Source organism: Aeromonas taiwanensis (assembly GCF_000820165.1).
GTDB classification, from domain to species: Bacteria; Pseudomonadota; Gammaproteobacteria; order Enterobacterales; family Aeromonadaceae; genus Aeromonas; species Aeromonas taiwanensis.
Genome location: NZ_CDDD01000057.1, coordinates 1 through 56,308 on the forward strand (window position 1 = coordinate 1; position 56,308 = coordinate 56,308).

57 protein-coding genes and 1 pseudogene (1 of these 58 cut by a window edge) are annotated in these 56,308 nt (G+C 63.9%); 48 read left to right on the forward strand and 10 right to left on the reverse strand.

Annotation, left to right across the window (positions count from 1 at the left end):
* Positions 1-117: 117 nt before the first annotated feature.
* The 8 genes from BN1136_RS09950 to rimO all read right to left on the reverse strand — a co-directional run bounded on the left by BN1136_RS09950 (position 118) and on the right by rimO (position 10,515).
* Complete coding sequence (locus BN1136_RS09950) at positions 118-990, reverse strand: glucosamine kinase nucleotide-binding domain-containing protein (protein WP_043762012.1); 873 nt, start codon at positions 988-990, stop codon at positions 118-120.
* On the reverse strand, positions 983-2,722 hold the full coding sequence (locus tag BN1136_RS09955; RefSeq protein ID WP_043762029.1) for a glycoside hydrolase family 9 protein: 1,740 nt from the start codon (positions 2,720-2,722) through the stop codon (positions 983-985). The genes BN1136_RS09950 and BN1136_RS09955 overlap by 8 nt, the downstream gene beginning before the upstream one ends.
* 84 nt (positions 2,723-2,806) lie before the next feature.
* On the reverse strand, positions 2,807-3,805 hold the full coding sequence (locus tag BN1136_RS09960; protein ID WP_043762010.1) for an ABC transporter ATP-binding protein: 999 nt from the start codon (positions 3,803-3,805) through the stop codon (positions 2,807-2,809).
* A gap of 11 nt (positions 3,806-3,816) precedes the next feature.
* Positions 3,817-4,839, reverse strand: a complete 1,023-nt coding sequence (locus tag BN1136_RS09965; protein ID WP_043762009.1) for an ABC transporter ATP-binding protein — start codon at positions 4,837-4,839, stop codon at positions 3,817-3,819.
* A 106-nt stretch (positions 4,840-4,945) separates the two neighbouring features.
* Positions 4,946-5,857 (reverse strand): ABC transporter permease, encoded by a 912-nt coding sequence (locus tag BN1136_RS09970; protein WP_043762008.1) that lies wholly within the window; start codon positions 5,855-5,857, stop codon positions 4,946-4,948.
* A gap of 1 nt (position 5,858) precedes the next feature.
* A complete protein-coding gene (locus BN1136_RS09975) occupies positions 5,859-6,842 on the reverse strand; it encodes an ABC transporter permease (RefSeq protein WP_043762006.1) in 984 nt (327 codons plus the stop codon).
* Positions 6,843-6,959: 117 nt separating this feature from the next.
* A complete protein-coding gene (locus BN1136_RS09980; protein WP_043762004.1) occupies positions 6,960-8,642 on the reverse strand; it encodes an ABC transporter substrate-binding protein in 1,683 nt (560 codons plus the stop codon).
* A 544-nt stretch (positions 8,643-9,186) separates the two neighbouring features.
* A complete protein-coding gene (rimO, locus tag BN1136_RS09985; RefSeq protein ID WP_043762002.1) occupies positions 9,187-10,515 on the reverse strand; it encodes a 30S ribosomal protein S12 methylthiotransferase RimO in 1,329 nt (442 codons plus the stop codon).
* A gap of 298 nt (positions 10,516-10,813) precedes the next feature.
* Between rimO and befA the strand changes: the two genes are divergently transcribed.
* From befA to BN1136_RS10190, 42 genes and pseudogenes are all read left to right on the forward strand, one after another.
* The gene (befA, locus tag BN1136_RS09990; RefSeq protein WP_043762001.1) at positions 10,814-11,590 is read left to right on the forward strand and encodes a beta cell expansion factor BefA; all 777 of its coding nucleotides are present in this window, start codon (positions 10,814-10,816) and stop codon (positions 11,588-11,590) included.
* 148 nt (positions 11,591-11,738) lie between these two features.
* Positions 11,739-12,125 (forward strand): hypothetical protein, encoded by a 387-nt coding sequence (locus tag BN1136_RS09995; RefSeq protein WP_043761999.1) that lies wholly within the window; start codon positions 11,739-11,741, stop codon positions 12,123-12,125.
* A gap of 121 nt (positions 12,126-12,246) precedes the next feature.
* The gene (gene fliE / locus BN1136_RS10000; protein ID WP_043761998.1) at positions 12,247-12,564 is read left to right on the forward strand and encodes a flagellar hook-basal body complex protein FliE; all 318 of its coding nucleotides are present in this window, start codon (positions 12,247-12,249) and stop codon (positions 12,562-12,564) included.
* 55 nt (positions 12,565-12,619) lie between these two features.
* Complete coding sequence (gene fliF / locus BN1136_RS10005; protein WP_043761995.1) at positions 12,620-14,323, forward strand: flagellar basal-body MS-ring/collar protein FliF; 1,704 nt, start codon at positions 12,620-12,622, stop codon at positions 14,321-14,323.
* Positions 14,316-15,377 (forward strand): flagellar motor switch protein FliG, encoded by a 1,062-nt coding sequence (gene fliG / locus BN1136_RS10010; protein ID WP_043761994.1) that lies wholly within the window; start codon positions 14,316-14,318, stop codon positions 15,375-15,377. Before fliF ends, fliG begins: the two co-directional genes overlap by 8 nt.
* Before the next feature lie 69 nt (positions 15,378-15,446).
* The gene (fliH, locus tag BN1136_RS10015; protein WP_043761993.1) at positions 15,447-16,250 is read left to right on the forward strand and encodes a flagellar assembly protein FliH; all 804 of its coding nucleotides are present in this window, start codon (positions 15,447-15,449) and stop codon (positions 16,248-16,250) included.
* A 59-nt stretch (positions 16,251-16,309) separates the two neighbouring features.
* Positions 16,310-17,641, forward strand: coding sequence for a flagellar protein export ATPase FliI (fliI, locus tag BN1136_RS10020; protein ID WP_043761991.1), 1,332 nt, complete (start codon positions 16,310-16,312; stop codon positions 17,639-17,641).
* 26 nt (positions 17,642-17,667) lie between these two features.
* Positions 17,668-18,108, forward strand: a complete 441-nt coding sequence (fliJ, locus tag BN1136_RS10025) for a flagellar export protein FliJ (protein ID WP_043761990.1) — start codon at positions 17,668-17,670, stop codon at positions 18,106-18,108.
* Between the two features lie 76 nt (positions 18,109-18,184).
* Positions 18,185-20,329 carry a flagellar hook-length control protein FliK gene (locus BN1136_RS10030; protein WP_052365687.1) on the forward strand — a complete coding sequence of 715 codons (2,145 nt, stop codon included), beginning with the start codon at positions 18,185-18,187 and terminating at the stop codon, positions 20,327-20,329.
* Between the two features lie 57 nt (positions 20,330-20,386).
* Positions 20,387-20,893, forward strand: a complete 507-nt coding sequence (gene fliL / locus BN1136_RS10035; protein WP_043808435.1) for a flagellar basal body-associated protein FliL — start codon at positions 20,387-20,389, stop codon at positions 20,891-20,893.
* A 10-nt stretch (positions 20,894-20,903) separates the two neighbouring features.
* Complete coding sequence (fliM, locus tag BN1136_RS10040) at positions 20,904-21,974, forward strand: flagellar motor switch protein FliM (RefSeq protein WP_043761989.1); 1,071 nt, start codon at positions 20,904-20,906, stop codon at positions 21,972-21,974.
* 43 nt (positions 21,975-22,017) lie between these two features.
* Positions 22,018-22,413 carry a flagellar motor switch protein FliN gene (gene fliN / locus BN1136_RS10045; protein WP_043761987.1) on the forward strand — a complete coding sequence of 132 codons (396 nt, stop codon included), beginning with the start codon at positions 22,018-22,020 and terminating at the stop codon, positions 22,411-22,413.
* Positions 22,410-22,790 (forward strand): flagellar biosynthetic protein FliO, encoded by a 381-nt coding sequence (fliO, locus tag BN1136_RS10050; protein ID WP_043808438.1) that lies wholly within the window; start codon positions 22,410-22,412, stop codon positions 22,788-22,790. Before fliN ends, fliO begins: the two co-directional genes overlap by 4 nt.
* A complete protein-coding gene (gene fliP, locus BN1136_RS10055; RefSeq protein ID WP_043761985.1) occupies positions 22,777-23,532 on the forward strand; it encodes a flagellar type III secretion system pore protein FliP in 756 nt (251 codons plus the stop codon). The genes fliO and fliP overlap by 14 nt, the downstream gene beginning before the upstream one ends.
* A 25-nt stretch (positions 23,533-23,557) precedes the next feature.
* Complete coding sequence (fliQ, locus tag BN1136_RS10060) at positions 23,558-23,827, forward strand: flagellar biosynthesis protein FliQ (protein WP_043761984.1); 270 nt, start codon at positions 23,558-23,560, stop codon at positions 23,825-23,827.
* A gap of 91 nt (positions 23,828-23,918) precedes the next feature.
* Positions 23,919-24,716 carry a flagellar biosynthetic protein FliR gene (fliR, locus tag BN1136_RS10065; RefSeq protein ID WP_043761982.1) on the forward strand — a complete coding sequence of 266 codons (798 nt, stop codon included), beginning with the start codon at positions 23,919-23,921 and terminating at the stop codon, positions 24,714-24,716.
* On the forward strand, positions 24,709-25,839 hold the full coding sequence (flhB, locus tag BN1136_RS10070) for a flagellar biosynthesis protein FlhB (protein WP_043761981.1): 1,131 nt from the start codon (positions 24,709-24,711) through the stop codon (positions 25,837-25,839). The genes fliR and flhB overlap by 8 nt, the downstream gene beginning before the upstream one ends.
* A 65-nt stretch (positions 25,840-25,904) precedes the next feature.
* Positions 25,905-26,006: pseudogene (locus BN1136_RS20670) on the forward strand (flagellar type III secretion system protein FlhB); the annotation flags it as partial.
* Positions 26,007-26,416: 410 nt separating this feature from the next.
* The gene (flhA, locus tag BN1136_RS10075; RefSeq protein ID WP_043761979.1) at positions 26,417-28,519 is read left to right on the forward strand and encodes a flagellar biosynthesis protein FlhA; all 2,103 of its coding nucleotides are present in this window, start codon (positions 26,417-26,419) and stop codon (positions 28,517-28,519) included.
* 16 nt (positions 28,520-28,535) lie between these two features.
* Positions 28,536-30,032, forward strand: a complete 1,497-nt coding sequence (flhF, locus tag BN1136_RS10080; protein WP_043761978.1) for a flagellar biosynthesis GTPase FlhF — start codon at positions 28,536-28,538, stop codon at positions 30,030-30,032.
* A 1-nt stretch (position 30,033) separates the two neighbouring features.
* Positions 30,034-30,909 carry a MinD/ParA family protein gene (locus BN1136_RS10085; RefSeq protein WP_197068439.1) on the forward strand — a complete coding sequence of 292 codons (876 nt, stop codon included), beginning with the start codon at positions 30,034-30,036 and terminating at the stop codon, positions 30,907-30,909.
* Positions 30,902-31,618, forward strand: a complete 717-nt coding sequence (locus BN1136_RS10090) for an RNA polymerase sigma factor FliA (protein ID WP_042076843.1) — start codon at positions 30,902-30,904, stop codon at positions 31,616-31,618. The genes BN1136_RS10085 and BN1136_RS10090 overlap by 8 nt, the downstream gene beginning before the upstream one ends.
* Before the next feature lie 122 nt (positions 31,619-31,740).
* Positions 31,741-32,112 (forward strand): chemotaxis response regulator CheY, encoded by a 372-nt coding sequence (gene cheY / locus BN1136_RS10095; protein ID WP_425278782.1) that lies wholly within the window; start codon positions 31,741-31,743, stop codon positions 32,110-32,112.
* 12 nt (positions 32,113-32,124) lie between these two features.
* A complete protein-coding gene (locus tag BN1136_RS10100; RefSeq protein WP_043761972.1) occupies positions 32,125-32,865 on the forward strand; it encodes a protein phosphatase CheZ in 741 nt (246 codons plus the stop codon).
* An 11-nt stretch (positions 32,866-32,876) separates the two neighbouring features.
* Complete coding sequence (locus BN1136_RS10105; RefSeq protein ID WP_043761970.1) at positions 32,877-35,027, forward strand: chemotaxis protein CheA; 2,151 nt, start codon at positions 32,877-32,879, stop codon at positions 35,025-35,027.
* Positions 35,028-35,058: 31 nt separating this feature from the next.
* On the forward strand, positions 35,059-36,171 hold the full coding sequence (locus BN1136_RS10110) for a protein-glutamate methylesterase/protein-glutamine glutaminase (RefSeq protein ID WP_043761968.1): 1,113 nt from the start codon (positions 35,059-35,061) through the stop codon (positions 36,169-36,171).
* A 2-nt stretch (positions 36,172-36,173) separates the two neighbouring features.
* Positions 36,174-36,911, forward strand: coding sequence for a flagellar motor protein (locus BN1136_RS10115; RefSeq protein ID WP_043761967.1), 738 nt, complete (start codon positions 36,174-36,176; stop codon positions 36,909-36,911).
* A gap of 2 nt (positions 36,912-36,913) precedes the next feature.
* On the forward strand, positions 36,914-37,822 hold the full coding sequence (locus BN1136_RS10120) for a flagellar motor protein MotB (protein WP_043761966.1): 909 nt from the start codon (positions 36,914-36,916) through the stop codon (positions 37,820-37,822).
* 4 nt (positions 37,823-37,826) lie between these two features.
* Entirely contained in the window at positions 37,827-38,621 is a 795-nt protein-coding gene (locus tag BN1136_RS10125; RefSeq protein WP_043761965.1) for a ParA family protein, read from the forward strand.
* Positions 38,618-39,493: a chemotaxis protein CheW gene (locus BN1136_RS10130; RefSeq protein WP_043761964.1), complete on the forward strand. Its 876-nt coding sequence runs from the start codon at positions 38,618-38,620 to the stop codon at positions 39,491-39,493. Before BN1136_RS10125 ends, BN1136_RS10130 begins: the two co-directional genes overlap by 4 nt.
* 69 nt (positions 39,494-39,562) lie before the next feature.
* Positions 39,563-40,051 carry a chemotaxis protein CheW gene (locus tag BN1136_RS10135; protein ID WP_010673942.1) on the forward strand — a complete coding sequence of 163 codons (489 nt, stop codon included), beginning with the start codon at positions 39,563-39,565 and terminating at the stop codon, positions 40,049-40,051.
* A 72-nt stretch (positions 40,052-40,123) separates the two neighbouring features.
* Complete coding sequence (locus BN1136_RS10140) at positions 40,124-40,510, forward strand: DUF2802 domain-containing protein (protein ID WP_043761963.1); 387 nt, start codon at positions 40,124-40,126, stop codon at positions 40,508-40,510.
* 214 nt (positions 40,511-40,724) lie between these two features.
* Entirely contained in the window at positions 40,725-41,360 is a 636-nt protein-coding gene (gene ccmA, locus BN1136_RS10145; protein ID WP_043761960.1) for a cytochrome c biogenesis heme-transporting ATPase CcmA, read from the forward strand.
* 3 nt (positions 41,361-41,363) lie between these two features.
* Positions 41,364-42,032, forward strand: coding sequence for a heme exporter protein CcmB (gene ccmB / locus BN1136_RS10150; RefSeq protein WP_043761958.1), 669 nt, complete (start codon positions 41,364-41,366; stop codon positions 42,030-42,032).
* Positions 42,033-42,196: 164 nt separating this feature from the next.
* Positions 42,197-42,937 carry a heme ABC transporter permease gene (locus BN1136_RS10155; RefSeq protein ID WP_043808444.1) on the forward strand — a complete coding sequence of 247 codons (741 nt, stop codon included), beginning with the start codon at positions 42,197-42,199 and terminating at the stop codon, positions 42,935-42,937.
* A gap of 2 nt (positions 42,938-42,939) precedes the next feature.
* On the forward strand, positions 42,940-43,146 hold the full coding sequence (gene ccmD / locus BN1136_RS10160) for a heme exporter protein CcmD (RefSeq protein ID WP_043808445.1): 207 nt from the start codon (positions 42,940-42,942) through the stop codon (positions 43,144-43,146).
* Positions 43,143-43,634 (forward strand): cytochrome c maturation protein CcmE, encoded by a 492-nt coding sequence (gene ccmE / locus BN1136_RS10165; protein WP_043808448.1) that lies wholly within the window; start codon positions 43,143-43,145, stop codon positions 43,632-43,634. Before ccmD ends, ccmE begins: the two co-directional genes overlap by 4 nt.
* 70 nt (positions 43,635-43,704) lie before the next feature.
* Positions 43,705-45,660, forward strand: a complete 1,956-nt coding sequence (locus tag BN1136_RS10170; RefSeq protein ID WP_043808450.1) for a heme lyase CcmF/NrfE family subunit — start codon at positions 43,705-43,707, stop codon at positions 45,658-45,660.
* Positions 45,657-46,187 carry a DsbE family thiol:disulfide interchange protein gene (locus BN1136_RS10175; RefSeq protein ID WP_043761950.1) on the forward strand — a complete coding sequence of 177 codons (531 nt, stop codon included), beginning with the start codon at positions 45,657-45,659 and terminating at the stop codon, positions 46,185-46,187. The genes BN1136_RS10170 and BN1136_RS10175 overlap by 4 nt, the downstream gene beginning before the upstream one ends.
* A 10-nt stretch (positions 46,188-46,197) precedes the next feature.
* Complete coding sequence (locus BN1136_RS10180; protein WP_043761948.1) at positions 46,198-46,680, forward strand: cytochrome c-type biogenesis protein; 483 nt, start codon at positions 46,198-46,200, stop codon at positions 46,678-46,680.
* Positions 46,677-47,975, forward strand: coding sequence for a c-type cytochrome biogenesis protein CcmI (gene ccmI / locus BN1136_RS10185; RefSeq protein WP_043761946.1), 1,299 nt, complete (start codon positions 46,677-46,679; stop codon positions 47,973-47,975). The genes BN1136_RS10180 and ccmI overlap by 4 nt, the downstream gene beginning before the upstream one ends.
* A 79-nt stretch (positions 47,976-48,054) precedes the next feature.
* Positions 48,055-48,864, forward strand: coding sequence for an MlaA family lipoprotein (locus BN1136_RS10190; protein ID WP_043761945.1), 810 nt, complete (start codon positions 48,055-48,057; stop codon positions 48,862-48,864).
* A gap of 114 nt (positions 48,865-48,978) precedes the next feature.
* Here the strand turns inward: BN1136_RS10190 and sodB are convergent, their stop codons facing one another.
* A complete protein-coding gene (sodB, locus tag BN1136_RS10195; protein WP_010673954.1) occupies positions 48,979-49,563 on the reverse strand; it encodes a superoxide dismutase [Fe] in 585 nt (194 codons plus the stop codon).
* 287 nt (positions 49,564-49,850) lie between these two features.
* Between sodB and BN1136_RS10200 the strand changes: the two genes are divergently transcribed.
* Positions 49,851-50,195: a Grx4 family monothiol glutaredoxin gene (locus tag BN1136_RS10200; protein WP_010673955.1), complete on the forward strand. Its 345-nt coding sequence runs from the start codon at positions 49,851-49,853 to the stop codon at positions 50,193-50,195.
* Positions 50,196-50,261: 66 nt separating this feature from the next.
* Here BN1136_RS10200 and BN1136_RS10205 read toward each other — a convergent pair whose 3' ends face one another.
* Positions 50,262-51,473 carry an RsmB/NOP family class I SAM-dependent RNA methyltransferase gene (locus BN1136_RS10205; protein WP_043761943.1) on the reverse strand — a complete coding sequence of 404 codons (1,212 nt, stop codon included), beginning with the start codon at positions 51,471-51,473 and terminating at the stop codon, positions 50,262-50,264.
* Positions 51,474-51,683: 210 nt separating this feature from the next.
* On the opposite strand from BN1136_RS10205, the gene BN1136_RS10210 reads away from it, so the two are divergent.
* The 5 genes from BN1136_RS10210 to BN1136_RS10230 form a co-directional block, all read left to right on the forward strand.
* A complete protein-coding gene (locus BN1136_RS10210; RefSeq protein WP_043808453.1) occupies positions 51,684-53,672 on the forward strand; it encodes a reprolysin-like metallopeptidase in 1,989 nt (662 codons plus the stop codon).
* Entirely contained in the window at positions 53,669-53,992 is a 324-nt protein-coding gene (locus BN1136_RS10215; RefSeq protein WP_043761941.1) for a hypothetical protein, read from the forward strand. Before BN1136_RS10210 ends, BN1136_RS10215 begins: the two co-directional genes overlap by 4 nt.
* A 154-nt stretch (positions 53,993-54,146) precedes the next feature.
* Positions 54,147-54,785, forward strand: coding sequence for a pyridoxamine 5'-phosphate oxidase (gene pdxH / locus BN1136_RS10220; protein ID WP_043761939.1), 639 nt, complete (start codon positions 54,147-54,149; stop codon positions 54,783-54,785).
* Between the two features lie 144 nt (positions 54,786-54,929).
* The gene (locus BN1136_RS10225; protein WP_043761937.1) at positions 54,930-56,129 is read left to right on the forward strand and encodes a GNAT family N-acetyltransferase; all 1,200 of its coding nucleotides are present in this window, start codon (positions 54,930-54,932) and stop codon (positions 56,127-56,129) included.
* A gap of 144 nt (positions 56,130-56,273) precedes the next feature.
* On the forward strand, positions 56,274-56,308 hold the beginning of the coding sequence (locus tag BN1136_RS10230; protein ID WP_043761935.1) for a GNAT family N-acetyltransferase. 487 nt of this gene lie beyond the right edge of the window; 35 of the gene's 522 nt are visible here — the first part of the coding sequence; its start codon is at positions 56,274-56,276; its stop codon lies off the right edge, out of view.

A 56,308-nucleotide genomic window follows, 5' to 3' on the forward strand; every position in this document is an offset into this window, starting at 1 on the left:
GGGGATCGATGTGGCGGGCGAGGCAGAAGTGAAGCTTCCACGGGGTGGCCGGAAGCAGGCTCAGGGTGAAGCGGAACCAGACGTCTTCACCGTCGCGGTGATCGACCAGGGTATGGATCAGGGGTGCAGACATGGGTATTCCTCTGATTGGGCAAACAGGATGGCGCCGTCAAGGGCATCGGCCTTGGGGGTCACCAGGTTGAAACGGGCAAGGCGGGGGGCGAGGCGCATGCCGACTCCCCCCAGCAGGGCTATCTGCCGGGCGCCCTGCTGCTGCATCCCCGCCAGCAGGGTTTGCAGCTGGGCGCAGGTCTCCTCCAGCAGCTGGCTGGCAAGCTCGTCCCCGTCGCTGGCGGCATCGAACACCCAGGGGGCGAAGCGACCGTAGTCGGCAGGCTGGGCGCGAGCGGCCCAGCGCACCACCTCGGCCTGATCCCGCCTGAAGTGATCCATCAGTCGCACCGCCAGGGCGCTGGGGGGCAGAATGCCGTCGTGACAGAGCAGGGACTGCTGGATGGCGCGAAGCCCCAGCCAGGCGCCGCTGCCGAGATCCGAGATGGGGAAGCCGCGCCCGGAACAGGTGTGCAGCCGGCCATCCCGGTAGATGAGTCCGGCCGAGCCGGTGCCGGCGATGAGGATGGCACCCTCCTCACCGCCGAAGGCGCCCAGACAGGCACCGAAGGCATCGGAGGTGAGCCGCACGCTCGCGAAGGGGAAGGGCATGGCCAGCATGGCGTGATAGCAGTCGGCGAGCTCGGCGGAGGCGAGGGCGAGGCCCACTCCCATCTGCTGTTCGCACTCCTGGTCAAGTCCGGCCGCCTGCCGGGCGCTGGCGATGGCCGTCAGCACGTTGCCGTGGGCAAAGGGAATGCCGAGCTCCAGATTGGAGCCGGCGGCGCGCCCTTCCCCGAGCAGTTTGCCCGCCCGGTCCCGGATGCGGGCCCGGGTGTGGGTGCCGCCGCCGTCCACGCCGACCCAGAACTCAATCATGTTGGCCTCCCTGTACGCTCTGCCAGCTGATGGCCAGGGCGAACCAGGCGCCGTGGGGGATCCACTGCTCCCCCCAGCGCCAGTTCTGGTCCAGTCGATCCTTGTACTCCTCCGGGATAAAGGCCACGTCGGCCTCGTCATCGAAGCCGGCAGTGATGCCGTTGCAGATTCCCCCGAGGGCATTGGGATAGCCGGCGGTGTAACTCGGGTTGTTGATGCCGTGGCCCGCCAGCATGCAGGCATTGAAGGGGTTCTGCCCCAGGATCCAGTCGAGCTGGTGCTGGCCGAAGGTGCGCAGCAACCGGCTCTGGCGCGGCAGCTGCGCCGCGGTGGCAAAGGCCATGGCCGCCAGCGACGCCAGCCGGGCGTTCTCCCCCTGCCACCAGTAACCGGACTCGTTGTGATGGGGCATAAAGAAGCTCACCCGGGGTGCTTCATCGACCCCCTTCACATACTGGCGGGCGAGGGCGAAGGGGTTGCCCGCCCGGGCGCACAGCGCCAGCTCGGCGGCCAGGGCCTGCTCCACCACGGTCTGGACGGCGGCCTTGCGGGCCGGATCCGGCTCGATTCCCACGTATTCCAGCAGCGCCAGCACCGGCAGGCCCGCCTCGGCGGCGTGATAGTAGGGGCGCGAGCCATCGTCGTTGGCGACCCAATGGTGGCCGAGTTCGGGGTGGGGGCGCTGGCGGGCGCACAGCCTGCCGGCCCGCTCCCGCGCCTCGGCGAGCCACTCGGCGCCCAATGTTTTGGTCAGCTCGACCGCCGCCAGCAGGGCGCAGTAGTCGTCGATGATGTTCTCGACCCCGTCATCCAGATAGGCGAGGTTGTGCTCGCGCAGGTGCAGGTAGCCGCGCCTGGCCGCCTCGGCGTAGTGGCCGGTGTCGACGTCGCCGCCGAGGTTCTCGCGGGCGGCCCGTGCCAGGGCGGCGATGGTCATGCCGCCCCCCTGCCGGAAGCCCGCCTGCCAGCTGGCGGACTTGATCCCCTGCTGGGTGGCGTAGGCGCACAGCTCCCGCTGCTCGGGATCCTTGCTCCACTTGTCGAACAGGGTCATGTAGAAGAAACCGCACTCGTCCTGCATCCGGCAGAGAAAATCCGCCCCGTGCAACCCCTCGTCATTGAGTCGCTTGCACAGGTTGATGCCGTCAATGTCGCTGCGGGTCGCCAGCAGCTCGCGGCTCTTGAGCAGGGCCCAGACCACCAATGGGGTCTGCTGGGGGTTGAGGTAGTTGGCGTAGGAGAGGTGGCTCAGGTACTTGCTCATATCGCCGCTGGCGTCGAACCAGCCGCCGTGCACATCCCGGCGCCGGTCGGTGCCAACGAGGCGGGCGTTGCGGTCGGCCCGATCGAAGGCACCGCTCGCACGCTGGCCCTTGAAGTAGTGGATGACGTCGGAGAGGCAGCGCTCGGCCAGCAGCCCCCGGCCGATGGCAAAGGGGGCGGAGCGGACGAGGTGCTCGCGCGAGCCGGCCTCTGAGGCGATGCTGATGACGGCCTCGAGCCGGTAGTGGCCTGGCTCCCGGCAGGCGGACAGGTCGGCGCGCCAGTAGGCGCGACCCTGCCAGCCGTCGACCCGGCCGGCGGGCTGCAGTTGTGCCTCCAGCAGGATCTGGTCGTCCTCCTGGCGCAGCAGCCTGACATGGCCGCAAAGGGGGAGGTCGGGGGCGGTCTGCAGCAGGGCTACCTTCTCCCCGTCGCACTCATAGCCCACCTGGTTGATCAAGAGTTCCATCAAGGCATTACTCCGGTGGCTCACCCGTGGCGAGTGAGACAGATAGCGGGGCGCGGCCGGAGCTGCCTCCGGCCGCTAGCGTGCTCATCCCTGCTCGTGCAGGTAGCAACGCACGAAGTGGTTGTCGGCGAGTCGGGTCACCGGCGGCAGGCTCTCCTTGCAGCGGGGCATGGCCTGGTGGCAGCGCCCGGCGAAGGGGCAGCCGCGGGATTCCGGCGTCCAGAGCGGGATCTCCCCCTTGCGCCCCCCTTCCAGCTCGGTGTGGATGCTCTTCTCGGGGTCGGGTACCGCCGAGATGAGCAGCTGGGTGTAGGGGTGCTGGGGGTGGTGTAGGATCTCGTCCACCTCCCCCCACTCCACCATGTGCCCCACGTACATGACCGCGAGATCTTCCGCCACGTAGCGGGCGGTGGCGATGTCGTGGGTGATGTAGAGCATGGAGACGCCGAGCTCGTTCTTCATCTGCTCCATCAGGTTGAGGATGCCGATGCGAATGGAGACGTCGAGCATGGAGGTGGGTTCGTCCGCCAGCACCACTTCCGCTTCCACCGCCAGGTTGCGGGCGATGTTGACCCGCTGGCGCTGGCCGCCGGAGAGCTGGTGGGGGTACTTGGCCGCCGTCGCCTTGGCGGGGGTCAGCCCCACCTTCTCCAGCAGGCCATAGACCATGTCGGAGAGATCCCGCTTGTCGCTCACCTTGCTGTGCAGCAGCAGGGGGCGGGCGATGTGGTGGTAGATGGTGTGGGTCGGGTTCAATGAACCGAACGGGTCCTGCCAGACCATCTGCACGCTCTGGCGATAGTCCAGCAGGGCGGTCCCCTTGTTGAACTCTTCCAGATCCCGGCCACGGTAGAGGATGCGGCCGTTGGAGAGCTTGTACATCTTGGCGATGATCTTGGCGATGGTGCTCTTGCCGGAACCCGATTCCCCCACCACCGCCAGGGCGCGCCCCCGGTGCAGGTTGAAGGTGATGTCGGACAGCGCCCGCATCTTGCCGCTCTTGATGGCGTTGGAGTTGACGGGGAAATCCTTGTAGAGGTGCTGAACCTCGATGATGGGCGCGTCGGTGTGGGCGATTTGCATGACAGACATCCTTAACAGCCAGCGGCCTTGTCCAGATGGATCGGAAGATCCTGTTGTTCCTCTGCTGCCTCATAGAGATGGCAGGCAGCCTGTTGCCCGGGCCGGATCTCGGTCAGGGCGGTGTACTCCTGGCGGCAACGGTCGTGCACCTTGCTGCAGCGGGCCTGGAAGCGGCAGCCGACCGGCACCTCCAGCAGGTTGAGCGGGGTGCCGGGTATCCCTTCCAGCACGGTCTTCGGGCCGTGCAGGGGCGGGAAGGAGTTGCCAAGCCCCCGGGTGTAGGGATGCAGGGGTGCGGTCAGGATCGCCTTGGCCGGCGCCACCTCCACCAGCTCGCCGGCGTACATGATGCCGATGCGATCGCAGAACTCGACCATCAAGGAGAGATCGTGGGTGATGAAGAGGATGGAGAAGTTGAACTTCTCTTTAAGCGCATAGACCTTCTGCAGGATCTCCCGCTGCACCACCACGTCCAGGGCCGTGGTGGGCTCGTCCATGATGAGCAGCTCGGGGTTGAGCGCCATGGCGATGGCGATCACCAGCCGCTGGCGCATGCCGCCGGAGAACTGGTGCGGGTAGTCCTTGAGCCGGCTCGGGTGGATGTCGACGATCTCCAACAGCTCCTGGGCGCGCTTGATGGCCTCGTAACGGGTCAGCCCCGGGTTGTGGGCGATCAGCACGTCGCAGAACTGCTCCTCCATGCGCAGCACGGGGTTGAGCGCATTCATGGCGGACTGGAACACCACGCTCGCCTGGCGCCAGCGATAGCTGCGCAGCCGCTCGTCGTCGAAGGAGAGGATGTTCTCCCCCTTGAAGCGGATCTCGCCGCCGCTGATGTAGGCGGGCGGCTTGTGCAGCCTGGCCACCGAGAAGGCGACGGTGGACTTGCCGCAGCCTGACTCGCCGGCGAGGCCGAAGACCTCCCCCGGCATGATGTCAAAACTGACCGAGTTGACGGCGCGCACGTCGCCGTTTTCGGTGATGTAGTCGACGCAGAGATTGCGAACCGACAGCAGGGGTTGTTGCGGCTTCATGCTGTCTTCTCCTGAGCGGTGACTGGTACAGGGGTGGCGAGCTGCTTCCAGCGGCACAGGCCCTTCTCATGGAGAGTGCGCAGCTGTAACAGGGGTTGTTGCAGGGTCATGCGGTCTTCTCCTGAGCGTTGAGCGGGGCAGGGGCGCTGAGTTTCTTCCAGCGGTTCAACCCCTTGTGGGAGCGCAGCTGCGGGTTCGCTATCTCGTCGATGGCGAAGTTAAGCATGGCCAGACCCGCGCCCAGGGTGGCGATGGCGAAGCAGGGGGCCAGGATCTCCCACCAGGCGCCCACCAGGATGGCACTCGAGGTCTGGGCGTTATAGAGCATGATGCCCCAGCTCACCACGGTCGGGTCGCCAAGACCCAGGAACTCCAGGGTCGCCTCGGTGACGATGGCGTAGATGATGGAGCCGATGAAGCTCACGCCGATGATGGAGATGAGGTTCGGCAGTATCTCCACCAGGATGATGCGCCAGGCCGGCTCACCCAGTACCTCGGCGGCGATGACGAACTCCTTCTCCCGCAGGGCCAGGGTCTGGGCGCGGATGACGCGGGCACCATAGGCCCAGGAGGTAAATCCGATGATGAGGGCGATCACCATGGGTGACGCCTCCCCGATAAAGCTCGCCAACACCAGTAGCAAGGGGAGGTTGGGGATCACCAGCACCACGTTCATCAGGAAGGTGAGGCACTCGTCCACCACACCGCCGAAGTAACCAGCGGTGATGCCCACCGTGATGGCCAGCGCACACACAAGCAGACCCGCCCCGAAGCCCACCAGCAGGGAGATGCGGGCGCCGTGGGTGAACTGGGACCAGAGATCGTGGCCCATGCGGTTCGACCCCATCACCAGCTCCACGCCGGGGGGCTGGTGGGGGCGGGCCACCCGCTTGGTGGGCTCGTTGCTGGCGAGCAGGGGGGCGAACAGCGCCATCAGCACGAAGGTGACGACGATGGCGAGGCCGAAGGCAGCCTTCTTGTTGCCCAGCAATATCTTGAGAATGGTCGGCATACGCATCTTATTTGCCTCCTGTACGCAGACGGGGATCCAGGAAGACGTAGAGCACGTCGGCCAGGAAGTTGAAGCTGAGCATGGTGATGGTCATGATGAGCAGTTGCCCCTGGATGAGGGGGTAGTCACGGGCCAGGATGCCCTGGTAGAGGGTCAGGCCCAGGCCGGGATAGTTGAAGATCACCTCGGTGATGAGGGAGCCGCCGATGACGAAACCGAGCGCCATGGAGAGGGCGGTGACACTGGGCAGCACGGCGTTGCGGGCGCCGTAGTTGAAAATCACCCGGTTGCTGGAGAGCCCCTTGGCCTTGGCCATGGTGATGTAATCCTCGCCCAGCAGGTTGATCATGTTGTTGCGCATGGTGATGAGGAAGCCGCCCACCTGGACGATGGCCAGGGTGCCCACCGGCATGATGGCGTGCAGCAGGATGCTCTTGATGTGCTCCCAGCCGAAATCGGCCTTTATTTCAGGGCTGTAGGCGTAGCCGATGGGCAGCCAGCCGAGGCTCACCCCGAACAGGAAGAGGGCGAGCAGGGAGACCACCACGGGAGGGATGGCCTGCATCACCAGGGTGAGCGGGGAGAGGATGCTGTCCATGCGCCCGCCCCGGTACCAGGCGGCGAAGATGCCGACGATGGAGCCGATGGAGAAGCTCAGTATGGTGGAGGTGCCCACCAGGAACAGGGTCCAGCCGATGGCGCGTCCGAGCACGTCGGCGACCGGTTGGGGGTAGTAGCGCACCGAGGTGCCAAGATCCCAGGTGAAGACACTCTTCACATAGGCGAGAAACTGGGTGCCGATGGGGCCGTCCACGAAGCCGAAGGTGGCCTTGAGGGCCTCCAGCGCGGCGGGCTCCATCATGGCGCCGGCCCGGGCAAACATGACGGAGACGGGATCCCCCGGCATGGCTCTGGGCAACAGGAAGTTGATGGTGGCGGCCACCAGGAAGGCGACCAGATAGAAGGAGAAGCGTCTAAGTATAAATCCCATGGTGATACCTTTTACTGCAAGCCTGCCCCGCGCCGGGCAAAGCTCCCCCAACCCCGGCGAGTGCGGGGGATGAAAGACATGGCGGGGAAGAGGGCCCCCCGCAGGGGGCCGGGGTGATTAGCTGTTTGGCTTGAGTGACAGCACGTGCAGCAGACGTTCCGGGGTGTCCGGGTGTACCTGCGGCTTGGCGACCGGGTTGTCGGCACTGAACCAGCCATTGAAGCGCTTGGTGCTGTATTCGTACCAGGTCGGGTTGTTGAACACCGGGATGATGGTCTGGTTGGCCCCGACACGCTCCTGGATGGCGAACATGATCTCCTTCTGCTTGGCGGCATCGGCGGTCTGGGTGAAGTCGTCGATAAGCTTGTCGAGCTCGGGATCCTTGTAGCGGGGCGCCGCGAAGCGGTTGCCGCGCTCACCCATGTTGCGGGAGTGGAAGGCGGTCTCGAAGTACTTGTGGGGGTTGGCACCGGCGAAGTACCCCTGCAGGGCGACGTCGAAGTCACCGGTGATCAGGGACTCGGTCCAGACGGTGGCTTCCGGGGTGGCGGTCTTGGCATTCAGGCCCAGGGCCTGCAGGCCTTCCACGCCAATCTGGACGGTGTTGACCCAGTCGGTCCAGCCGTTCGGTACCAGCACCTTGAACTCGATCTTCTTGCAGCTCGGGGTGTCGAGGAACTTGTCGCCGTCACAGTCCTTGTAGCCAGCTTCCTTCAGCAGGGCCTTGGCCCCTTCCAGGTCGAACTTGTTGTATTTGCCGTATTTCTTCTCGACTTCCGGGTTGTCCCAGGAGGCGAATGCCTTGCCCAGGCCCGACGGGTACTCGTTGACGGTCGGGTAGCCGTAGCCCGCGATGTCCACCATGGACTGACGGTCCATGGCCATGGAGAAGGCGCGGCGGAAGTTGATGTCGTTGAAGGCCTCGTTGTTGCCCGGGTTCTTGCTCTGGAAGTTGACGTTGAACGCCACTGTGCCGGAGGCGGGGAACCAGTATTTGTTGTTCTTGGGATCGTTGCCGACGTAGAGACGCTCGATGTCCGGCACGAAGGAACCGAACCAGTCCACGTCACCCTTCATCACGGCGGCCAGCACCTGATCGTTGGTGGCCATCTGCGGCATGCGCAGGCAGTCGATGGCGAGGTTGGCGTTGTCCCAGTAGTGCGGGTTACGGCACTGGGTATAGAGCTGGGCGGAGAAGTTGTCCACTTCGGTGAAGGGACCGGTCCCGACCGGCTTGTCGTTGGTGAAGGCAACCGGGTCTTTTACGGACTTCCACTGGTGCTCGGGCACGATGGGCACCAGTACGATGTCGTTCACCACGTTGGTGTTGACGGCGGCCAGATCGAACTTGACCTTGTACTTGCCCAGCTTCTCGACATTCTTCACCTGGGTCCAGATAGAGCGCTCATCCAGCGCCTTGTTGGCCTTGACCAGGTTGAAGGAGAAGAGCACGTCATCGGCGTCGAAGCCTTCGCCGTCAGACCACTTGACCCCTTCACGGAGGTCGAAGGTGACGGATGTCAGATCATCGCTGAACGCGTAGTTGGTGGCCAGGCGATAGACGGGTTTGCCACCCTGCATATCGTTGAAGATCACCAGGGGCTCATAGATGAAGTGACGGGTGGTGTGCAGCAGACCCGCCTGCAGGAAGGGGTTGAAGTTTTTGACCCATGCGGTTTCCTGCTGGGCAACCAGGGTCAGCACCGTCTTGTTGTCGGCGGCCATGGCAGCGCCGGTGGCACCGGCAAGCAGAGTCCCCAGCATGACCGAGGTAGCGATTTTGGATACTTTGGCAAGCATATTTTTTCCTTTCTTATTGGTCTTCCATGGTTTTGGAATGGAGCACCGGATCCCATGCTTGGATACCGGCCCTCAATGTTGGTCAGGTTTTTCACCCTTGTAGTTGTGTCATCCAACGCCCTTAGAAAAGCAGAGTTAACAGGAAAACAACAACTCTTCATTTCGTCGATATCGTAAAAACTCGAGTGTTCTCGTCATTATCGTCAAAATGTATTTTTAATCCTTTTGAATTATACAGTTACATTAATTCTCACGAAGCACAAAGTGACCCTGAATGACGAGGCAAGGGCGATAATGTGAGGTGGATCGTGCACGTTTTTTATCCACATCCGGCGCTTTTTTTTGAGCAGGAAAGAAGGGATATCTGCGACCGGGCGGAACTGTGCGCTGGCTCACGGGTGGGAAGGGGGATGGCGAGCAGGGCCGACGGAAAGGTGCGGGGGCGGTGCGTGAAGAGGCATCACTGACAGGGAGGCGTTTTCCTGCCGGCAATAAAAAAGCCAGTCGGTGCGACCGACTGGCTTTGTGGGGCATGCTGTCGTGATTACGCGATCAGGCTGGCCCAGAGGTCGTACTCGTCGGCCTCGTCGATGCGAACCTTGACCATGTCGCCGGGCTTGAGGCCGGTTTCACCGTTCAGGTAGACCAGGCCGTCGATCTCGGGGGCATCGGCGGCGGAGCGGCCGGTGGCTCCCTCTTCGTCCACCTCGTCGATCAGCACCAGCATCTCCTTGCCGACCTTGCGGGCGAGCTTGCGGATGGAGACCTGCTGTTGCAGCTCCATGAAGCGCTGGAAACGCTCCTCCTGCACCTCGGCCGGCACCGGATCCGGCAGTTCGTTGGCCTTGGCACCCTCGACCGGGCTGTACTTGAAGCAGCCGACCCGATCCAGTTCCGCCTTGTCGATGAAGTCCAGCAGCATCTGGAACTCTTCTTCGGTCTCGCCGGGGAAGCCGACGATGAAGGTGGAGCGCAGGGTGATCTCGGGGCAGATCTCGCGCCACTTCTGGATGCGCTCCAGGGTGCGCTCGACGGAGCCGGGACGCTTCATCAACTTGAGGATGCGCGGGCTGGCGTGCTGCAGCGGGATGTCCAGGTAGGGGAGGATCTTGCCGTCGCGCATCAGCGGGATGACGTCATCCACGTGCGGGTACGGGTAGACGTAGTGCAGGCGCACCCACATGCCGAGCTTGGAGAGCTCCTCGCACAGGGCCACCATGCTGGTCTTGACCGGCATGCCGTCGTAGAAGCCGGTGCGGTGCTTGACGTCAACGCCGTAGGCGGAGGTGTCCTGGGAGATGACCAGGATCTCCTTCACGCCGGCCTCTTTCAGGCGCTTGGCTTCGGCCAGTACCTCGCCGATGGGGCGGCTCACCAGATCCCCGCGCATGGAGGGGATGATGCAGAAGGTGCAGCGGTGGTTGCAGCCTTCGGAAATCTTCAGATAGGCGTAGTGACGGGGGGTCAGCTTGACGCCCTGGGCCGGCACCAGGCTGGTGAAGGGGTTGTGGGTCGGCTTCTCCACGTACTTGTGAACGTGGCCCAGCACCTCTTCATAGGCGTGGGGGCCGGTGATCTCGAGCACCTTGGGGTGGATCTCGCGGATCTGGTTCTCTTTGGCGCCAAGGCAGCCGGTGACGATCACCTTGCCGTTTTCGGCCAGGGCCTCGCCGATGGCTTCCAGGGACTCCTGCACCGCACTGTCGATGAAGCCGCAGGTGTTGACCACCACCAGCTCCGCATCGTCATAGCTGGGCACCACGTCGTACCCTTCGGTACGCAGCTGGGTCAGGATGCGCTCGGAATCGACCAGGTTTTTGGGGCAACCCAAGGAGACGAATCCTACTTTGGGGGCCTGTTTTGTGTTGGACATCGCTCAATCACTCTTAGGTGGCTCTTATTCAAGGGCGCGGATTTTACCGGAATGGCTAACCAAAAACTATACAACCGGCGTTGGTGGCCCGAACAATATTTACGGCGGGACAGGATGGCCCGGGGGCCGTGCCACGCCAAGGGGAATGGCGGGGCGGACCCCGACCAGCAGAGGGGAGAGGAGCGGCATCGCCCCGGCATACGTCACCGATTGACTCTTTTGCCTGCCGCGACCTTGACCGGGAGCCCTGCCAATCTGCTACTGTGACCTCGACCCATTGTGGACGCTGGAGGAGAGAATGAAGATTCGATTGACTGTGATTGCCGCGACCCTGGTGCTGGCATCGACCCCGGGCCACGCCGACTGGGCGAAGGTGAAGGAGGCTGCCTCGGAGCTCGGCACCGCGGTGAGCGACACCAGCAAGGAGGCGTGGAAGGACATCACCGATTTTTCCAAGCAGACCTGGGAGTCGGTGTCCAGCTGGGGGGCCGAAACCTACAGCAAGGCCGGCGCCTGGACGGCGGAGAGTGCGGCCACCGGCAAGGAGTGGCTCGACGCCGCGGACAAGAAGCTCGACACCATGCTCGAACCCAAGACTCCGGACGAGGCCAGAGCCGCGCTCGATACCATGGCCGATACCGCCCTGGTTCGGCTGTTCAACGAGCAGCCCTCCGCCAAGTTGCTGTTTGACCAGGCTTATGGCTATGCGGTCTTCGATTCTCGCAAGTTCTCCCTGATGATCCACACCAATCAGGGCTCCGGGGTGGCCGTCAACCGCACGACCGGCAAGCACACCTATATGAAGATGTTCGGTGCCGGCCTCGCGGCCGGGCTCGGCGGCAAGTTCTATCAGCAGGTGATCCTGTTTGAGGACCAGGCCCGCTTTGATGCCTTCGTCAACAAGGGCTGGGAAGCCACCTCCGAAGTGGGGGCCGTGGCTGGCAAGGAGAGCGCCGAGCTCACCGCCAAGTACAATGGCGGCATGGCCATCTACCAGATTGGCGAGAAGGGGCTGTTGCTGGACGCCAATATTTCGGGTTCCAAGTACTGGCTGGACGGGGATCTGAACCCGTGATCGTACAGGCCTTGAGCAGCCGCCGGTTTTTCTTCGAACAGGGTGCGTTGCCGTCTGTTTAAATGGCGTGAATTGCAGTAAAAAGAGGGCCTTCGGCCCTCTTTTTCATGGGCGCAACCAGGTTCGTCAGCAGGACAAGGAAATGGGTATGACACAAGCATCAGCACAGGACGGGGCGGACGCAGTCCAGAGCAGGGAGTGGGACAAGCAGAGCATTTTTCTGCGTCTGCAGGAGGGGATCCCCACGGCCTTCTGGGTCTGGGGGGATCAGATCTCCCCGCTCGAGCCCGACGAGGGGTCGACATACCGGGGCCACTTCGGCTGGGGGCGTGCCGACGAGGCGACCATGGCGCTGGCACAGGCCATCGTCACCCGGCTGGTGGCGGTGGGGCTGGTTCCTCCCGAGCTGGCGGTGAGCCGTGCGGGCTATCTGCATGACGAGGTGCTGGTCAAGCTGCCCGCCGGGGAGCACTACGATCTGCACCTCAGCTATCTCAGACTGCTGCTGGGGGAAGGGGCCGTGCCGCGCCCCTGAGTGACCAGTTCGTCCTCTTCCCTGCGATCACCCTGTGCCCCGATGTGAGGGCACTTTTCCCTAATTGGCACTCTTATTGCTTGGGGAGTGTCAGTGTCAATGATTTGTCTGGGAAGGGAAGATGGAAATAAGCGCAAGCAGCCTGATGCAAGAGATGCAGGCTCTCAGGGTCGAAGCCGGTGCCACGCCGCTGACCCAACCCGGTCGCCAGGTCAGCTCCGACTTTGGCCAGATGTTGCAGCAGGCCCTCGACAACGTCAACGAACTGCAGGGCGCCGCCAACGATCTGCGCACCCGGTTCGATCTGGGTGACAAGTCGGTGGACCTCTCCGAGGTGATGATCGCCGGGCAGAAATCCTCCATCGCCTTCGAGGCGACGGTGCAGGTGCGCAACAAGATGGTCGATGCCTACAAGACCATCATGAACATGCCGGTCTGACCCAGGCTCATGGCGACCGAGCATCATGACGATGTCAGCAACAAGGACATAAACCGTGGCAACTGATCAAAACGGCGATCTGCTGATGAACAACGAGGGGGGCGCCGCCCTCGACGAGCAAGAGCAGAAGAGCTCGGCGCTGGGCTTCCTGTCCAACACCGATGTGCTGCGCCAGATCACCCTGATCCTGGGGTTGACCATCTGCCTCGCCATCGCCGTCTTCATCCTCTTGTGGGGCAAGGAGCCGGAGATGCGTCCCCTCGGCACCTTCAACACCCAGGAGCTGGTCTCCACCCTGGATTACCTCGATCAGCAGAAGATCCCCTACCAGGTGGATGGCAAGAGCGTGCTGGTCAGCGCCGAGAACTATGCGGATATCCGTCTGCGCCTGACCCGTGCCGGTCTGGCCAGCAGCAGTGACGCCAGCAACGACGGCGAGGCCATCCTGCTCAAGGACTCCAGCTTCGGCGTGAGCCAGCGCATGGAGAGCGAGCGCCTCAAACTGAGCCGCGAGCGCCAGCTGGCGAGCGCCATCGAGCAGTTCCAGAATGTGGCCAAGGCCCAGGTGCTGCTGGCCATTCCCAAAGACAACGTGTTCGCCCGCAACGAGCGCAAACCGAGCGCCACCGTGGTGCTGAGCCTCAAGGGCACCGCCCTCGGCCAGGGGGAGGTGGACTCCATCGTCGACATGGTGGCCTCCGCCGTCCATGGCCTGGAGCCGACCCGCGTCACCGTGACCGATCAGAACGGTCGCCTGCTCAACTCCGGCTCCCAGGATCCCCTCTCTGCCCAGACTCGCAAGGAGTTTGCGATGCAGCAGAAGCAGGAGCTGGAATACAAACAAAAAATTGACGCCATCCTGATCCCGGTGCTCGGGGCCGACAACTATACCGCCGAGGTGGATCTCTCCCTCGACTTCTCCCAGCAGGAGCAGACCCGCAAGACCTACAACCCGGACCTGCCGGCCGTGCGCTCCGAGATGACGGTGGAAGAGAACAGCGCCAACGGCAGCAATGGCGGCGTGCCTGGCGCGCTCTCCAACCAGCCTCCTGCCGCCTCCAACATTCCCGAGCAGGCCGCTGGCGGGGAGGGGGGAACCGCCTCTTCCGGCCGCTCCCGCAAGGAGGCGACCCGCAACTTCGAACTGGACACTACCGTCAGCCATATCCGGCGCCAGCAGGGCGGCATTCGCCGCATGACGGTGTCGGTGGCGGTGGACTACAAGGCGGTGCCCGGCGCCGACGGCGCCGTGACCCGTGAGGCCCGCAGCCAGGCCGAGCTCGACACCCTGCGCCGTCTGCTGAGCGGTGGTCTCGGGTTTGACGTGACCCGGGGGGACACCCTGGAGGTGGTCGCCATCCCGTTCAACCGCCCCGAGCTGGAGACCGTGGCCGACATTCCCGTCTACGAGCAGCCCTGGTTCTGGCGTGCGGTGCGCATCGCCGCCTCCGTGCTGGTCATCATCGTGCTCATCGTCACCGTGGTGCGCCCCATGCTCAAGCGCCTGCTCTACCCGGATGCCAAGCCGGAAGGGGAGCTGGACTTCGACAACCACACCGTGCTGGGTGGCGACGACGAGCTGAGCCTGCTGGCTGCCCAGGCCGAGGCCGAGCCGGTGTTCGGTCTGCGGGATGGCCAGCTCAAGCTGCCGGATCTGCACCGTGACGAGGATCTGCTGAAGGCCGTGCGCGCCCTGGTAGCGAATGAACCTGACCTGGCCGCCCAGGTCATCAAAGAGTGGGTAACCAAAGATGCCTGAAGAGAATAAAAGCCAGGTCACCGGCAACGACATCACCGAAAGCCAGCGCCTGATCCTGGACCAGATGGGTGGCATGGAGATGGCGGCGGTGCTGATGCTGAGCCTCAACGAGGAGGATGCCGCCCAGATCTTTCGCCACCTGGAGCCCAAGCAGGTGCAGCGGCTCGGCATGTCCATGGCCTCGATGTCGGATTTCAGTCACGACCGGGTGGCGGCGGTGCATCGTCAATTTATCGACGACATCCAGAAGTACACCAACATCGGCATCGGCAGCGAAGACTTCGTGCGCAAGGCCCTGGTGGCGGCGCTCGGGGAGGACAAGGCCAGCAACCTGGTGGATCAGATCATCCTGGGGTCAGGTGCCCGCGGCCTCGACTCCCTCAAGTGGATGGATGCGCGCCAGGTGGCCAGCATCATCCAGAACGAGCACCCGCAGATCCAGACCATCGTCCTCTCCTACCTGGAGCCGGAGCAGTCTGCCGAGATCCTGAGCCAGTTCCCGGAGCAGGTTCGCCTGGATCTGGTGATGCGTATCGCGAACCTCGAAGAGGTGCAACCGGCGGCGCTGCAGGAGCTCAACGACATCATGGAGAAACAGTTCGCCGGTGCGGCCGGTGCCCAGGCCGCGAAGATGGGGGGCCTCAAGGCCGCCGCCAACATCATGAACTACCTGGACACCAACATCGAAGGCCAGCTGATGGACTCCATCCGCGAGTCGGACGAGGAGATGAGCCAGCAGATCCAGGATCTGATGTTCGTGTTCGAGAACCTCATCGACGTGGACGACCGTGGCATCCAGACCCTGCTGCGGGAAGTGCCCGGCGATCTGCTGCAGCGCGCCCTCAAGGGCTCGGACGACCAGATGCGGGAAAAAGTCTTCAAGAACATGTCCAAGCGGGCCGCCGAGATGCTGGCGGACGATCTGGAGGCCATGGGCCCGATCCGGGTCTCCGAAGTGGAAGCCGCCCAGAAGGAGATCCTCTCCACCGCGCGCCGTCTGGCGGATGCGGGCGAGATCATGCTGGGTTCCGGCGGTGGCGAAGAGTTCCTCTAAGCCCAGGGCCATAAATGTGCGATGATACCGGCCCCTGCATCCGGCTCTCGATAGGAGTGTCTTCAGCCCATGAATAACAAGAACAACAAGCTGCGCGGTTATCTCAGACCCGAGGATGACGAGGCCAGGGTCGAGGCCTGGGGCTGGCCCGAGATGGAGACCGAGAGCGAGATCGAGAGCAATGCCCTGGGGCTCTCCCCCGACTGGTATCGCCAGGAGCAGGTGCAAGAGGCGCCGCCGGAGGAGCCGGTGGAAGAGCCCGCCCCCAGCATCACCGCCGAGGAGCTGGAGGCAATCCGCCAGGCCGCCTGGGAGGAGGGGATGCGCGAGGGGCGCGAAGCCGGCTTCGCCAAGGGGCTCGAGGAGGGCAAGCTGGAAGGCTTGCAACAGGGCCATCAGGCGGGCCTGGAGCAGGGCCGGGAAGAGGGGCTCGCCATGGGCCGCGACCAGGTGGAGCAGGAGGTGGCCCGCTGGCAAGCACTCGCCTCCCGCCTCGCCACACCGCTCAGCGAGCTGGATGACGCGGTGGAGCAGCAGCTCATCACCCTGGTGCAGCAGCTCGCCCGTGCCCTTATCCGCCACGAGGCCGAGACCTCGCCCCGGTTGCTGCTTGAAGCGCTCAAGCAGGGGCTGGCCCTGCTGCCTGCCGCCGAGCAGGGGGTCACCCTGATGCTGCACCCGGAGGATCTGGCCCGGATTGAGGAGGCCTTTGGCGCCGAAGAGTGCGCCAAGAGGCACTGGCGGCTGCAGAGCGATCCCACCCTCTCCCCCGGGGATCTGCAACTCGCCACCGAACTTTCCAGCATCGATCTCGTCCTCTCCGGGCGCATCGATCAACTGCTGCGCAATTTCTTGCGCGACAACGCGAGCTGAGCCGTGACCTGGTGTTTTAACCCGCACGGCCTCTCCCCATCTCGCCCTTCGGAGGCAACATGACCGCATCCCTGCTCAACCGGCTGCAAGGCTACCGGGTGCGCGATCAGGCCCCCATACCGCCGGTGGCGGGCAAGCTCACCCGGGTGGTGGGGCTGACCCTGGAAGCCATCGGCTGCCGCGCCGCCATCGGTTCCCTGTGCCGCATCGACACCCAGGATGGGGCCCTGGAGGCCGAGGTGGTGGGCTTCTCCGGCGATCGCCTGTTCCTGATGCCGAGCGAACAGCTCAAGGGGGTCATTCCCGGCGCCCGCGTGGTGCCCGTCACCGAGGATCACGGCATCACGGTGGGCATGAACCTGCTCGGGCGCGTCATCGACGGCATCGGCCAGCCCCTGGACGGCATGGGCCCCATCATCTCCTCCCAGACGGTGCAGTTCGCCCAGCACCGCATCAATCCGCTGGCCCGCCGCCCCATCCATCAACCCATGGACGTGGGGGTGCGCGCCATCAACGCCGTGCTCACCGTGGGCCAGGGTCAGCGGATGGGGCTGTTCGCCGGCTCCGGCGTCGGCAAGTCCGTGCTGCTCGGCATGATGACCCGGGGCTCGGTGGCGGACGTGGTGGTGGTGGGCCTCATCGGCGAGCGGGGCCGGGAGGTGAAGGAGTTCATCGAGGAGATCCTGGGTGCCGAGGGGCGCGAGCGTGCCGTGGTGGTGGCGGCCCCCGCCGATGCCTCGCCGCTGATGCGGCTCAAGGGGTGCGAGACGGCGCTCGCCATCGCAGAATACTTCCGGGATCAGGGGCTCAACGTGCTGCTGCTGATGGACTCCCTCACCCGATACGCCCAGGCCCAGCGCGAAATCGCCCTGGCGGTGGGGGAGCCGCCGGCTACCAAGGGCTACCCGCCCTCGGTGTTTGCCAAATTGCCGGCACTGGTGGAGCGGGCCGGCAACGGCAGCGACGGCCAGGGCTCCATCACGGCTTTTTTCACCGTGCTGACGGAGGGGGACGATCTGCAGGATCCCATCGCCGATGCGGCGCGGGCCATCCTCGACGGCCACATCGTGCTGGCGCGGGAGCTGGCGGATGCGGGCCACTATCCGGCCATCGACATCGAGAAGTCCATCAGCCGGGTCATGCCCATGGTCACCTCCCCCGAGCACATGGAGCTGGCGCGCACCTTCAAGCAGTTCTACTCCCTCTACCAGCAGAACCGGGATCTCATCACCATAGGCGCCTACAGCCAGGGATCGGATCCCAGGATCGACCGGGCCATCATCCAGAAACCCTATCTGGATCAGTTCTTGCAGCAGAAAATGCGCGAGGTCATTCCCTACGACGAAGGCCTGCAATCCCTGCACATGGTCGCCATGCCATTGATGCGTTGAGCCGATAATGCCGCTGGAGTGCCGAGATGAGTAAAGGATTGGAGTTGCTGGCGACCCGACTGGTGGAGGCCGAGAATCAGGCCGCCATGGCGCTGGCCAAGGCGCAGCAGGACTTGAAGCTGTTTATGGATCAGCAAGAGGCGCTGAATCAGTACCGCCAGATCTATCACCAGCAGTGGACCGACCGCGGCCTGCAGGGGATCAGCCCCCAGCAGAACAGCCAGTATCACGCCTTCATCAACAAGCTCGAGAATGCGGCCACCCAGCAGTACCAGGGGGTGCTTCAGGTGCGCGAGGCGCTGGCCCAGTGCCGTACCCAGTGGCTTGAGGCCCAGCAGCGGCGCAAGGCGGTGGAGCTGCTGCTGGAGAAGAAGGCGGATAAGGTGCGCCAGAAGGCCCAGCGTCAGGAGCAGAAGATGCTGGACGATTACACCATCCAGCGTCGTTACCACCAATCTGGCCTGTAATTTGCTTTCTATAGCCTGAACGAGCGGGGCCGACCCCTCGCACGGTCATCACCGAATCGTCGCCAGGGACCCCAGCATGATACAGACCCAGTTGATTAAAACGCCCGCTCAGGTGCTTTCCAGCGACAGCAGTGCGTCCTCGGCGCTTCCCATCGGGGGAGTAGAGGGGGATCAGCTACCGGTCGATGGCAAGGTTGCCTTCTCCGAGGCCATGGTCAGGGCCCAGCTGATGGGCAAGACCCCCGCCAGTCAGGCCGCGATGACGCCTCGGGTGAGTGACGATATCCCGCAGACGAACGGCGCCGATGCCAAATCTTTGGCGTCTGGCGAGCTGGCTGGGGAGGAGACCCAAGCCGCCAAGGCCTCAGGTGACGAGCCGGGTCTGCCCCCCGACGATTTCCTTCAGCAGTTGCAGGCCTCCCTGCGTCAGGACGTGAGCCTGGTGCACCCCGCCGTGCCTCCTTTGCCTCAGGGAGAGAGTACGCCCGTCGACGGCAATGACTTGCCGCCCGAGTCACAGCCGCTGGTCGAGTCCCGTGCCCTGTCCGGGCCTGGTGCCGAAGGCAAGGGCGTTACCGCAAAGCCTGCACCGATGCAGCCGGGCGGCCCCGTGCCGGGCAGCACAGGACTGACCGGGCTGGGACAAACCGGCCTGGTACAAACAGATCTGGCACAGACCGGGGCGACAGCCCATGGCCCGCTGCAGAGCGGTCTGGCCCAGGGCGACGTGACACAAAGCAACCTTGCCAGAGACGCCCTGGCCCAGACCGGATTGGCAAAGGCTGAGCTAGCACCAGCAGCGGACGGCGAGACGACGCAAACCGCGATGCGCGGCGATGTCCAGGGCGTGGATAAATCTGCTGCGGCCGAGGCCGGCGCAAGCAAGGGAGGAAACGCGGCCCTGGCAGACGCCCTTGTGGCGAGCGACGCGGAGCGCGGATCCGCAGCTCCCGATCAGGTTGCAAAGAAAGGTACAGACAAGGGAACAGAAAAGGGTACAGACAAGGCCGCCGACACTGGTGCCACACGGGCCAAGACCGAGGGGCCATCCCCCCTGTCCGGCGCGGAGCGGGCGGCTTTGCTATCAAAAGTGATCCCGAGCCCGGAGGCCGCTGCTGACAAGGGAAGCGGCACCGCGGTACAGCTCGAAGCCCCAACGGCGCAGGCCGGTGCGGCCAGGTCCTTCGGCGAGGGGCTGATCAAGGTTGGCCTGGACAGCCAGGTGACAGCCCAGGGTGACGCGCCCAATGCCGCAGGGAATCAGCCCCGTGAGGCCAGCACCCGGGACGGGCTGACGGGCACGACCGGGGACGGCAAGCCCGGCTCGGCCCAGGACGCACCGGAGAGCAAGCCGGTGCAGGCAGCCAGGCTCGAACAGAATACGACCAAGCAGGAACAGAATACGGCTCAGACCGGCAGCTCCAGCCCGGCCGCCGCCCCCGTGAGCACCCCGGAGCCGACGCTGGCGGCGCCGCAACAGATCCTGGCCCGCCAGGAGTCCCAGGGGCCCCAGGCCTCCCTGACGGCCTTGTCGGCCGGCATCCAGCAGATGGAGTCGGCCCCCGCGATGGTCAAGGTTGCCGCCGAGTTCAAGAAGAGCGATATGAAGGGGTCCCTGGACGACGTGGGCAAGCCTGGCGGGGTTGAGACCAAGGGGGCGGGACAGACCGACGCCACGGCCTCCCTGCAGCCTGCCCAGACGGCGGCTGGCGAGAGCAAGCCTGCGGCCGAACTCGCCGCACGGCGAGAGCCCCAGAGCCTGCCGCACCTCAAGCTGGCCACGCCGGAGGCACCGGTCCAGCTGCACCAGAAGGTGAATCTGATGCTGACGGACCAGCTGCAACAGGCGGAGATCCAGCTCGATCCCCTGGGGCTTGGCAAGATGAAGATCCAGATCCAGCTCGACGCCTCCAGCCAGGCCAGCGTCCACTTCGTGGTGCAGCATGGCCAGACCCGGGAAATGCTGGAACAGGCCATGCCGAGACTGCGTGACATGCTGGCGGGGCAGGGCATCCAGCTCGGTCAGACCCTGGTGCAACAACAACCGCAACAGCAGTCGCAGCAACAGGCACAGCAGCAGGGGCAGTCAGCCTTCGGCGGTCAGGGACAGCAGGGGGGCGGTTTCAATGGCGGCCAGTCTCAGGAAGGGGAAGGGACGGCCCGCAGCCTCAGCCTGCTGGTGGAATCGGCAAACGATGCCGGGATCGATTTCTATGCTTGATGCATTCATAAGTAAGTTTATGATACCGAACAAGTTTAAGACTAGGGTGGACAAGGGATGGCAGACGATAACGAGCTGACGCTGAAAGACCCCGCGGCAGCCAAGAAAAAGAAGTTGATCATGATAGTCGCCCTGGTCGTCCTGCTGCTGGGTGGCGGCGGGGCGGGGGCCTGGTTCATGTTTGCCGGCTCGGATGCGCCAGCGGCCGAGGAGGCCGAGGCCAAGCCCGATGCCAACACGCCCAAGCCCTCGCTCTATGTGGGCATGCCCCGTCCCTTCGTGTTCAACGTGGCGGGGGGGCAGCGGGATCGGCTGGTGCAGATCAAGATCCAGCTGCTGGTGCGGGGCAGCGCCGACGAGACCCTGGCCAAACAGAATATTCCCCTGATCGAAGGCACCCTGCTGCGGGTCTTCAGCGCGGCGACCGCCGAGCAGCTGATGACCTTCGAGGGCAAGGAGAAGCTGCGTCAGGATTCGCTGGAGGAGTGCCGTCGGGTCCTCAATGACCTGGTCTCTTCCCCCGTAATCGAACAAGTGCTGTTTACCGGCTTTGTCATGCAATAAAAGGTGAAGCGTGAGCGATCTGTTAAGTCAGGACGAGATTGATGCCCTGCTGCACGGTGTCGATGATGTCGAAGAGGAGGAGTTGGGGGCGGCCGGGGATCCCGGTATCACCCAGTTTGACTTCTCCTCCCAGGACCGCATCGTCCGCGGCCGCATGCCGACCCTGGAGCTGGTGAACGAACGGTTTGCCCGCCACATGCGCATCAGCCTGTTCAACATGATGCGGCGCACCGCCGAGGTGTCGATCAACGGCGTGCAGATGCTGAAATTCGGCGAATACGTCCACACCCTGTTCGTGCCGACCAGCCTGAACATGGTGCGTTTTCGTCCCCTCAAGGGCACGGCGCTCATCACCATGGAGGCCCGTCTGGTCTTCATCCTGGTGGAGAACTTCTTCGGTGGCGACGGCCGCTACCACGCCAAGATCGAGGGGCGCGAGTTCACCCCCACCGAGCGGCGCATCATCCAGATGCTGCTCAAGCTGGTGTTCGAGGACTACAAGGATGCCTGGGCCCCGGTGATGGACGTGGGCTTCGAGTACCTCGACTCCGAGGTGAACCCGGCCATGGCGAACATCGTCAGCCCCACCGAGGTCATCGTGGTAAGCTCCTTCCACATCGAGCTGGACGGGGGCGGCGGCGACTTCCACGTGGCCATGCCCTACTCCATGCTGGAGCCCATCCGCGAGCTGCTGGATGCCGGTGTCCAGAGCGACAAGGGGGACACCGACGTGCGCTGGAGCAAGGCCCTGCGCGACGAGATCATGGACGTCAAGGTGGAGCTCAAGGCCAAGCTGCTGGAGACCGAGCTCTCCCTGCGGGAGCTGATGGAGCTCAGACCCGGCGACATCATCCCGGTGGAGATGCCGGAGAACCTGCTGGTCTTTGTGGAGGATCTGCCCACCTTCCACGCCAAGATGGGGCGGACCAAGGAGAACGTGGCGCTCAAGATCACCGACAAAATCAAACGCCCTGACGGGGTCAAGACAGAGATGCATCTGGTGACCCGGGGGGGCGTGCGCATCGATGGCGAAGCCGAGCTGGAAGAGCTCGAGCGCAGCATCGCAGACAGACACCCCTGATTGACCCTCCCTGCGGGGAGCTTGCAACACTGAGGAATTGAAGATGAGCGACACCGATGACGAGCAGGATCTGATGGCTGACGCCTGGGCGGCCGCGCTGGAGGAACAGGTCACGGCCGAAGCCAGACCCGCCCCCCTGGAGGAGCTCAAGGACGAATCCCCCATCAGCGCCGAAGAGCGGCGCAAGCTGGACACCATTCTGGACATCCCGGTGACCATCGCCATGGAAGTGGGGCGCAGCCAGATCAGCATCCGCAACCTGCTGCAGCTGAACCAGGGTTCCGTCGTGGAGCTGGACAGGGTGGCGGGCGAGCCCCTGGACGTGCTGGTCAACGGCACCCTGATCGCCCACGGCGAGGTGGTGGTGGTGAACGACAAGTTCGGCATCCGTCTGACCGACGTGATCAGTCAAATCGAAAGGATCAAGAAGCTCAAATGATCCGCGCGCTCTCGTTGTGGCTGTTCACCCTGCCCGTGCTGGCCAACCCGGGGGCGGCCAATCCCCCCAGCATCACCTCCTGGCTGCTCTCCAGCCTGATGGTCATCGGCCTCATCCTGGTGCTGGGCTTCCTGCTCAAGAAGAGCAAGCTCACCCAGGTGATGGGGGGGGGCCAGATGAAGGTCATCGCCACCCTGCCGCTCGGCTACAAGGAGAAGCTGATGGTGGTCAAGGTGGGCGGTCAGCAGCTGCTCGTCGGGGTGACGCCGCAGCAGGTCAACTTCCTCTACCGCCTGGAGGAGCCGCTGGACGAGAGCCAGCCCCAGGCGTTCTCCCAGCAGCTCGGCAAATTGATGGGCAAGCATGAAAAAAGTTAACTGGATAGGGGGCCTGGGCCTGCTCGCCATGGTGCTCTCGCCCCTGGCGATGGCCCAGGACGGCATGTCGGCGGTCACCGTCAAGACCATGGCGGACGGCAGTCAGGAGTACAGCCTGACCCTGCAGGTGCTGGCGCTCATGACCGCGCTCTCCTTCCTGCCGGCCATGGTCATCATGATGACCTCCTTCACCCGGATCATCGTGGTGCTCGGCATCCTGCGCCAGGCTATCGGCCTGCAGCAGAGCCCCTCCAACCAGGTGCTGATCGGCATCGCCCTCTTCATGTCGTTTTTCATCATGTCCCCGGTGCTGGATCGCATCAACAACGAGGCGCTGCAACCCTATCTGGCCGAAACCATAGGGGCCAAGGAGGCGCTGGAGAAGGCCGAGCTGCCCATCCACCAGTTCATGCTGGCCCAGACCCGGGTCAAGGATCTCAACACCTTCATGGAGATCGCCAACGTCCAGGTGGCAACCCCGGAGGAGGTGCCCCTGCGGGTGCTGATCCCGGCTTTCGTGACGAGCGAGCTCAAGACCGCCTTCCAGATAGGCTTCATGCTGTTCCTGCCTTTCCTGGTCATCGACCTGGTGGTGGCGAGTATCCTGATGGCCATGGGGATGATGATGCTCTCCCCGATGCTGGTCTCCCTGCCGTTCAAGCTGATGCTGTTCGTCATGGTGGACGGCTGGAACCTGATCCTGGGGTCGCTCGCCAACAGCTTCGGGCTGGGCACAGGCTAACCAGCCAATAGAGAGGAGCCGATAGATGAGCCCTGAAACCTTTGTCGACGTCTTTCGCGAGGCGCTCTGGCTGGTGACCATCATGGTGTGCGCCGTGATCCTGCCGAGCCTGATGGTGGGCCTCATCGTCGCCATCTTCCAGGCCGCCACCTCCATCAACGAGCAGACCCTGAGCTTCCTGCCCCGTCTCGTGGTCACCCTGCTGGCCCTAGGGGCCGGTGCCCACTGGGGGCTGCAGAGCCTGATGGACTTCTTCCAGCTGATGGTCAGCCAGATCCCCGAGGTTGTCGGCTGATGCCTGCCAAGGGGAGCCTGCTCCCCCGCGCTACCGTGGGCGGGGACCTGTGGAGGGGTGGGCTGCATGGCCTGACGGGGCCGGTGGCACCATGACCTATACCACGGCGCTCATCATGGAGTGGCTGTCGTCCATCCTCTGGCCGCTCGCCCGGGTGAGCAGCCTGCTGATGGTGATGGCGGTGTTTGGCAGCCGGCTGGCACCGGCCCACATCCGTATCGGCCTCTCCCTCGCCATCACCCTCATCATCGCGCCCCTGCTGCCCCCCATGCCAAAGATTGAGCTCTTCTCCGTGGGCAGCTTCCTGGTGCTGGCACAGCAGCTGCTCATCGGCATTGCGCTCGGCCTCATGACCCAGTTTCTGCTGGAAACCTTCGTCATGGCGGGCCAGGTCATCGCCATGCAGACCAGTCTGGGCTTTGCCACCCTGGTGGATCCCATGAACGGCCAGTCCGCCCCCGTGGTCGGCCAGTTCTACCTGATGCTGGCGACCCTGGTGTTCCTGGCGGTGGACGGTCACCTGCTGATGCTGCGCATGGTGGTACTGAGCTTCGAGACCCTGCCGGTGTCGGACAGCGGCCTGACCCTGCCGGCCATCCGCAGCCTGGTGAGCTTCCTCGGGGTCATGTACCAGGCCTCCCTGGTGATGGCGCTGTCCGCCATCATCGCCCTGCTGCTCATCAACTTCGCGTTCGGGGTCATGACCCGGGCGGCCCCCCAGCTCAACATCTTCAGCATCGGCTTCGCGGTGAGCATGATGTCGGGCCTCTTCATCCTCTGGCTCACCATCGGCGGCTTCATGGGGCACTTCGACGCCCTTTGGGAGCGGGTGCAGGAGACCAGTTGTGAACTGATCAACGTTCAGTGCCTCGGGGGTCAGCATGGCTGATACCGATCAGGAACGCACAGAACAACCCACGGGCAAACGACTGCAACAAGCCCGGGAAAAAGGGCAGATTGCACGATCCAAGGAGCTGGGCACCGCCAGCGTCCTGCTGGCGACCGTGTTCGGCCTCCTGATGATCAAGGAGAGCCTGGCGGACGCCATGGTCAAGGTGCTGACCATGGGTTTTACCCTGGAGCGGGAGCAGGCCTTCGACCCCAATGCCATGGGGGTCATGGTGCCGGCCCTGCTGGGGACGCTGATCCAGCCCCTGGGGCTGCTGTTTCTGCTGGTGATCATCGCCGCCTTCGTCGGCAACACCCTGCTCGGCGGGATGAACTTCTCCTCCGAGGCCATGCTGCCCAAATGGAGCAAGCTGAGCCCCTTGAGTGGTTTGAAGAGGATGTTCGGGGTGCAATCCCTGGTGGAGCTGGTCAAGTCCATCGCCAAGGTGCTCTTCATCTCCCTGTTCGCCTGGTGGATGCTCTCCAGCCAGTTCGACCACCTGCTCAATCTCTCCCTGGAGGGCTTCCCCGGCGGCATCATAGACGCGCTGGACCTGCTGCTGTGGATGCTCATCATCCTCTGCTGCGCCCTGATCCCCATCGTCGCCATCGACGTGCCGTTCCAGACCTGGAACCACAACCGCCAGCTCAAGATGACCAAGCAGGAGGTCAAGGACGAGTTCAAGGACAGCGAGGGCAAGCCCGAGGTCAAGGGGCGGATCCGCCAGCTGCAGATGCAGATGGCCATGCGCCGCATGATGGGGGACGTGCCCAAGGCGGACGTCATCATCACCAACCCGACCCACTACTCGGTGGCCCTGAAGTACGACGCGGGCAAGCCGGGGGCTGCGCCCAAGGTGCTGGCCAAGGGGGTCGACGAGGTGGCGATGAAGATCCGGGAGATTGGCCGCGAGTACGACATTCCCGTCATGTCCTCCCCGCCACTGACCCGGGCCATCTACCACGCCACCGAGATTGGTCAGGAGATCCCGGAGGGGCTCTTTGCCGCCGTGGCCCAGGTGCTGGCCTATGTCTACCAGCTCAAGAAGTTCCGTCGTGGCCGCGGCCGGCGCCCGACCCCGATCGCCAAGGATCTGCCCATCCCGCCGGAGTTCCGCAAGTAAGGCCCTGGATAGCGGCGTCTGAACGGGGTTGCATCATCTTGTCAGTTGCCACCCCGGTCTAGGCGTTGGCCTGCGTCTACCAGCTCAAGAAGTTCCGTCGTGGCCGCGGCCGGCGCCCGACCCCGATCGCCAAGGATCTGCCCATTCCGCCGCAATTTCGCAAGTAAGGCCCTGGAGAGCGGCGCCTGAACAGGGCCGCATCATCTTGTCAGTTGCCACCCTGGTCTAGGCGTTGGCCTACGTCTACCAGCTCAAGAAGTTCCGTCGTGGCCGCGGCCGGTGCCCGACCCCCGACCCCGATCGCCAAGGGCCTGCCCATTCCGCCGGAATTTCGCAAATAAGGCCCTGGATAGCTGCGCCTGAATTGGATGGTATCATCTTGTCAGGTGCCGCTCTGCGCCAAGCACTGCCATAGGACCTCATTGATGCCCTTTTCTGCTTGTTGCCCAGCGGCCCGCCGCCAAGCCCGACGGACTTCTGACAGCTTTAAAATAAAAGTCATGTAGATCAATGAATTGAATCATTGGCTTGATATTTGCTTTAATCCGGCACTGGCGGTTGATAATCGAGAAGCACGATGGGATTCAAGGCGGGACTGGGCCGTTTCAAAGAGTACAAGTGGTTGCTGAGCAGAGGGGTAGGGACCCCGCTGCTGGTGCTGGCGTCCCTGGGCATGGTGGTGCTCCCCATTCCGCCCCTGATGCTGGATATCCTCTTCTCCTTCAACATCGCCCTCTCCATCGTGGTGCTGCTGGTGGCCGTCTATACCCGCCGCCCCCTGGAGTTTGCCGCCTTCCCCACCGTCCTGCTGATCGCCACCCTGCTGCGCCTCGCGCTCAACGTCGCCTCTACCCGGGTGGTGCTGCTGGAAGGCCACAACGGCAGTGCGGCGGCCGGTCACGTGATCGAGGCCTTCGGCAACGTGGTGATCGGCGGCAACTATGCGGTGGGCATCATCGTCTTCATGATCCTGGTGATCATCAACTTCGTGGTCGTCACCAAGGGGGCGGGCCGGATCTCCGAGGTGAGCGCCCGCTTCACCCTGGATGCCATGCCCGGCAAGCAGATGGCCATCGACGCGGACCTGAATGCCGGCCTCATCAACCAGGAAGAAGCCAAGAAGCGCCGTCAGGAGGTCACCCAGGAAGCGGACTTCTACGGCTCCATGGACGGTGCGTCCAAATTCGTGAAGGGGGATGCCATCGCAGGCATCATGATCCTCTTCATCAACATCATCGGCGGCTTCATCATCGGCATGATGCAGCACCAGCTCACCTTCGGCGAAGCGGCCCAGGTCTACACCCTGCTGGCCATCGGTGACGGTCTGGTCGCCCAGATCCCGTCGCTCCTGCTCTCCATCGCCGCAGCCATCATCGTCACCCGTCAGAATACCGACCAGGACATGGGCACGGCGGTGCTCGGCCAGCTGTTCGAGAACCCCAAGGCCCTGGTGATCTCCGCCGGCATCCTGCTGATGATGGGCAGCGTGCCCGGCATGCCGCACCTGGCCTTCCTGAGCCTGGGGGCCGTGGCGGCCGCCGGTGCCTGGTGGCTGCTGCGCCGCGAGAAGCAGAACAAGGCGCGGGCGGCGAGCGGCGAACTGCTGCCGGCCCAGGGGGATGCCCCGGTGGAGCAGAAGGATCTGAGCTGGGACGACGTCATGCCCGTGGACATCATCGGGCTGGAGGTGGGCTATCAGCTCATTCCGCTGGTGGACAAGAACCAGGGGGGCGAACTGCTCAACCGCATCAAGGGGGTGCGCAAGAAGCTCTCCCAGGAGTTCGGCTTCCTGGTGCCTGCCGTACACATTCGCGACAACCTGGATCTCGCCCCCAACCAGTACCGCATCACCCTGATGGGGGTGAGCACGGGGGAGGCCACCGTCTATCACGACAAGGAGATGGCCATCAACCCGGGCCAGGTGTTTGGCCAGATCCAGGGCATTGCGACCCAGGATCCCGCCTTCGGACTGGAGGCGGTCTGGGTCGCCAAGGAGCAGGTTTCCCAGGCGCAGACCCTGGGCTACACCGTGGTCGATGCGGCCACCGTGGTGGCCACGCACCTGAGCCAGATCCTCTCCAACCACGCGGCCCTGCTGCTGGGTCACGACGAGGTGCAGCAACTGCTCGACATGATAGGGAAACACCAGAGCAAGCTGGTGGAAGGGCTGGTTCCCGAGGTGATCAGCATGGGCAACCTGGTGAAGGTATTGCAAAATCTCCTCAATGAGGGCGTGCCAATTCGCGACATGCGCACTATCCTGCAGACCCTCGTGGAATATGCGCCCCGCAGCCCGGATCCGGAAGTGCTGACTGCGGCCTGCCGTATCGCCCTGCGCAGACTCATCGTGCAGGAGATTGCGGGCCCCGAACCCGAGCTGCCGGTGATCACCTTGTCACCGGAGTTGGAACGTATATTGCATCAATCCTTGCAAGCAGGTGGGGGAGATGGCGCCGGCATCGAGCCGGGACTGGCGGAGCGGATGCAGCGCTCCCTGGTGGAAGCCACTCAACGACAAGAACTGGAAGGCCAGCCGGCCGTGCTTCTGACATCGGGGATATTGCGCAATACCCTGGCGAAGTTTGTCAAGAATGCCATTCCTGGATTACGCGTGCTGTCTTATCAGGAAGTGCCTGACGACAAGCAGATCCGCATCGTCAGTGCGGTAGGACAGGGCTAGTTAGCGGAGACGACGGGTGAAGATTAAGCGGTTTTTTGCCAAAGACATGCGCACGGCGCTGGCCGAGGTCAAGGAGACTCTCGGGCCCGATGCCGTCATCATGTCCAACAAAAAGGTCACCGGTGGGGTGGAGATAGTCGCGGCCGTCGATTATCAGTCCCAGGTGCCGGGACCCAAGGACGCGCCGGTTCGCCGTCAGTTGAATGAAGAGAGCGTCAATATCTCGTCTGCGGGCAAGCAGATGACGCGCGCGGCGCCGGCCAAGGAACAGAACGAATACTACGCCGATACCCTGGCGGCCCTGCTGGCACGCCAGCAGAAGCTCAATCCGGCCAATCCTGCGGGCAACGGCAATGGTGCCTCGCCCTCCTGGTCCGCCGGTGCGCCAGGCAATGGCAATGGCGCTTCGCCATCGTGGTCCGCCAATGGTGCTGGCACCCAGTCCGCCGGGCTGGCCGCCGCCGGTGCGGCGCCCAGAACCCTGGCCGAACAGGGCCAGTGGGGCGCCGCGCCCGAGCCCGCCAAACCCAAGGTTCGCCCAGCTGCCGCACGCCCTGCCCAGTCCGCCCCGCGGGATCAGGAGATGGAAGGGATGCGCAAGGAGATGGCCAGCATCCGCAAGCTGCTGGAGCACCAGATCTCCGGCCTGATGTGGCAGGAGGTGGAGCGCCGCGAGCCCATGCGCGCCCTGCTCATCAAGGAGCTCAAGAAGATGGGCTTCGACGACGCCTTTGCCGATCAGCTGGCGGGGCTCATCCCGGAAGACATGCCCATTCACCAGGCCATGGCCCAGCTGGCCGAGGTCCTGACCGCCCAGCTCAAGATCAGCGAGGACGAGATCCTGCGCCAGGGGGGAGCGGTGGCCCTGCTCGGACCGACCGGGGTGGGCAAGACCACCACCATCGCCAAGCTGGCGGCCCGCTTTGCCATGAAGTACGGGGCCGAGCAGGTGGCGCTCATCACCACGGACAACTACCGTATCGGCGCCCACGAACAGCTGCAGACCTATGGCCGCATCATGGGCTGCCCGGTGCGCCAGGTGCGCGATGCCGAGGAGCTGGCCAATGCGCTCTACCAGTTCCGCCACCGCCGACTGGTGCTCATCGATACCGCCGGTGTGGGTCAGCGGGACATCCGCCTGACCGAGCAGCTCGACACCCTGGTCAAGAACGCCAAGGTGCGCATCCGCAGCTACCTGGTCATGTCGGCCACCTCCCAGCGGCGGGTGATGCAGGAGGCGGTGGATCACTTCCGGCGTATTCCGCTCTCCGGCTGCATCCTGACCAAGCTCGACGAGAGCCTGAATCTGGGGGAAGTGATCAACGTCTGCATTCAGAACGCCCTGCCCATCAGCTATATCACCGACGGGCAACGGGTGCCGGAAGATATTCAAGTTGCCAACGCAGCGCTGCTGGTCGGCGCCGCCATGGGGTCGCTGGAGCGGGAAGCAGAGGATCCCTATTTCTGGGGATCGGGTTTCGGCGAGACCGAAGATTCGGAGTTTTATGAGTAACATGTATATGGATCAGGCGAGTGGTCTACGCAAAATGCGTCAAAACAATCGAGTAAAAGTGATCGCCGTGTCCGGAGGCAAGGGGGGCGTTGGCAAGACCAATGTGACCCTGAACGTGGCGGGAGCCATGGCTGCCCAGGGCAAGCGGGTGATGGTGCTGGATGCCGACCTGGGTCTGGCCAACGTCGACGTCATGCTGGGGCTGCGGGTGCATCGCAACCTCTCCCACGTACTGGCCGGGGAGTGCACCATAGACGACATCATCGTCGAGGGGCCCTACGGCATGATGATAGTGCCGGCCACCTCGGGTACCCAGTCCATGGTCGAGCTCTCCCCCGTGCAGCATGCCGAGCTCATCCGGGCGTTTGGCGAGATGAAAACCCCGGTGGACGTGCTGCTGGTGGACACGGCGGCGGGGATCTCCGACATGGTGCTGAGCTTCACCCGCGCGGCTCAGGACATCATGGTGGTGGTGTGTGACGAACCCACCTCCATCACCGATGCCTATGCTCTCATCAAGATCCTCTCCAAGGATCACGGTGTGTTCCGCTTCAAGGTGGTGGCCAACATGGTCCGCTCCCTGCGCGAGGGGCAGGAGCTGTTCGCCAAGCTGACCCGGGTCACCGACCGCTTCCTGGACACCTCCCTGGAGCTGGTGGCCTGCGTTCCTTACGACACCAATCTGCGTGCCGCGGTGCGCAAGCAGAAGCTGATCGTCGAGGCGTTTCCCAAGTCGCCCGCCGCCCTGGCATTCCGTGCCCTGGCCAACAAGGCGGCAAGCTGGGCCATCCCGAACCAGCCGGGCGGTCACCTCGAATTTTTCCTGGAAAACTTGTTGCAAAAGCCGGTCATCACACAGGAAGACTCCCGTGAATAAAGCCCAAGCATACTTGCGTCATCAGGATTCCTACGTGCTGGTCGAGCGTCACGCTCCGCTGGTCAAGCGGATTGCCCAGCATCTATTGGCTCGCCTGCCAAGCAGTGTCTTGCTGGATGACCTGATCCAGGCAGGTATGATTGGGCTGCTCGAAGCCTCCCGCAACTTTGACGGGAGCAAGGGGGCCAGCTTTGAAACCTATGCCGGCATCCGCATTCGCGGCGCCATGCTGGACGAAATTCGCCGCGGGGACTGGGTGCCCCGCTCGGTGCACCGCAACAGCCGCGCCATCGCCGAGGCCATCGAGAACGTGGAGCAGGCCCATGGCCGGGACGCCAGGGACACCGAGGTGGCCGCCAACATGGGGGTCTCCCTCGGGGAGTACCACGCCATGCTGCAGGATGTCTCCTGCGGCAAGATCATCGGCATCGAGGATCTGGGGGTCAGCGAGGACGTGATCGGGCATCCCGATGACGCGAGCCACGGTGGCTACGACGATCTCGCGGCCGAGCGTTTCCAGGGTGCCCTGGCCGAACACATCGCCCGCCTGCCCGAACGGGAGGCATTGGTGCTATCCCTTTATTACGATGAAGAGCTGAACCTGCGCGAGATCGGTGAAGTCTTGAGTGTGAGCGAGTCTCGGGTGAGCCAGATCCACAGCCAGGCCATGCACAGATTGCGCGCCCGTTTGCGAGATTGGAATGTATAAGTCGTTGTACTGGCTACACTGGAACGCCACTCTAAGGCATAATCCGCACCGTTAAACCTGCGATCTGCATCATGTAAGCGAGCCGTCGTGGCGGCTCTTTAGGAGGAACTTTGGACAAGAACATGAAAATCCTCATCGTCGATGACTTTTCAACGATGCGCCGGATTATCAAGAACTTGCTGCGTGACCTGGGATACAACAACACCCATGAAGCAGACGATGGCAACACGGCATTGCCGATGCTCAAGAACGGTGACTTCCAGTTCGTGGTGACCGACTGGAACATGCCCGGCATGCAGGGCATCGACCTGCTCAAGGCGATCCGTCTGGACGACAAACTCAAGCACCTGCCGGTACTGATGGTGACTGCAGAGGCCAAGCGCGAGCAGATCATCGAAGCCGCCCAGGCCGGGGTCAATGGCTATATCGTCAAGCCGTTCACCGCCGCCACCCTCAAAGAGAAGCTCGACAAGATCTTTGAACGCATCGGCTAAGGAGCGGCTGGGATGAAGGCCAAAACGAATGCCATGATCTCGCTTGAACAGGCAAGGATGCTGGTTGCCCATCTGGAGCGAGAAGAGTTTGAACAGGCCGATACCATCCTCGCCGATGTGTGCGCCCCCAATGCGGCGGCCCTGTTCGACAAGGTGGGGCAACTGACCCGCCAGCTGCACAACTCCTTGCAGGACTTTCGCCTGGATCCCCGGATCCCTGACCTCGCGACCCACGAGATCCCGGATGCCAGGGAGCGCCTGAGTTATGTCATCGACATGACGGACAAGGCGGCCAACCGCACCATGGATGCGGTGGAGGCCAGTCTCCCCATCGCCGATCGACTCAACGACAGCATCCAGCTGGTCATGCCCAACTGGAATGCCCTGATGAGCCGGGATCTGGAGCTGGGTCAATTCAAGGCGCTCTGTCATCAACTGAATGATTTCATTAAGGCTTCTGAGACGGATGCCGATAAGTTACGACAACTGCTGACGGAGATCCTGATGGCTCAGGATTTCCAGGACCTGACCGGTCAGATGATCCGCAAGGTGATCAAGCTGGTGCAGGAAGTTGAAACGAAGTTGATAGAGATGCTGACCATGTTCGGTGAGGGCGTGAGCGATCATTCGGCGCGCAGCCTGCCGGCGAGCGGCATCGAGGCGGAAGGGCCCATCATGAACCCGCAGACCCGATCAGATGTGGTCAATGGTCAAGATGATGTGGACGATCTGCTGTCTAGCCTGGGATTCTAATGGAGTGACGCATGGCCTTCGAAGTTGATGAAGACATACTGCAAGACTTTTTGGTCGAAGCATCAGAAATATTGGAACAGTTGTCTGAACAACTGGTCGACCTGGAAAAGCGACCCGATGACAAGAATCTGTTGAATGCCATCTTCCGCGGCTTCCATACCGTCAAGGGGGGAGCGGGGTTCCTCTCCCTGACCGAGCTGGTGGACGTCTGTCACGGTGCCGAGAACCTGTTCGACATGCTGCGCAACGGCAAGCGAACCCTCAGCGCCGAACTGATGGACGTCATCCTGCAGGCGCTGGATGCCATCAACGTCATGTTCGCCCAGGTTCAGAACCGCGAAGAGATCAGCCCCGCCTCTCCCGACTTGCTCCACGATCTGCACGAGCTGTGCAAGCCGGAAGGGCAGGAGCAGCTGCGCACCGCCAGCGTAGCCGCCCAGCCCGAGCCTGAGCCCGAACCCATCCCCGAACCCGAGGTCATCGCCGAGGTGGCGCCTGCTGCCGTCAATGGCGGTGGCTCCATCGACGAGATCTCTGCCGACGAGTTCGAGCGCTTGCTCGATGAGCTGCACGGTGTCGGCAAGGCGCCGACCATCTCGGCTGCACCCGTGTTGAGTGACTCGGGCGACATCACCGACGACGAATTCGAAGCCCTGCTCGACCAGCTTCACGGCCAGGGTCAGCACGGCGGCAAGCCGGATCTCGCGCCGCTGCAGTCGGTCCAGAAAGAGGTGGACGAGCTCATCGACGACGACGAGTTCGAGCGTCTGCTGGACGAGTTGCACGGTCGTGGCCAGGGCCCCCAGCACACCATGGCCGCCCCCGCTGCCGAGCCCAAGGCCCCGGTCGCCGAGTCCAGGGCGCCTGCGGCCGCCGCTCCCGTGCCTCCCAAGGCGCCGGTGGCCGCCAAACCCGCCCCCGAGCCTGCCGCAACACCGGCCAAGGCAGCCCCTGCCAAGCAGGCCGCCCCCGCCGAGAGCAACGCGGTGCAGAGCGACACCACGGTGCGGGTGGATACCAAGACCCTGGACGTCATCATGAACATGGTGGGCGAGCTGGTGCTGGTCCGAAACCGCCTGGTGAGCCTCGGCATCGCCAGCAACGACGAAGAGATGTCCAAGGCGGTGGCCAACCTGGACGTGGTGACCGCCGACCTGCAAGGTGCGGTCATGAAGACCCGTATGCAGCCCATCAAGAAGGTGTTCGGCCGCTTCCCGCGCGTCGTGCGCGATCTGGCCCGCACCCTCAAGAAAGAGATCGAGCTGGTGATGGTGGGGGAGGAGACGGATCTCGACAAGAACCTGGTCGAGGCCCTGGCCGATCCCCTGGTGCACCTGGTGCGCAACTCCTGCGACCACGGCGTCGAGATGCCGGACGTGCGGGAGAAGGCGGGCAAGCCCCGTCAGGGCACCATCACCCTGAGCGCCTCCCAGCAGGGGGATCACATCCTGCTCTGCATCGAGGATGACGGCGCCGGCATGGATCCGGAGAAGCTCAAGTCCATCGCCATCAGCCGCGGCGTGCTGGATGCCGACAGTGCGGCACGGATGAGCGACAACGACGCCTATAACCTGATCTTCGCCCCCGGCTTCTCGACCAAGTCCGAGATCTCCGACATCTCCGGCCGCGGTGTCGGCATGGACGTGGTGAAGACCAGCATCGTCAGTCTCAATGGCTCGGTGCACATCGATTCGACCTGGGGCAAGGGCACCCGCCTCGAGATCAAGGTGCCCCTGACCCTGGCCATACTGCCGACCCTGATGGTGGAGGTGGGTCAGCAGACCTTCGCCCTGCCGCTCGGCTGCGTGAACGAGATTTTCCACCTGGACCTGAAAAAGGCCAACATGGTGGATGGCCAGCTCACCATCATCGTCCGTGACAAGGCGATCCCGCTCTTCTACCTGCACAAGTGGCTGGTACGCGGTGCCGGCAGAACGGCCCGTCAGGATCAGGGCCACGTGGTCATCGTCCAGATCGGCACCCAGCAGGTGGGCTTCGTCGTGGACAACCTCATCGGCCAGGAAGAGGTGGTGATCAAGCCCCTCGACAACCTGCTGCAGGGAACCCCGGGCATGGCCGGCGCTACCATCACCAGCGACGGCGGCATCGCCCTCATTCTGGATGTACCCAGCCTGCTCAAGGCCTATGCCCGCCGCCACTGAGCGTCTGGCTCAAGGAGTTAAAAGAATAACAATGGCAGTCAAGGTATTAGTGGTCGACGATTCGAGTTTCTTCCGCCGTCGGGTCAGCGAGATCATCAATCAGGATCCCCTGATGACGGTGATCGACACGGCCCAGAACGGGCGGGAGGCGGTAGACAAGGCGCAGCAGCTGCGGCCAGACGTCATCACCATGGACATCGAGATGCCGGTGCTCGACGGCATCAGCGCCGTGCGCGAGATCATGGCCAAGTGTCCGACCCCCATCCTGATGTTCTCCTCCCTGACTCACGAAGGGGCCAAGGCGACCCTGGATGCGCTGGATGCCGGTGCCCTCGATTTTCTGCCCAAGAAGTTCGAAGACATCGCCCGCGACAAGGACGAGGCAGTCCGCCTGCTGCAGCAGCGGGTCAAGGAGATCGCCCGCAAGCGTTTCCTGATGGCGGCCAGACCCCGCGCGCCGGAGCCCCTGGCGCGCCCTGCCGTCGAGACGGCCCTGAGCCGCGCTACCGAGCGCCAGCCCGAGGCGGTGCGCACGCCGGTGGCACCCGCCAGCTTCAAGCGCAGCGGCAAGAGCTACCAGCTGGTGGCGATCGGCACCTCCACTGGCGGACCGGTGGCGCTGCAGAACGTGCTGACCAAGCTGCCCGGGGATTTCCCCCATCCCATTCTGCTGATCCAGCACATGCCCGGCACCTTTACCGCCGCCTTCGCCGCCCGCCTCAACGGCCTGTGCCAGATCGGGGTCAAGGAGGCAGAGGACGGTGACGTGCTGCGGCCGGGTCATGCCTACCTTGCCCCCGGCGGCAAGCAGATGCTGCTGGAAGGGCGCGGGCCCGGTGCACGCCTGCGCATCATCGAGGGCAACGACAAGGTCAACTACAAGCCTTGCGTCGACATCACCTTCGCCTCCGCCGCCAAGACCTATGGCGACAAGGTGCTGGCCATCGTGCTGACCGGCATGGGGGCCGATGGCCGGGACGGCGCTCGCCTGCTCAAGGAGCAGGGCGCCACCATCTGGGCGCAGGATGAAGCCTCCTGCGTCGTCTACGGCATGCCCCAGGCAGTGGCCAAGGCGGGCATAGCAAGCGAATCCCTGCCGCTGGATCGGGTGGCCCAGCGCATCCTGGTCGAGCTGGGTCGCTGATCATGGGCATCCTCGGCCTGGTGCTGGCCCTGGCGGCCGTCGCCGTCGCCCAGTGGTGGCACGGTGGCAGCCTGCTGACCCTGCTGGACGGTCCGGCGTTTGTCATCGTGGTCGGGGGAACCTGGGGGGCGGTGATCCTGCAGACTCCCCGCAAATACATGCTCTCCGCCCTCAGGCAGGCGGCCTGGATGCTGTTCCCGCCGCAGCGGGATCTGGCGCAGCAGGCAGAACGTCTGCAGGCCTGGGCCCAGTTTGCCCGCCAGCAGGGGCTGCTCGCGCTGGAGGATCAGGCGGACGCCGAGCCCGACCCCTTCACCCGCCAGGGACTCACCATGATAGTGGACGGGGTCTCTATCGAGGATATTCGTCGCCTGCTGGAGGCGGACATCGACATCGAGCAGGAGCGCAACGAGCACTCTGCCAGGGTGTTCGAGGCCATGGGGGGGTACAGTCCGACCATCGGCATCATAGGGGCGGTGATCGGGCTCATCCAGGCCATGTTCCATCTGGAGGAGCCGGGCGTCCTGGGGGCCGGCATCGCCGTGGCCTTCGTCGCCACCATCTACGGGGTCGGGTTTGCCAACCTGCTCTATCTGCCCATCGCGAACCGCCTGCGGGCCTTCCACTACCATTACGGTCTCTATCAGGAGATGACCCTGGAGGGGCTGCTGGCCATCGCCCACGGGGAGAACGGTCAGCAGGTTGAACGACGGCTGCGGGCCTATCTGAAAGGGGAATAGCCATGCGCAAGCGCTATCGTTTGCACCTGCAAGGGCGAGAGCATCTCGATCGCTGGCTGGTCTCCTACGCCGACTACATGACGCTCATCTTCGCCCTCTTCGTGGTGCTCTACTCCGTGGCCATCGTCAACAAGGAGGAGTATCGCGCCGTCATCGAGGGCATGACCCAGGCATTCAGCCAGGCACCGCGCAGCGACGGGCTGCTGGAAGGGCAGGGCAGCTCCCTGCTGAACAACCCCGTGTCGGCCGCCCCCTCCCTGCTGGAGAGCGACGCCGCGCCGTCCCCCTCGCAGGCCCCCATCACGGGTACGCCAGTTCAGCAAGATGGCACGGCCCTTGCCACGATAGACGTGCAGCTCCAGCAGGCCATGGGCACCCTGGTCGATGCCGGCGTGGTCAAGCTGGCGCAGGACGACAACTGGCTGACGGTGGAGCTGAGTTCAGGCCTCTTGTTCAGCAGCGGCAGCGCCTTTCTGGGGATCAATGCCGGCCCTGTGCTCGATACGCTTTCAGGTATTCTGAAACCGGTCGATAACTATGTCAGGGTGCGGGGTTACACGGATAACCAGCCGATAAACAACGAAATTTTCAGCTCCAACTGGACGCTGTCCGCCGCCCGCGCCGAGGCGGTGCTGAGCGCTCTGGTAGGCAAGGGCATCGCCCCCGGGCGGCTCGCTTATGAGGCGTACGGGGAGTTCTCCCCCTTCGCCGACAATGGCACCGAGCAGGGGCGGTTACAGAATCGCAAGGTGGTGGTCGCCATCTCCAGGTTCGCCTGGGTGCCGCCGCCCCCCGTCAAACCGCTGACGGTGGTGCCGGCACAGACCACGCCACAGAGCGTCGACAGTGACAACATCAGGGTGATCTCCTTGCCCGGTGGCGGGATACGCATAACAACAAGGCAGGATTGATACAGTGATTGTTTGGACGGTTGCCAATCAGAAGGGTGGAGTCGGTAAGACCACCACGGTCGTCTCCCTGGCGGGCATTCTGGCCCAGCGTGGCCAGCGGGTGCTGCTGATCGACACCGACCCCCACGCCTCCCTGACCTCCTATCTCGACTTCGACTCGGACAGGCTGGAGGGCACCCTGTACGAGCTGTTCCAGGCGGCCAAGCCCAGCGCCGAGCTGGTCAACCGGATGACCCTCAAGACCCGGTTCGAGAACATCAGCCTGCTGCCCGCCTCCATCACCCTGGCCACCCTGGATCGGGTGATGGGCAACCGGGAGGGGATGGGGCTGGTGCTCAAGCGCGCCCTGTTGCGGGTGCAGGATCAGTTCGACTATGTGCTCATCGACTGCCCGCCGGTGCTGGGGGTGATGATGGTGAACGCGCTGGCGGCCTGCGATCGCATCCTGGTGCCGGTGCAGACCGAATTCCTCGCCCTGAAAGGGCTGGAGAGGATGATGAAGACCTTCGAGATCATGCAGCGATCCAAGCGGGACAAGTTCCGCTACACCGTCATTCCGACCATGTTTGACAAGCGTACCCGCGCCTCCCTGATGACGCTGCAGTCCATCAAGGAGCAGTATGGCGAGGCGGTGTGGAATGCGGTCATTCCCATCGACACCAAGTTCCGGGATGCCAGCCTGTTGCACATCCCCCCGTCCATCTATGCGCCGGGCAGCCGCGGCACCTATGCCTATGAGACCCTGCTCAACCATCTCGACGCCCTGGAGCGTCAACGAACCCAGGAGGTGACGTCATGAGAGAAAACACCCAGGTTCGGGCCATGGACGACTATTTCCACTCCCTGCTGCTGGACGATGCCCTGCTGCGGGAGGATCAGGACGACGAGGTTCCGGCCCCGGCGCTGCAGCGTCAGCCTGCCGCCTCACCGGAGGTGGCTGCTGTCCCCTATCTGGAGGCGGACAACCGGCTGGCCCAGCTGAGCGAGCTGCTGGCCCAGGTGGGGCAGGTGCAGTTCGAGATGGATGCCCTGAGCCACGAAGAGACCCATGTCGAGCCATTCCAGCTGGAGGCCGAGGTTGTTGAGCCGGAACCGGAGGCGGTCGAGCCCGAGGTGGTCCTGGCACAGCCCGAGGTCGTGGTGGAGGAGGCCGAACCCGTCGCCCTGACACTGACGGCGCCCGAGCCTGCGGCCCAGCCCGCTCCCGCCCCCTCGACCTGGGAGAACCTGGACACCGGCAACGAGTTTCAGGCGCTCTTCTTCGACGTGGCCGGCGTGACCTTCGCGGTGCCCCTGACCGAGCTCGGCGGCATTCACCAGCTGGGGGAGGTGACCTCCCTGTTCGGCCAGCCGGGCTGGTACAAGGGGATCATGACCTCCCGCGAGCAGAAGATGAACGTGGTGGACACGGCCCAGTGGGTCATGCCGGGGCAGCATCTGGAGATGGAAGATTACAAATATCTGATTATGCTGGGGGAATCACCCTGGGGACTGGCCTGTCATCAGTTGAAGGGCACCGAACTGCTGCATCGGGATCAGGTGAAGTGGCGCCATCAGGAGGGCAAGCGCCCCTGGCTGGCGGGCATGGTCAAGGAGAAGATGTGTGCCCTGCTGCACGTCAGGGAGCTGCTGGTGCTGCTTGGCCGCGGCGTGAACATTGAAGGCCGCTGACAAGATCGGCACAGCCATGGTTTTATTGCTAATTTTACCCGTTGACGGGTTCATACAAGGATCAAGAAGATGACAGAGAAGCGCAACATCGCACAAAATCTGGCCGAAGACGAAGTGCTGCAGTGGGTGACCTTCCAGTTGGAAAACGAGACCTATGGCATCAACGTGATGCAGGTCCAGGAGGTGTTGCGCTACACCGAGATCGCCCCGGTCCCGGGAGCGCCGGACTATGTGCTGGGCATCATCAACCTGCGCGGCAACGTGGTGACCGTCATCGACACCCGTTCCCGCTTCGGCCTGCCGGCCGGGGACGTGAGCGAGAACTCCCGCATCGTGATCATCGAGGCGGAGAAGCAGGTGATCGGCATCATGGTGGACAGCGTGGCCGAGGTGGTCTATCTGCGCTCCTCCGAGATCGATGCCGCCCCGGCGGTGGGTACCGAGGAGAGCGCCAAGTTCATCCAGGGCGTCAGCAACCGCGACGGCCAGCTGCTGATCCTGGTGGATCTCAACAAGCTGCTCTCCGACGAAGAGTGGGAAGACATCGGTTCCCTGTAACGGAACGAGAAGGCGCCGGGCGGGGCGCATGGCCCATGCCCGGCACCCTTTTGATAGGAAGGTGATGGTTTGATGATTGAATTCGCAGCCTTGGGGTTGTCCTTGCTCGCACTGGTGCTGGCCCTCTACGGGGTCCTGGGGCACCGTCGTCGCCAGCGAGAGTCCGAGGCCAGGATGGAGGCGCTGCAGGGGCAGCTGGAGAGCCTGCGCAAGCAGATGATGGAGCTGCACACCGGCGCCATCGGCATGGGCCAGCGTCTGCAGAGCGCAGAGGGCGCCATGCAGAAGATCCAGGACAGCCAGCAGGAGCTCACCCTGCAGGATCCGGAGCGCCGCCTCTACAGCCGCGCCGCCAAGATGGTGGAGCTCGGCGCCGATCTCGACGAGGTGATGAGCGAGTGCGAGCTGCCCCAGGCCGAGGCGGAGCTGCTCATCTCCCTGCGCAAGGGGCGAAGCTGATCCCGGTGCCGTGGCGCGGGGGCAAAGGCGCTCCCGCATCCCCCGAGTTGATGACTCGAGCCGGGAGGGGTTGTCGCCCTTTCCCCCTGCATAGCGCGCCTGACACGGGCGCGATCTTCCCCACAAATCTTGTTGATTATCGGCATCTTTGAAAAGACGCCTCCGGATCCTGTGTTAAGATGCAGGCCGCCTCATTTTCAACGATTCAATCCTCATGCTGCTTCAAGCGAACAATCTGAGCTGCGTACGTGAAGATCGCACCCTGTTTGAACATCTCTCCTTCGCGGTGCGCTCCGGGGATCTGATGCAGATTGAGGGGCCCAACGGGGTGGGCAAGACCAGCCTGTTGCGCCTGCTGACCGGCCTCTCCCAGCCCTTCGCCGGGGAGGTGTGCTGGAACGGCGAGGATATCCGCCGCTGCCGGGACGAGTACCATGCCAGCCTGCTCTATCTGGGCCATCAGCCCGGCGTCAAGGCGACCCTGACTCCCCTCGAGAACCTCTCCTTCTACCAGAAGCTGCACGGCACGGCCGGGGGCGACGTGGATCTCTGGCAGGTGCTGGCCCAGGTCGGCCTCGCCGGTTTCGAGGATTATCCCGCGGGCCAGCTCTCCGCTGGGCAACAGCGGCGGGTGGCGCTGGCCAGGCTCTGGCTGAGCGACCAGCCGGCGCTCTGGATCCTGGACGAGCCCTTCACTGCCATCGACAAGCAGGGGGTCCGGGTGCTGGAGCGGCTGTTCCTGACCCACGCGGATCGGGGGGGCATGGTGCTTCTCACCACCCACCAGGATCTCACCCTGATGCAGGGGCGCCTCAAGACCCTCTCCCTGTCCTCGCCGTTGCAGGAGTAGCCCATGCTGCGTGCCGTCATACACCTTATTCACCGTGAATTGCTGATGGCCCTGCGCCAGCGGGCCGAGATCTTCAATCCGCTCTGGTTCTTCCTGATCGTCATCACCCTCTTTCCCCTCGGCGTCGGGCCCGAGCCCCAGCTGCTGGCCCGTATCGCCCCCGGCATCATCTGGGTGGCCGCCCTGCTGGCGGCCATGCTCTCCCTGGAGCGGCTGTTTCGCGATGACTTCAGCGACGGCGCCCTGGAGCAGATGATGTTGATGCCCCATCCGCTCGGGCTGCTGGCCCTGGCCAAAGTGATCGCTCACTGGTTGCTGACGGGGCTGCCGCTGCTGCTGATATCCCCCTTGCTCGCCATCCTGCTCTCTCTGGACCTGAAGACCTATCTGGCCGTGGTGGCCACTCTGGCGCTGGGAACCCCGGTGCTGAGCCTGCTCGGGGCGGTCGGGGTGGCGCTGACGGCGGGGCTGCGCAAGGGCGGGGTGCTGCTCAGCCTGCTGTTGCTGCCGCTCTATATCCCGGTGCTGATTTTCGCCACCTCCGCCATCGAGGCGGCGAGCATGGGGTTGCCCTACGCCGGGCAGATCGCAATCCTGGGAGCCATGCTGGCGGGGGCCCTGACCCTGACCCCCCTGGCCATATCGGCGGCGCTGCGGGTCAGCGTCAACTGATTAATTTGTTGAAAGGTCTTTTTTGAGGCCGTTTATTGGGTGATATTGTTGAGATAGATCAAGGGGATGGCTGCTTATTGCTTTCGGGGGATATGATGTTTTTCCCCCATGGGTATGGTAGGCACCGCCGCTTAAGAATTAATAACTGAAAGGTTCTGTGAGCTATGTGGAAATGGTTGCACCCTTATGCCAAACCCGAGCGCGCCTATGCGCTGGCTGGTACCCTGCTGCCCTGGTTTGCCGCGACAAGTCTGCTCGCCTTCATCATAGGCACCGTCTGGGGGCTGGCTTTTGCCCCCGCTGACTACCAGCAGGGAGACTCTTTCAGGATCATCTACATCCACGTGCCCTCCGCCATCCTCTCCATGGGGGCCTACTCCACCATGGCGGTGGCGGCCTTCATCGGCCTGGTGTGGCAGCTGCGCATGGCGGACATGACGGTGGCGGCCATCGCCCCGGTGGGCGCCGTGTTCACCTTCATCGCGCTCTTTACCGGCGCCGCCTGGGGCAAGCCCATGTGGGGCACCTGGTGGGTGTGGGACGCGCGTCTCACCTCGGAGCTCATCCTGCTGTTCCTCTATCTCGGTGTCATCGCCCTCTACAACGCCTTCAGCGACAAGGTGGTGGCGGGCCGCGCCGCCGGCATCCTGGCGCTGGTGGGGGTGATCAACCTGCCCATCATCCACTACTCGGTGGAGTGGTGGAACACCCTGCACCAGGGCGCCACCATCACCAAGTTTGACAAGCCTTCCATCTCCCCCGAGATGTTGTGGCCGCTGCTGATCATGATCCTGGCGTTTGCCGCCTTCCTGGGAGCCCTGACCCTGATGCGTTTTCGCAATGAGCTCCTGATGCGGGAGTGGCACCGCCCCTGGGTCGCCGACATCGCCAGGCAGGAGAAGTAAGCATGCACTTTGCCTCGTTCAGTGATTTCATGGCCATGGGGGGCTACGCCTTCTACGTCTGGCTCTCCTTCGGTCTGACCGTGCTCTGCCTGGTCGGCATCGTCATTTCTACCCGGTTGAAGACCCGCAGCCTGATGGGCGAACTGCGCAACAAGCAGGCGCGGGAGGCCCGCCGCAAGGCGGCCCAGCAGATGGAGAACACCCTATGAACCCGCGCCGCAAGAAACGCCTCACCATCATACTGGCCATCAGCCTGGGCCTCGCCAGCGTGATCGGCCTGGTGCTCTACGCCCTCAGCCAGAATATCGACCTCTTCTACACGCCGAGCGAGCTGGTGGAGGGCAAGGGGCCGGACAAGATCAAGCCGGAAGAGGGGCAGCGCCTGCGCATCGGCGGCCTGGTGGTGCCGGGGTCTGTGGTGCGGGATCCCCAGAGCCTCAAGGTCTCCTTCAAGCTGGTGGACAACGGCGGCCACATGGTCACGGTGGAATTTGACGGCATCCTGCCGGATCTGTTCCGCGAGGGGCAGGGCATCGTTGCCCAGGGCAGCCTCAAGGATGCCAGCACCGTCAGCGCGTTCGAAGTGCTGGCCAAACACGACGAGAACTACATGCCGCCGGAAGTGGCGGATGCCACCAACGGCATGCACTTCAAGCCCGAGTACACAGAGGTGCAGCTGAAGGGGGCCAAGCAATGAGTCCCGTCCATCTCCCCCGTTTCACCGCTGGCCCGGCCGGCGTCTGCGTGTCATCGAAAGGAAATAGCCAATGATCCCGGAATTAGGGCAGTTTTCACTGATCCTGGCCTTCGCCACCGCCCTGCTGCTGGGGAGTTACCCGCTGATTGGAGCCCATCTCGGCCGCCTCGGCATGATGTCGGCGGCCCGGCCGCTCGCCTATAGCCAGTTCCTGCTGCTGCTGCTGTCGTTCTTCTGCCTCACCTGGGCCTTTATCGACAACGACTTCACCGTGCAGTACGTGGCCACCAACTCCAACAGCCTGCTGCCGCTGCAGTACCGCATCTCTGCGGTGTGGGGGGCCCACGAGGGGTCCCTGCTACTCTGGGTACTGACCCTGGGGGGCTGGACCGCGGCCGTCGCCCTGTTCAGCCGCCGCCTGCCGCTGGATGCGGTGGCGCGGGTGCTGGGGGTGCTCGGCCTCATCTCCGTGGGGTTCACCGCCTTCGTGCTGTTTACCTCGGATCCCTTCACCCGCACTCTGCCGTACTTCCCGGTGGACGGGCGTGATCTCAACCCCCTGCTGCAGGATCCCGGCCTCATCTTCCACCCGCCCATGCTCTACATGGGCTATGTGGGCTTCTCTGTGGCCTTCGCCTTTGCCATTGCCTCCCTGATGACGGGGCGGCTCGACGCCACCTGGGCGCGCTGGTCCCGTCCCTGGACCATGGCGGCCTGGGTCTTCCTGACCCTGGGCATAGTGCTTGGCTCCTGGTGGGCCTATTACGAGCTCGGCTGGGGCGGCTGGTGGTTCTGGGATCCGGTGGAAAACGCCTCCTTCATGCCCTGGCTGGCAGGCACGGCCCTGCTCCATTCCCTCGCGGTGAGCGAGAAGCGCGCCACCTTCAAGGCCTGGACCGTGCTGCTGGCGCTCTCGGCGTTCTCCCTGAGCCTGCTTGGCACCTTCCTGGTGCGCTCCGGCGTGCTGGTGTCGGTCCATGCGTTTGCCTCCGACCCGACCCGGGGTCTCTTCATCCTGGGCTTCCTGCTGGCGGTGATCGGCAGCTCGCTCCTGCTGTTTGCCTTCAAGGGCTCCCAGGTCAAGAGCCACGGCAAGCACGAGCTGTGGAGCCGGGAGACCCTGCTGCTTGGCAACAATATCCTCTTGGTGGCGGGCCTGCTCACCGTGCTGCTCGGCACCCTGTTGCCCCTGGTACACAAGGAGCTGGGGCTCGGCAGCATCTCCATCGGCACCCCCTTCTTCAACCACATCTACAGCTGGCTCATCATCCCCTTCGCCGTGTTGCTGGGGGTGGGCCCCCTGTTCCGCTGGCGTCGGCAGGAGCTGGGTGAGCTCAAGGGCAAGGTGATCCTCGCCCTGGTGCTGAGCCTGGCCGCCGCTTTCCTGCTGCCGCTCGCCTTCGCGGAAGACTTCAAGCCCTGGGCCGCGCTCGGCATCGGCCTCGGGACCTGGATCATCGTCACCAGCGTGCAGGAGACCTGGGTGCGCGCCACCCACAAGCACGGCTTCGCCACCGGGGTGCGCAAGCTTGGCAACAGCCACTGGGCCATGATCCTGGGCCACGTGGGGCTCGCGGTCAGCATCATCGGCATCGCCTGCACCCAGAACTACAGTATCGAGAAGGACTTGCGCATGCAGGCCGGCGACCGTGTCCAGTTTGCGGACTACGAGTTCGTGTTCACCGGCATTGCCGAGAAGGACGGCCCCAACTATGAGGGCTTCAAGGGCGTGCTGGAAGTGCACCGGGATGGCAAGCAGGTGGCCCTGCTCAAGCCCGAGAAGCGGATGTATACCGTCAGCCGGATGCCGATGACCGAGGCTGCCATCGACGCCGGTCTCACCCGGGATCTCTACGCCGCGCTCGGCGAGCAGCTCGACAACGGCGCCTGGGCGGTGCGGATCTACTACAAACCCTTCGTGCGCTGGATCTGGTTCGGCGGCGTCTTCATGGCCATCGGCGGTGTGCTGGCCATGCTGGACAAGCGCTACCGGTTCGGCCGTCGTGACGAGGAGGCCAAGGCATGAACAAGAAGACCTGGCTCTATCTGCTGCCCTTCATCATCTTCCTGCTGGGGGCCCTGTTCCTGTTCAAGGGGCTCTACTCCGATCCCACCAAGCTCGAATCCGTGATGGTGGACAAGGAGGTGCCCGTGTTCACCCTGCAGGATATCTACGATCTCGACAAGCAGCACGACAGGAGCATCCTCAAGGGGCGCCCCATGCTGCTCAACGTCTGGGCCACCTGGTGCCCGACCTGCTACGGGGAACACACCTACCTCAAGGAGCTGGCGGGGCAGGGGATCTACATCGTCGGCATGAACTACAAGGATGAGCGGGACAAGGCCATCAAGTGGCTGGCGGAGCTCGGCAACCCCTACCAGATCAACCTCTATGACCCCGACGGCATGCTGGGGCTGGATCTGGGGGTCTATGGCGCGCCCGAGACCTTCTTCATCGACAGCCAGGGCATCATCCGCTATCGCCACGTGGGGGACGTGAACCCGGAAGTCTGGGCCAGCACCCTCAAACCCATCTTCGATGCCATGAAGTGAGGCCTCCCCGATGAAAACACTGATCGCATCCCTGTTGCTGCTGGCGGGCCTGTTCGGCGCCGGCCAGGCCAGCGCCGCCATCGATGTCTACACCTTCGACAGCGACGCCCAGGAGCAGACCTTTCGCGAGCTGACCAAGGAGCTGCGCTGCCCCAAGTGCCAGAACCAGGACATCGCGGACTCCAACGCCGGACTCGCCAAGGATCTGCGGGACAAGACCTACCAGATGGTGCGGGAAGGCAAGGACAAGCAGGAAGTGGTGGACTACATGGTGGCCCGCTACGGCAACTTCATCCTCTATGATCCCCCCCTGATGGCCTCGACCCTGATCCTCTGGCTCGGCCCCCTGCTGGTCATCGTCATCGGCGCCGTCACCGTGGTGGTACGCAGTCGCCGCCATGCCCCCGTCACCGCACAACAGCCTGAAGGCGCCCTGAGCGCAGAGGAGCAGGCACGGCTTTCCGCCCTGCTCAAAGAGGAAGAGAAACCATGACCCCATTCTGGATACTGGGTGCCGCCCTGCTGGTGCTGGCAAGCCTGGCGCTGATCGTGCCGCTCTGGCGCGGCGAGGGCCGGCAGAGCATCAGCCGCTCGGCCCTCAACAAGCAGCTCTATCGCCAGCGCCTGCTGGAGATTGGCGAGGAGCGTGAACAGGGCGTCCTGGCGGAGGATCCTGAGTCTTTGGTGGAGCTGCAGCGCAGCCTGCTGGACGACATCCCCGACGTGGAGCAGAGCGCCCGTGGCGGCAAGAGCCTGATCTGGATCCCCGGGGTGCTGGTGCTCGCGGCAGTGAGCATCGGCCTCTACGCCAAGCTCGGCGCCTGGCAGGAAGTGAGCCGCTGGCAGGATGCCAGCAGCCGGCTGGGAGAGCTCAGCAACCTCATCCTGGTGGAGCGGGACGCCCAGGTGACCGAGCAGGATCTGCTGGACTTCACCCTGGGGCTGCGCACCCGACTGAAAGAGGAACCGAACGACTATCGTGGCTGGCTGCTGCTGGGTCGCCTGACCCTGGATGGCAATGACCCCGAGATGGCCCGCGAGGCGCTGGAGCGTGCCTATGCCCTCGCGCCCCAGAAGGCCATGGTGGCGGTGCCCTATGCCCAGGCCCTGATGATGACGGGAGAGGAGGCCAGGGCGGATCAGCTGTTGCAGGCCATCATCGCCGAGGATCCGGCCAACATCGAGGCCCGTTCCGTCCACGCCTTCATGGCGCTGCAAAAAGAGGACTTCCAGACCGCCCTCGCTCGCTGGCAGGCCATGCTGCCGCTGCTGGAGAAGGGCTCGACCCGTCACACCATGGTGGAGCGCTCCATCGACTATGCGAAGCAGCAACTGCGTCAGCGCGGACTGGCGGTGAACGCCGCCCCTGCCGCACAGGAAGGGGAGGCGCCTGCCCAGGCGCAGGAGGCCCAAGCAGAGGAGGCCCAGGTGCTGGCGATGAAGGAGGGGGAGTACCCCCTGCGCGTCACCCTGGCGCCGGGTATTCAGCTGCCTGAGGATGCCCACCTGTTCGTCTTTGCGGTGATCCCGAACGGCCCGCCCATGCCCATCGCGGTCAAGCGTATCCCGGGTCCGCACTTCCCGCTCACCCTCTCCCTGGGTGACGGGGACGCCATGATGGAGGGCAGCAAGCTGGCAGCCCATGCCGAACTGCAGTTCAAGGCGCGCCTCTCCCGCGGCGGCAACGTCATGAACAAGGAAGGGGCGTTTGAAGGAGTCTCCGTCACCGTGCCGACAGGCACTCTTCCTGCAGCGCCGATTGACATCCGCATCGATCACGCCCTCTAATACGCTTTTGGTCCGCCCGGAAGGGGCGGGCCATCATATAATTCATACCAATACCCAATAAAAATCTTAGGACTTTCATATGTATCTGCGTTCAGGAGCATTGGCGGTGGCATTGCTGCTTGGAGGCTGTGCGGGCGGCCCTCCCAAGGCGGGCCCAGAGAGCCTGAATATCGGCGAAACCCCCAGCCATCCCGGAGCAACCAGCACGGCCAGCGACCCCCGTGACCCCTTCCAGGGGGCGAACCGGGCCATGTGGGCCGTCAACTACGACGTACTGGAGCCCTATGTGGCCCGTCCCGTGGTGCACGGCTATGCCCGCTATGTCCCGCAAGGGATGAGGGACAGCATCGAGAATTTCGTGGACAACTTCGACGAGCCGAGCAGCATGGTGAACCACCTGCTGGTGGGTGACCTGAAAGGGGCCGGCACCAACCTGGGCCGTTTCACCCTCAACACCACAGTGGGTCTGCTGGGTCTGTTCGACGTGGCCAGGCATGCGGGCCTCGAGCGCAACATGCTGGAGATGGACACCGTGCTCGGCAAGGCCGACATCGGGGATGGCGCCTATCTGATGATGCCGGTCTACGGCCCGACCACGACCCGGGAGCTGGTGGGGGATACCATCGATACCCTCTACTTCCCCTATGCCCTGCTGACCTTCCCGCTGCGGGTGGTGCACTGGGCGCTGGACGGCCTCGGCACGCGCTCCAAGCTCATCGATCAGGAGCGGATCATCGACAATGCCCTGGATCCGTATGCCCTGACCAAGGATTTCTACCTGCAGTACAACGACGGCAAGGTGACGGGTCGCAAGCCCGAGCTTCAGGAGCAGAAGCCGCAAGAGGATGAAGGCAACCTGGACGACTATATGGACGAGATTGACCAGTAGGAGGCCTCCCCGGTTCGACGAGGCGCCTGCGGGCGCCTTCTTCATGGACGGGAAACGTCGCCTATAAAAAAACGCCCCGCAAGTGCGGGGCGTTTTGGCAAGAGCGCTGTGCTATCAGGCAGCCAGGTTCTTGGCCACGAATTCCCAGTTGACCAGGGCCCAGAAGGTTTCCATGTACTTCGGACGCAGATTGCGGAAATCGATGTAGTAGGCGTGTTCCCACAGGTCGACGGTCAGCAGCGGAGTGGTACCGGCTTCGGTCAGCGGGCAGCCTGCGTTGGAGGTGTTGACGATGGCCAGGGAGCCGTCAGCCTTCTTCACCAGCCAGGTCCAGCTGGAGCCGAAGTTGCCGATGGCAGACTTGGTGAACGCATCCTTGAACTCGGCAAAGGAGCCGAACGCCTTGGTGATGGCATCGGCCAGGGCGCCGGTGGGCTCGCCACCGCCGTTCGGGGAGAGGCAGTGCCAGTAGAAGGTATGGTTCCAGATCTGGGCGGCGTTGTTGAACACACCGCCAGTGGAGGTCTTGATGATCTCTTCCAGAGACTTGCCTTCAAATTCGGTACCCGGCACCAGGTTGTTCAGGTTGACCACGTAGGTGTTGTGGTGCTTGCCGTGGTGGTATTCCAGGGTTTCCTGGGAGATGTGCGGTTCCAGAGCATTGATTGCATAGGGCAGAGCGGGAAGTTCGAAAGCCATTTTCTACTCTCCATTGGCTGGTCCGTGCGAAGGCGACGGTTGCAAGACATTGCGTACTCTTTTCTGTCTCGAAAAGAATTGTTCTTGAAATGAGGGGGCCAGGCGGCCCAAAGCCCGTCGATTGTAGCAGCATCAAAGATGGGCGAACAACTCTTGATTCTCGCCATGATCCGGATCAAGCTGCGTCGTATTGATGCATGACTTCTTTCGTTATGAACGGTTTGCCAGTTTGTGGTCTGCCCGGATTGCAGTAGAATGGCCGCCGAAATCGCTCCAGTGAGGCATTTATGGAAACTATCGAAAAGATCAAACAGCAGCTGGCTGAGAATCCCATCATCCTGTACATGAAGGGATCCCCCAAGCTTCCCAGCTGCGGTTTCTCTGCCCAGGCCTCCCAGGCCCTGATGTCCTGCGGCGAGCCCTTCGCCTACGTCGACATCCTGCAAAACCCGGACATCCGTGCCGAGCTGCCGAAATTCGCCAACTGGCCCACCTTCCCGCAGCTGTGGGTCGAGGGGGAGCTGGTCGGTGGCTGCGACATCATGATCGAGATGTTCCAGGCCGGCGAGCTGCAGACTCTGATCAAGGAAACTGCCGCCAAGCACAAGCAGGATGACGCTGCCGCCGAATAAGGCCGCCATCGCATCATGCAAAAAGGGGAGCCACTGGCTCCCCTTTTCTTATGTTGCAAGACGGCATCAGGCGATGCGTTCGAGGCGCGCCATGTAGAAGCCGTCGAAGCCGGTCTCTGCCGGGCTTACGGTGTGGTCGTCCAGCAGGCGGAAGTGCTCGTTGGCGGCGAGGAACTTGTCCACCTGCTGGCGGTTCTCCTCGGGCAGGATGGAGCAGGTCGCGTAGACCAGCATGCCGCCCACTTTCACCATCTGGCTGTAGCGCTGCAGGATCTCTTCCTGCAGGGCGACCAGCACCGGCAGACGCTCGGCGGTGTCGCGCCACTTGGCATCAGGGTTTCTTTTGAGAACGCCAAGGCCGGAGCAGGGCACGTCAAGCAGCACCCGATCCGCGCTCTCTTTCAGACGTTTGACGGTCTTGCTACTGGTGATGACACGGGTCTCCACGTTGTGGGCCCCGGCGCGGCGGGCGCGCTGCTTGAGGTTTTCGAGCTTCCACTCTTCCACGTCCATGGCCAGCAGGCGGCCCTTGCCCTGCATCATGGCGGCCAGGTGCAGGGTCTTGCCGCCAGCGCCGGCGCAGGCATCGATCACCCGCATGCCGGGTTTGACGTCGAGAGCGGCCGCCACCAGCTGGGAACCCGCATCCTGCTGCTCGAAGCAGCCATCGGCGAAGGCCTGGGTGCGGAACAGGGCGGCATCCGTGGTGACCTGCAAGGCGGTTTCCACGCCGTCGACGGGGACCGTGGTGACATGTTCCTTGGCCAGGATGGCCTGCAGCTCGTCCCGGGTGCACTTGAGGGTGTTGGTCCGCAGGTAGCGCTTGGGCATCCAGGCCAGGGCCGCACGCTCGGCAGGCCAGGCCTCACCCAGCTGCTCGCTGCCGAGTTTTTCCAGCCAGGCAGGGCAGCCATCCATCAGCACCGGGTTCTTCTTCGCCTCGGTCAGGCGGCGACGGAACGCCTCCTCGTTGAAGCGATCCAGGGTCGGGTGGTTCGGCTGGTCTATCTTGTGGAAGGCGTGCCAGCTGTGCAGCAGCGGCCAGACGTTCTTCTCGGCCTGACGAACCTGAATGCCGGTCAGGAAGCAGTAGAGGCTGAGGCGGCGCAGCAGATCGCCGGTGACCAGGGCAATCCTTGCCTGTTCTTGCGGTTTGAGTTCGATGCCGGAGAAGTGACGGGCATAGGCGCGGTCGAGGGTCAGACCCTGGGACAGGACATCGTCAACGATGGCAACGATCAGATCCCCGAAACGGGGCAACAGTGGGGACTTGAGCATGAGATTAACCTTGGCCAAAGAAAGGGTGAACCGGCCCCGTCGAAGAGGGGTTCTGGAACGGACAAATCCGCGCAATGATAGGGGCTAGTGTGTCTTGGTGCAACCTTCCCCATCCGGGGAATGTACAGTGGATCTTGCTGGACTAATCGGACCAGCAGACAAATGATGCCGTGGCAGTTCAGGCGAACGCATTTAAAAAGGAATAATAAGATGCATTTGATGAAATTTTCTCCGCTGGCCTTGCTGGTGGCCGGGTTGATGAGCTCTGGCAGTTTGCTGGCGGCGCAGTGGCAGACGGTGGCGGCACGGGCCACCGCCGCCGATGGTTACGAGGTGCGGGCGCATCAGTATCGCGTCGTTACCGCTCCCGCCGATGACCTGGCCGCCCTGAAGGAGGGGGAGCGTCGGCTGACCCTGCCGCTGCCGGACGGTCAGGAAGTCACCTTCAGCCTGCAGCCCTATGATCTGCTGCCAGCGGATCTGGCCGCCAAATACCCCGCTATCCAGACCTTCAAGGGGCATGACGAAGCCAATCCCGTCGAGACTGGCCGCTTCGATCTCGGTCCCCAGGGTTTCCACGCCATGTTCAGCCACCAGGGCAAGATGGTGTTCATCGATCCCCTGCGCAATGGTGAGGGCTATGCGGTCTATTACCAGCAGGATGCCCATAGCAGGCTGGAAGAGGAGGCGGACAAGGTCATCGGTGGCGAGGCCAAAAAGCTGGCCCGTCAGGTGCTGGTGGATGGCAACGAGCTCAAGCGTTATGTCATCGCCATCTCGGCGGCGGGGGAGTACACCCAGTTTCACGGGGGCACCGTCGAGGGGGCCCTTGGCGCTATCGCCACCCTGCTCAACCGGGTCAACGAGGTGTACCGGCGCGACGTCGCCGCCGAGTTCCAGCTGGCCAGCGGCAATGACACCATCATCTTCACCGACGCGGCCACGGATCCCTTCTTCAACGGTGATGATCCGTCCGGTTCGGGCCTGAACGACGTCGACGTCAACGTGGAGGTGCAGGCTGTGGCACAGACCATGGGGCTGGGGGCGTTCGATATCGGTCATGTGGTCAACACCGGGGGCGGCGGTTTGGCGGGGCTCGGCGTGCTCTGTACCGACGGGAAGTCGGCGGGGATGACCGGCTCCCCCAACCCGGTGGGAGACGCCTTCTTCATCGACTACGTGGCCCACGAGATCGGCCACCAGTTCGGTGCCGAGCACACCTTCAACGGCACCACCGGCAGCTGCGGCGGTGGCAACCGGGAGGCGAGCCAGGCCTGGGAGCCCGGCAGCGGCAGCTCCATCATGGCCTACGCGGGGATCTGCGGGGAAGAGGATCTGCAGGCCAACAGCGTGCCCTATTTCCACAGCAAGTCCATCGAGCAGATGCGGGCCCACATGGCCACGGTGTCGAGCTGTGGCACCACGCAGGCGCGCACCAACAATGCACCCCAGGTGGCGGCAGGCAACGACCATGTGATCCCGGCCAACACCCCCTTCGTGCTCAAGGGGAGCGGCACCGATCTGGATAACGACGCCCTGAGCTACACCTGGGAGCAGATCGATCTCGGCACCGAGTCCTTCAGCGTCGCCAGCATGGTGGACGACGGCTCTCGCCCGCTGTTCCGCTTTGTGGCGCCGACCAGCGTACCGGAGCGCACCCTGCCGAGCCTGCCCTCCCTGCTCACCAACACCCTGGCGAAGGGGGAGGCCTGGCCTGCCACCAACCGGGATCTCCATTTCCGCCTCACGGCGCGGGATGGCCAGGGGGGCGTCAGCAGTGACGACATCAAGGTGCAGGTGGTCGACACCGGCAAGGCCTTCGCCCTGACCAGCCCCCTGATCACACCGATTGCGGCGGGCCAGAAACAGACCATCGGCTGGGAAGTGGCGGGCACCAGTGCCGCCCCCATCAACTGCAGCAAGGTGGATCTCTTCATGACCCGGGACGAGGGGACGAACTGGACCCTGCTGGCCAGCGGCCAGCCCAACTCGGGCTCGGCGAGCGTCACCATCCCTGCCGGCAGCGACGGCACTGCCAGGTTGAAGGTGGCCTGCAGCGACAACCTCTTCTTCGCCATCAGCCCGGTCAAGCTGTCGGTGACCCAGCGGGTGGAAGAGAGCGGCGGCGGTGGCGGCGGCTCCCTCGGTTTCTGGGCGCTGGCTCTGGGCCTGCTGGGCTGGCAGCGGAGGCGGGCATGAGGCTGGCCAGCGTATTGCTGCTCACCCTGCTCGGCGGCTGTCAGGCCGACGCCGATACCCTGGATCAGGCGGTCAACGCCAGCCTGGACAAGCAGGATTACCGGCTCATCGTGCGGGCCGGGCGCGGCGAAGTTGCCCCCGGTATCGGGGCAGACGAGCAGGCTTCGGCCAAGGCGCGCTGTGGCGTGCGCTATCTCGAAGGGTTCGGCGATGCGATCAAGCCGGACCAGAAGGAGGCGCATGCCAAGTTGAGTGCCTATGCGGCGCAATACAACCAGCGCATGCTGGCCCATTGTCCGCCCGAGGGCGGCAAACCCTAGGCATTGTTGTCCTGTGGTAGGAAAAGGGAGGCTGATGCCTCCCTTTGTCTTTGCCGCCATTTGGCCGAGACGAGGCTTGTACCCATGGCGTGCTCGTCGCACAATGCCCCCCACGCATCGCCGCACGGGCGGCAAAGAGAGAAGGAAAATCAAGATGATGGATGTGGCTGATCTGCGTCGTGAATACACCAGAGGCGGATTGCACCGGGCCGATCTGCCGGCCGAGCCCCTCGCGCTGTTCGAGAAGTGGCTGGCCCAGGCGTGCGAAGCCAGGCTGACCGATCCCACCGCCATGGTGGTGGCCACCGTGGACGCTGACGGACAGCCCTGGCAGCGTACCGTGCTGCTCAAGCACTACGATGCCCAGGGCATGGTCTTCTACACCAACATGGGCAGCCGCAAGGCGCACCAGCTAGAGGGCAATCCCCGCATCAGCCTGCTCTTCCCCTGGCATACCCTCGATCGCCAGGTCCATGTCACCGGTCGGGTGGAGAAGCTCGGCCCCCTCGAGGTGATGAAGTATTTCCACAGCCGTCCCAAGGACAGCCAGATTGCCGCCTGGGTCTCCAAGCAGTCCAGCCGCATCTCGGCCCGCGGCGTGCTGGAAGCCAAGTTCCTCAAACTCAAGCAGAAGTTTGCCAGTGGCGAGGTGCCGCTGCCGAGCTTCTGGGGCGGTTTCAGGGTGAAGATCGACACCGTGGAGTTCTGGCAGGGGGGGGAGCATCGCCTGCACGATCGCTTCTACTACACCCGCGAAGGGGAAGGGTGGCACATCGAGCGGTTGGCTCCCTGATGCAGGTCGCCAGGCTCTTCCTGGAAGAGCCGCTGTGGATTGGGGCGCGGTTGAGCGCCGGGTCTGTGCCATGGTCCCTGACCCGCACTCTGTGATAGTCAGGTTTTTTGCCACCGCCGACCTCTCGTTGCCACAGGGGGATGCATGGTTCTGTTGATCGAGGGGGCGCTCTGGCGACCTCACTGGCAGGGGGCGCTGCTGGACTGGCAGCGCCAGGGGCATCGCTGGTGCTTGCTGCTCGGCAAGAGGGAGGTGCCAGCACCGTGGGTGGCCTGCCCGCCGGACGAGATCCTCTCGGCCAGCGCCCTGCTCAGCGCCTGGCTCGGGGATGCGGCATTCCCCGTGATGACGGCGGATCCCAGCCAACAGATCCTGATCGCCGCCTCCGGCGCCCTGCTGACCCTGGCCAGGGAGCACGGCCTGCTCACCCTGGGGCCCGCAGGAGCCGACCACCCACTGAGATCCGATGATGACCTTGGGCACGTCCTGCAACGCCTGCTCGCCCGGCGCCTGACCACGCCTGTGCTGCGTGACGCCGGCACCCAGGATTCTCCGGCGCTGGTGCTGCGACCCCTGCAGCCCGGCGATGAGAGCGCCATCCTGTGCTATTGCTCGGACGAGGCGATCGCCCGCTATACCCTCAATATCCCCCATCCCTATCCGCCGGAGAGTGCCCGGGACTGGCTCGCCATGAGCGGGCGCAAGACGGCCCTGGGGCTGGGGCGAACCTGGGCTTTGACCCTGCCGGAGGGGGAGGAATCGGCCCCGCTGATCGGGGCCATCTCCCTGCACTGGCACGGGGAGCTGGCCTGGTGGCTGGGCGTGCCCTGGCAGCGCAGGGGGCTGGCCACCCGGGCCGGGCACCTGGTCAGGCAGTTTGCCTTCGAGCAGTTGCACCTGCCTGCCCTGACCGCCCGCCACATGCCGGGCAACCTTGCCTCCGGCCGGGTGATGGTCAGGCTTGGCATGCACCATTGCGGGCGCTGGCCCGACTCGGTGCGAGAAGCCATCGAGCTCGATCACTGGCGGCTGGACAGGGCCCCCTCCCTGCCGACGGATCTGATGGCAAGGCTGGCCCCCTTGCTTGCGGACGAGCAGGTGGTGGTGGCCATACTGCACGACGAGAGCGGCGGGGACGCGGCCCTGGCGCTCTTCATGGCAGGGAAGGTCACGGAGGGTGAGCAGACGCCGTGCGGGCTCAGGGTGCGTCGCTATCCCTTTACCAGGCTGGAGCCGGACGCCCCCGCAATGCCGGAACATGGGGGCGGCGTACTGCTCAAGGAGCAGGGAAGGCTCGGCCTTGCCTATCTGCTGCGCTGTGCCGGCCAACCGGGAGGCCTGTGAGGGGCGGGTGGCGGAGAGAGCTGTCAGGGCGCGGGTGCTAGTGATTTTCCTGAGTCCGTCCTCCCATTTTCAGACAATGGCACTCAAGTGGCGGGCAATTTCTGTGAAATAATGGCCGCCCTGCTGTACGAGGAGTAACGCTGTATGTTGAGAACCGAGCGTCCCGGCGACATGTTGCC

Bases quoted from the DNA above. Each gene is read 5' to 3' on its own strand.
- fliG (WP_043761994.1), top strand. From the start codon at position 14,316: ATGCCTGAAGAGAATAAAAGCCAGGTCACCGGCAACGACATCACCGAA.
- BN1136_RS10115 (WP_043761967.1), top strand. From the start codon at position 36,174: ATGGGCATCCTCGGCCTGGTGCTGGCCCTGGCGGCCGTCGCCGTCGCC.
- BN1136_RS10120 (WP_043761966.1), top strand. From the start codon at position 36,914: ATGCGCAAGCGCTATCGTTTGCACCTGCAAGGGCGAGAGCATCTCGAT.
- fliQ (WP_043761984.1), top strand. From the start codon at position 23,558: ATGAGCCCTGAAACCTTTGTCGACGTCTTTCGCGAGGCGCTCTGGCTG.
- ccmA (WP_043761960.1), top strand. From the start codon at position 40,725: ATGCTGCTTCAAGCGAACAATCTGAGCTGCGTACGTGAAGATCGCACC.
- BN1136_RS10140 (WP_043761963.1), top strand. From the start codon at position 40,124: ATGATTGAATTCGCAGCCTTGGGGTTGTCCTTGCTCGCACTGGTGCTG.
- BN1136_RS10085 (WP_197068439.1), top strand. From the start codon at position 30,034: ATGTATATGGATCAGGCGAGTGGTCTACGCAAAATGCGTCAAAACAAT.
- BN1136_RS09950 (WP_043762012.1), bottom strand. From the start codon at position 990: ATGATTGAGTTCTGGGTCGGCGTGGACGGCGGCGGCACCCACACCCGG.
- cheY (WP_425278782.1), top strand. From the start codon at position 31,741: ATGAAAATCCTCATCGTCGATGACTTTTCAACGATGCGCCGGATTATC.
- BN1136_RS10110 (WP_043761968.1), top strand. From the start codon at position 35,059: ATGGCAGTCAAGGTATTAGTGGTCGACGATTCGAGTTTCTTCCGCCGT.
- befA (WP_043762001.1), top strand. From the start codon at position 10,814: ATGAAGATTCGATTGACTGTGATTGCCGCGACCCTGGTGCTGGCATCG.
- BN1136_RS10105 (WP_043761970.1), top strand. From the start codon at position 32,877: ATGGCCTTCGAAGTTGATGAAGACATACTGCAAGACTTTTTGGTCGAA.
- fliL (WP_043808435.1), top strand. From the start codon at position 20,387: ATGGCAGACGATAACGAGCTGACGCTGAAAGACCCCGCGGCAGCCAAG.
- fliH (WP_043761993.1), top strand. From the start codon at position 15,447: ATGAATAACAAGAACAACAAGCTGCGCGGTTATCTCAGACCCGAGGAT.
- BN1136_RS10170 (WP_043808450.1), top strand. From the start codon at position 43,705: ATGATCCCGGAATTAGGGCAGTTTTCACTGATCCTGGCCTTCGCCACC.
- BN1136_RS10130 (WP_043761964.1), top strand. From the start codon at position 38,618: ATGAGAGAAAACACCCAGGTTCGGGCCATGGACGACTATTTCCACTCC.
- BN1136_RS10180 (WP_043761948.1), top strand. From the start codon at position 46,198: ATGAAAACACTGATCGCATCCCTGTTGCTGCTGGCGGGCCTGTTCGGC.
- fliO (WP_043808438.1), top strand. From the start codon at position 22,410: ATGATCCGCGCGCTCTCGTTGTGGCTGTTCACCCTGCCCGTGCTGGCC.
- BN1136_RS10100 (WP_043761972.1), top strand. From the start codon at position 32,125: ATGAAGGCCAAAACGAATGCCATGATCTCGCTTGAACAGGCAAGGATG.
- BN1136_RS09955 (WP_043762029.1), bottom strand. From the start codon at position 2,722: ATGGAACTCTTGATCAACCAGGTGGGCTATGAGTGCGACGGGGAGAAG.
- BN1136_RS09965 (WP_043762009.1), bottom strand. From the start codon at position 4,839: ATGAAGCCGCAACAACCCCTGCTGTCGGTTCGCAATCTCTGCGTCGAC.
- ccmI (WP_043761946.1), top strand. From the start codon at position 46,677: ATGACCCCATTCTGGATACTGGGTGCCGCCCTGCTGGTGCTGGCAAGC.
- BN1136_RS09995 (WP_043761999.1), top strand. From the start codon at position 11,739: ATGACACAAGCATCAGCACAGGACGGGGCGGACGCAGTCCAGAGCAGG.
- ccmE (WP_043808448.1), top strand. From the start codon at position 43,143: ATGAACCCGCGCCGCAAGAAACGCCTCACCATCATACTGGCCATCAGC.
- sodB (WP_010673954.1), bottom strand. From the start codon at position 49,563: ATGGCTTTCGAACTTCCCGCTCTGCCCTATGCAATCAATGCTCTGGAA.
- fliJ (WP_043761990.1), top strand. From the start codon at position 17,668: ATGAGTAAAGGATTGGAGTTGCTGGCGACCCGACTGGTGGAGGCCGAG.
- fliP (WP_043761985.1), top strand. From the start codon at position 22,777: ATGAAAAAAGTTAACTGGATAGGGGGCCTGGGCCTGCTCGCCATGGTG.
- BN1136_RS10205 (WP_043761943.1), bottom strand. From the start codon at position 51,473: ATGCTCAAGTCCCCACTGTTGCCCCGTTTCGGGGATCTGATCGTTGCC.
- BN1136_RS09980 (WP_043762004.1), bottom strand. From the start codon at position 8,642: ATGCTTGCCAAAGTATCCAAAATCGCTACCTCGGTCATGCTGGGGACT.
- BN1136_RS10030 (WP_052365687.1), top strand. From the start codon at position 18,185: ATGATACAGACCCAGTTGATTAAAACGCCCGCTCAGGTGCTTTCCAGC.
- BN1136_RS10135 (WP_010673942.1), top strand. From the start codon at position 39,563: ATGACAGAGAAGCGCAACATCGCACAAAATCTGGCCGAAGACGAAGTG.
- ccmD (WP_043808445.1), top strand. From the start codon at position 42,940: ATGCACTTTGCCTCGTTCAGTGATTTCATGGCCATGGGGGGCTACGCC.
- BN1136_RS09970 (WP_043762008.1), bottom strand. From the start codon at position 5,857: ATGCGTATGCCGACCATTCTCAAGATATTGCTGGGCAACAAGAAGGCT.
- ccmB (WP_043761958.1), top strand. From the start codon at position 41,364: ATGCTGCGTGCCGTCATACACCTTATTCACCGTGAATTGCTGATGGCC.
- BN1136_RS09960 (WP_043762010.1), bottom strand. From the start codon at position 3,805: ATGCAAATCGCCCACACCGACGCGCCCATCATCGAGGTTCAGCACCTC.
- fliI (WP_043761991.1), top strand. From the start codon at position 16,310: ATGACCGCATCCCTGCTCAACCGGCTGCAAGGCTACCGGGTGCGCGAT.
- fliN (WP_043761987.1), top strand. From the start codon at position 22,018: ATGAGCGACACCGATGACGAGCAGGATCTGATGGCTGACGCCTGGGCG.
- BN1136_RS10175 (WP_043761950.1), top strand. From the start codon at position 45,657: ATGAACAAGAAGACCTGGCTCTATCTGCTGCCCTTCATCATCTTCCTG.
- flhA (WP_043761979.1), top strand. From the start codon at position 26,417: ATGGGATTCAAGGCGGGACTGGGCCGTTTCAAAGAGTACAAGTGGTTG.
- BN1136_RS10225 (WP_043761937.1), top strand. From the start codon at position 54,930: ATGGTTCTGTTGATCGAGGGGGCGCTCTGGCGACCTCACTGGCAGGGG.
- BN1136_RS10215 (WP_043761941.1), top strand. From the start codon at position 53,669: ATGAGGCTGGCCAGCGTATTGCTGCTCACCCTGCTCGGCGGCTGTCAG.
- fliR (WP_043761982.1), top strand. From the start codon at position 23,919: ATGACCTATACCACGGCGCTCATCATGGAGTGGCTGTCGTCCATCCTC.
- fliE (WP_043761998.1), top strand. From the start codon at position 12,247: ATGGAAATAAGCGCAAGCAGCCTGATGCAAGAGATGCAGGCTCTCAGG.
- rimO (WP_043762002.1), bottom strand. From the start codon at position 10,515: ATGTCCAACACAAAACAGGCCCCCAAAGTAGGATTCGTCTCCTTGGGT.
- BN1136_RS10155 (WP_043808444.1), top strand. From the start codon at position 42,197: ATGTGGAAATGGTTGCACCCTTATGCCAAACCCGAGCGCGCCTATGCG.
- pdxH (WP_043761939.1), top strand. From the start codon at position 54,147: ATGATGGATGTGGCTGATCTGCGTCGTGAATACACCAGAGGCGGATTG.
- BN1136_RS10210 (WP_043808453.1), top strand. From the start codon at position 51,684: ATGCATTTGATGAAATTTTCTCCGCTGGCCTTGCTGGTGGCCGGGTTG.
- flhB (WP_043761981.1), top strand. From the start codon at position 24,709: ATGGCTGATACCGATCAGGAACGCACAGAACAACCCACGGGCAAACGA.
- BN1136_RS10200 (WP_010673955.1), top strand. From the start codon at position 49,851: ATGGAAACTATCGAAAAGATCAAACAGCAGCTGGCTGAGAATCCCATC.
- BN1136_RS09975 (WP_043762006.1), bottom strand. From the start codon at position 6,842: ATGGGATTTATACTTAGACGCTTCTCCTTCTATCTGGTCGCCTTCCTG.
- BN1136_RS10190 (WP_043761945.1), top strand. From the start codon at position 48,055: ATGTATCTGCGTTCAGGAGCATTGGCGGTGGCATTGCTGCTTGGAGGC.